This window comes from Nocardiopsis trehalosi NBRC 14201 (assembly GCF_001552555.1).
Lineage (GTDB): Bacteria > Actinomycetota > Actinomycetes > Streptosporangiales > Streptosporangiaceae > Nocardiopsis_B > Nocardiopsis_B trehalosi.
On sequence record NZ_BCRK01000034.1, the window covers coordinates 1 to 40,422 of the forward strand.

The 40,422-nt window shown below is 75.8% G+C and carries 35 protein-coding genes and 2 riboswitches; of the genes, 26 read left to right on the plus strand and 9 right to left on the minus strand.

The annotated features are described in order from the left end of the window. From carA to NT8_RS08935, 11 genes are all read left to right on the plus strand, one after another. Nucleotides 1-1,093 (plus strand): glutamine-hydrolyzing carbamoyl-phosphate synthase small subunit (carA, locus tag NT8_RS08885; RefSeq protein ID WP_067966186.1); only part of this gene is annotated, 1,093 nt, incomplete at its 5' end. Nucleotides 1,094-1,102: 9 nt separating this feature from the next. After that, a complete protein-coding gene (gene carB, locus NT8_RS08890) occupies nucleotides 1,103-4,405 on the plus strand; it encodes a carbamoyl-phosphate synthase large subunit (RefSeq protein WP_067966187.1) in 3,303 nt (1,100 codons plus the stop codon). A gap of 85 nt (nucleotides 4,406-4,490) precedes the next feature. Next, nucleotides 4,491-5,387 carry a dihydroorotate dehydrogenase electron transfer subunit gene (locus NT8_RS08895; RefSeq protein ID WP_067966189.1) on the plus strand — a complete coding sequence of 299 codons (897 nt, stop codon included), beginning with the start codon at nucleotides 4,491-4,493 and terminating at the stop codon, nucleotides 5,385-5,387. Between the two features lie 29 nt (nucleotides 5,388-5,416). Continuing rightward, nucleotides 5,417-6,361, plus strand: coding sequence for a dihydroorotate dehydrogenase (locus NT8_RS08900; RefSeq protein WP_067966191.1), 945 nt, complete (start codon nucleotides 5,417-5,419; stop codon nucleotides 6,359-6,361). 270 nt (nucleotides 6,362-6,631) lie between these two features. Next, nucleotides 6,632-7,333 (plus strand): orotidine-5'-phosphate decarboxylase, encoded by a 702-nt coding sequence (gene pyrF, locus NT8_RS08905; protein ID WP_067966193.1) that lies wholly within the window; start codon nucleotides 6,632-6,634, stop codon nucleotides 7,331-7,333. A gap of 316 nt (nucleotides 7,334-7,649) precedes the next feature. After that, complete coding sequence (mihF, locus tag NT8_RS08910) at nucleotides 7,650-7,970, plus strand: integration host factor, actinobacterial type (protein ID WP_067966195.1); 321 nt, start codon at nucleotides 7,650-7,652, stop codon at nucleotides 7,968-7,970. A gap of 369 nt (nucleotides 7,971-8,339) precedes the next feature. Beyond that, on the plus strand, nucleotides 8,340-8,936 hold the full coding sequence (gene gmk / locus NT8_RS08915) for a guanylate kinase (protein WP_067966197.1): 597 nt from the start codon (nucleotides 8,340-8,342) through the stop codon (nucleotides 8,934-8,936). Nucleotides 8,937-9,024: 88 nt separating this feature from the next. Next, nucleotides 9,025-9,291, plus strand: a complete 267-nt coding sequence (rpoZ, locus tag NT8_RS08920) for a DNA-directed RNA polymerase subunit omega (RefSeq protein ID WP_067966199.1) — start codon at nucleotides 9,025-9,027, stop codon at nucleotides 9,289-9,291. A 50-nt stretch (nucleotides 9,292-9,341) separates the two neighbouring features. After that, a complete protein-coding gene (gene coaBC / locus NT8_RS08925; protein WP_084468764.1) occupies nucleotides 9,342-10,565 on the plus strand; it encodes a bifunctional phosphopantothenoylcysteine decarboxylase/phosphopantothenate--cysteine ligase CoaBC in 1,224 nt (407 codons plus the stop codon). A 343-nt stretch (nucleotides 10,566-10,908) separates the two neighbouring features. Further along, the gene (gene metK, locus NT8_RS08930; RefSeq protein WP_067966201.1) at nucleotides 10,909-12,102 is read left to right on the plus strand and encodes a methionine adenosyltransferase; all 1,194 of its coding nucleotides are present in this window, start codon (nucleotides 10,909-10,911) and stop codon (nucleotides 12,100-12,102) included. Between the two features lie 265 nt (nucleotides 12,103-12,367). Continuing rightward, nucleotides 12,368-13,918 (plus strand): OFA family MFS transporter, encoded by a 1,551-nt coding sequence (locus tag NT8_RS08935; protein ID WP_217999127.1) that lies wholly within the window; start codon nucleotides 12,368-12,370, stop codon nucleotides 13,916-13,918. 9 nt (nucleotides 13,919-13,927) lie between these two features. Here the strand turns inward: NT8_RS08935 and NT8_RS08940 are convergent, their stop codons facing one another. The 6 genes from NT8_RS08940 to NT8_RS08965 all read right to left on the minus strand — a co-directional run bounded on the left by NT8_RS08940 (nucleotide 13,928) and on the right by NT8_RS08965 (nucleotide 19,291). Further along, entirely contained in the window at nucleotides 13,928-15,160 is a 1,233-nt protein-coding gene (locus NT8_RS08940) for a DUF418 domain-containing protein (RefSeq protein ID WP_067966204.1), read from the minus strand. 183 nt (nucleotides 15,161-15,343) lie between these two features. Then, complete coding sequence (locus tag NT8_RS08945) at nucleotides 15,344-15,730, minus strand: hypothetical protein (protein WP_067966207.1); 387 nt, start codon at nucleotides 15,728-15,730, stop codon at nucleotides 15,344-15,346. Nucleotides 15,731-15,818: 88 nt separating this feature from the next. Beyond that, complete coding sequence (locus NT8_RS08950; RefSeq protein ID WP_067966209.1) at nucleotides 15,819-16,286, minus strand: nitroreductase/quinone reductase family protein; 468 nt, start codon at nucleotides 16,284-16,286, stop codon at nucleotides 15,819-15,821. Between the two features lie 104 nt (nucleotides 16,287-16,390). Continuing rightward, nucleotides 16,391-17,581 carry an acyl-CoA dehydrogenase family protein gene (locus tag NT8_RS08955; protein WP_067966211.1) on the minus strand — a complete coding sequence of 397 codons (1,191 nt, stop codon included), beginning with the start codon at nucleotides 17,579-17,581 and terminating at the stop codon, nucleotides 16,391-16,393. A 41-nt stretch (nucleotides 17,582-17,622) separates the two neighbouring features. After that, a complete protein-coding gene (locus NT8_RS08960; protein ID WP_067966213.1) occupies nucleotides 17,623-18,882 on the minus strand; it encodes a CaiB/BaiF CoA transferase family protein in 1,260 nt (419 codons plus the stop codon). A 46-nt stretch (nucleotides 18,883-18,928) separates the two neighbouring features. Further along, nucleotides 18,929-19,291, minus strand: coding sequence for a DUF3870 domain-containing protein (locus tag NT8_RS08965; protein ID WP_067966248.1), 363 nt, complete (start codon nucleotides 19,289-19,291; stop codon nucleotides 18,929-18,931). A gap of 223 nt (nucleotides 19,292-19,514) precedes the next feature. Then, nucleotides 19,515-19,627: riboswitch (SAM riboswitch) on the plus strand. A 69-nt stretch (nucleotides 19,628-19,696) separates the two neighbouring features. Between NT8_RS08965 and NT8_RS08970 the strand changes: the two genes are divergently transcribed. The 3 genes from NT8_RS08970 (at nucleotide 19,697) to NT8_RS08980 (ending at nucleotide 22,589) form a co-directional block, all read left to right on the plus strand. Then, the gene (locus NT8_RS08970; protein WP_067966215.1) at nucleotides 19,697-21,049 is read left to right on the plus strand and encodes an aminotransferase class V-fold PLP-dependent enzyme; all 1,353 of its coding nucleotides are present in this window, start codon (nucleotides 19,697-19,699) and stop codon (nucleotides 21,047-21,049) included. 186 nt (nucleotides 21,050-21,235) lie between these two features. After that, the gene (locus tag NT8_RS08975; protein WP_067966217.1) at nucleotides 21,236-22,021 is read left to right on the plus strand and encodes an SAM-dependent methyltransferase; all 786 of its coding nucleotides are present in this window, start codon (nucleotides 21,236-21,238) and stop codon (nucleotides 22,019-22,021) included. 13 nt (nucleotides 22,022-22,034) lie between these two features. Beyond that, the gene (locus tag NT8_RS08980; protein ID WP_067966219.1) at nucleotides 22,035-22,589 is read left to right on the plus strand and encodes a DinB family protein; all 555 of its coding nucleotides are present in this window, start codon (nucleotides 22,035-22,037) and stop codon (nucleotides 22,587-22,589) included. Nucleotides 22,590-22,706: 117 nt separating this feature from the next. On the opposite strand, the gene NT8_RS08985 is transcribed toward NT8_RS08980, so the two are convergent. Both NT8_RS08985 and NT8_RS08990 read right to left on the minus strand, forming a co-directional pair. Further along, entirely contained in the window at nucleotides 22,707-23,555 is an 849-nt protein-coding gene (locus NT8_RS08985) for a DNA polymerase beta superfamily protein (protein WP_067966222.1), read from the minus strand. A gap of 141 nt (nucleotides 23,556-23,696) precedes the next feature. Then, the gene (locus tag NT8_RS08990) at nucleotides 23,697-26,414 is read right to left on the minus strand and encodes a primosomal protein N' (RefSeq protein WP_067966224.1); all 2,718 of its coding nucleotides are present in this window, start codon (nucleotides 26,412-26,414) and stop codon (nucleotides 23,697-23,699) included. A gap of 538 nt (nucleotides 26,415-26,952) precedes the next feature. On the opposite strand from NT8_RS08990, the gene fmt reads away from it, so the two are divergent. The 12 genes from fmt (at nucleotide 26,953) to NT8_RS09045 (ending at nucleotide 39,396) form a co-directional block, all read left to right on the plus strand. Next, complete coding sequence (fmt, locus tag NT8_RS08995; RefSeq protein WP_067966227.1) at nucleotides 26,953-27,879, plus strand: methionyl-tRNA formyltransferase; 927 nt, start codon at nucleotides 26,953-26,955, stop codon at nucleotides 27,877-27,879. 259 nt (nucleotides 27,880-28,138) lie between these two features. Next, entirely contained in the window at nucleotides 28,139-29,587 is a 1,449-nt protein-coding gene (locus NT8_RS09000; RefSeq protein ID WP_067966229.1) for an RsmB/NOP family class I SAM-dependent RNA methyltransferase, read from the plus strand. A gap of 955 nt (nucleotides 29,588-30,542) precedes the next feature. Then, nucleotides 30,543-31,208, plus strand: a complete 666-nt coding sequence (rpe, locus tag NT8_RS09005) for a ribulose-phosphate 3-epimerase (protein WP_067966231.1) — start codon at nucleotides 30,543-30,545, stop codon at nucleotides 31,206-31,208. A 257-nt stretch (nucleotides 31,209-31,465) separates the two neighbouring features. Then, nucleotides 31,466-32,479 (plus strand): phosphatase PAP2 family protein, encoded by a 1,014-nt coding sequence (locus NT8_RS09010; protein WP_067966232.1) that lies wholly within the window; start codon nucleotides 31,466-31,468, stop codon nucleotides 32,477-32,479. A 283-nt stretch (nucleotides 32,480-32,762) separates the two neighbouring features. Further along, nucleotides 32,763-32,893, plus strand: a riboswitch (FMN riboswitch). Nucleotides 32,894-33,002: 109 nt separating this feature from the next. After that, on the plus strand, nucleotides 33,003-33,617 hold the full coding sequence (locus NT8_RS09015) for a riboflavin synthase (RefSeq protein WP_067966234.1): 615 nt from the start codon (nucleotides 33,003-33,005) through the stop codon (nucleotides 33,615-33,617). Continuing rightward, nucleotides 33,617-34,294 carry a nicotinamide riboside transporter PnuC gene (gene pnuC, locus NT8_RS09020; protein ID WP_067966236.1) on the plus strand — a complete coding sequence of 226 codons (678 nt, stop codon included), beginning with the start codon at nucleotides 33,617-33,619 and terminating at the stop codon, nucleotides 34,292-34,294. Before NT8_RS09015 ends, pnuC begins: the two co-directional genes overlap by 1 nt. A 41-nt stretch (nucleotides 34,295-34,335) precedes the next feature. Continuing rightward, nucleotides 34,336-35,640 (plus strand): bifunctional 3,4-dihydroxy-2-butanone-4-phosphate synthase/GTP cyclohydrolase II, encoded by a 1,305-nt coding sequence (locus tag NT8_RS09025; protein WP_067966237.1) that lies wholly within the window; start codon nucleotides 34,336-34,338, stop codon nucleotides 35,638-35,640. 34 nt (nucleotides 35,641-35,674) lie between these two features. Continuing rightward, nucleotides 35,675-36,169 carry a 6,7-dimethyl-8-ribityllumazine synthase gene (gene ribH / locus NT8_RS09030; RefSeq protein WP_067966239.1) on the plus strand — a complete coding sequence of 165 codons (495 nt, stop codon included), beginning with the start codon at nucleotides 35,675-35,677 and terminating at the stop codon, nucleotides 36,167-36,169. Between the two features lie 102 nt (nucleotides 36,170-36,271). Further along, entirely contained in the window at nucleotides 36,272-36,676 is a 405-nt protein-coding gene (locus NT8_RS09035; protein WP_084468767.1) for a PH domain-containing protein, read from the plus strand. Nucleotides 36,677-36,820: 144 nt separating this feature from the next. Further along, nucleotides 36,821-36,943, plus strand: a complete 123-nt coding sequence (locus tag NT8_RS31220; protein WP_281203398.1) for a hypothetical protein — start codon at nucleotides 36,821-36,823, stop codon at nucleotides 36,941-36,943. 504 nt (nucleotides 36,944-37,447) lie between these two features. Further along, on the plus strand, nucleotides 37,448-38,599 hold the full coding sequence (locus NT8_RS09040) for an XdhC family protein (RefSeq protein WP_067966252.1): 1,152 nt from the start codon (nucleotides 37,448-37,450) through the stop codon (nucleotides 38,597-38,599). 176 nt (nucleotides 38,600-38,775) lie between these two features. Beyond that, complete coding sequence (locus NT8_RS09045) at nucleotides 38,776-39,396, plus strand: nucleotidyltransferase family protein (RefSeq protein ID WP_067966241.1); 621 nt, start codon at nucleotides 38,776-38,778, stop codon at nucleotides 39,394-39,396. Between the two features lie 30 nt (nucleotides 39,397-39,426). On the opposite strand, the gene NT8_RS09050 is transcribed toward NT8_RS09045, so the two are convergent. After that, complete coding sequence (locus NT8_RS09050) at nucleotides 39,427-40,335, minus strand: aldose 1-epimerase family protein (protein ID WP_067966243.1); 909 nt, start codon at nucleotides 40,333-40,335, stop codon at nucleotides 39,427-39,429. Nucleotides 40,336-40,422: the final 87 nt, after the last annotated feature.

Genomic DNA, 40,422 nt, shown 5'->3' on the forward strand with positions numbered 1-40,422 from the left:
CCGCGTGTTCGAAGGGACCTCCTTCGGCGCGCCCGGCGAGACCGTCGGCGAGATCGTCTTCAACACCGGCATGACCGGCTACCAGGAGACCCTCACCGACCCCTCCTACCACCGCCAGATCGTCGCCATGACCGCCCCGCACATCGGCAACACCGGGGTCAACGACGACGACCCGGAGTCCGGGCGCATCTGGGTCGCCGGCTACGTCGTCCGCGAGCCCGCCCGCATCCCCTCGAACTGGCGCGCCCAGCGCACCCTGGACGAGGAGCTGCGCCGCCAGGGCGTCGTCGGCATCGCCATGCCCGGCACCCGCGCCCTCACCCGCCACCTGCGCGACCGCGGGGCCATGCGCGCGGCCATCAGCACCGTCGACACCGACCCCCGGGCCGTCCTCGAACGCGTCCTGGCCAGCCCGCAGATGGCCGGCGCCGACCTCACCGGCGAGGTCACCGCCGCCGCCCCCTACACGGTGAGTCCGCCCGAGGGGACCCCCACCCGGTTCCGCGTCGCGGCGGTCGACCTCGGCATCAAGGCCATGACCCCCCAGCGGCTCGCCGAGCGCGGCTGCGAGGTCACCGTCCTGCCCGCCACCGCCACCGCCGAGGAGATCCTCGCCCGCGGGCCCGACGGCGTCTTCTTCAGCAACGGCCCCGGCGACCCCGCCACCGCCGACGGCCCGGTGGCCGCCGTGCGCGGCGTCCTGGACGCCGGTGTGCCCCTGTTCGGCATCTGCTTCGGCAACCAGATCCTCGGCCGCGCCCTGGGCCTGGGCACCTACAAGCTGCGGTTCGGCCACCGCGGCGTCAACCAGCCGGTGCGCGACGTCCACACCCGCCGCGTGCACATCACCAGCCACAACCACGGGTTCGCCGTCGACGCCCCCCTCGACGGCCCGTTCGACACGCCCTACGGGCGCGCCGAGGTCAGCCACGTCGACCTCAACGACGACGTGGTCGAGGGGCTGCGCCTGCTGGACCGCCCCGCGTTCAGCGTCCAGTACCACCCCGAGGCCGCCGCGGGTCCGCACGACGCCGCCGAGCTGTTCGACGCGTTCTGCGACCTGATGTCCGCCCAGCCCGTCCGCAAGTCGTAGGGGACCGCAATGCCGCGCAGAAGTGACCTCACCTCCGTGCTCGTGGTCGGCTCCGGGCCGATCGTCATCGGGCAGGCCGCGGAGTTCGACTACTCCGGCACCCAGGCGTGCCGGGTGCTCCGCGCCGAGGGGCTGCGGGTCATCCTCGTCAACTCCAACCCGGCCACGATCATGACCGACCCGGAGATCGCCGACGCCACCTACGTCGAGCCGATCACCCCGGCCATGGTCGAGAAGATCATCGCCAAGGAGCGGCCCGACGCCCTCCTGCCCACCCTGGGCGGGCAGACCGCGCTCAACACCGCGGTCGCCCTGCACGAGGCGGGCGTGCTGGAGCGCTACGGCGTCGAGCTGATCGGCGCCAACATCTCCGCGATCCAGTCCGGCGAGGACCGCGAGACGTTCAAGGGCATCGTCGAGCGCATCGGCGGCGAGTCCGCCCGCTCGCGCATCTGCCACACCATCGAGGAGTGCCTGGACGCCGCCCGCGAGCTCTCCTACCCGGTCGTCGTCCGCCCCTCGTTCACCATGGGCGGCTCCGGCTCGGGCTTCGCCCACGACGAGACCGAGCTGCGCCGCATCGCCGGGCAGGGCCTCGCGCTGTCGCCGACCACCGAGGTGCTCCTGGAGGAGTCCATCCTCGGCTGGAAGGAGTACGAGCTGGAGCTGATGCGCGACGCCCGCGACAACGTGGTCGTCGTCTGCTCCATCGAGAACCTCGACCCCATGGGCGTGCACACCGGCGACTCCATCACCGTCGCCCCCGCCATGACCCTCACCGACCGCGAGTACCAGCGGATGCGCGACCTCGGCATCGCCGTCATCCGCGAGGTCGGCGTCGACACCGGCGGCTGCAACATCCAGTTCGCCGTCCACCCGCGCACCGGCCGGATCATCGTCATCGAGATGAACCCGCGGGTGTCGCGCTCCTCGGCGCTGGCGTCCAAGGCCACCGGGTTCCCCATCGCCAAGATCGCCGCCAAGCTCGCCGTCGGCTACACCCTGGACGAGATCCCGAACGACATCACCGCCGAGACCCCGGCCAGCTTCGAGCCGAGCCTCGACTACGTCGTCGTCAAGGTCCCCCGGTTCGCGTTCGAGAAGTTCCCCGGCGCCGACCCCGGCCTGACCACCACCATGAAGTCGGTCGGCGAGGCCATGGCCATCGGCCGGTCCTTCGCCGAGGCCCTGCAGAAGGCCATGCGGTCGATCGAGAAGAAGGGCGTCGGGTTCACCTGGGCCGGCGACCCCGGCGACAAGGCCGCCCTGCTGGAGGCCGCCAAGGTGCCCACCGAGACCCGGCTGCGCACGGTCCAGCAGGCGTTCCGGGCCGGCGCCACCGTCCGCGAGCTGCACGAGGCCACCCACATCGACCCGTGGTTCCTCGACCAGCTCCTGCTGCTGGAGGAGACCGCCCGCGACCTGGCGGCCGCCCCCAAGCTCGACGCCGCCCTGCTGCGCCGCGCCAAGGGGCTCGGGTTCTCCGACGTCCAGATCGGCGAGGTCCTCGGCAAGAGCGAGGACGTCGTCCGCGAACTCCGGCACGCCCTGGAGGTCCACCCGGTCTACCTGACCGTCGACACCTGCGCCGCCGAGTTCGCCGCCCGCACGCCCTACCTGTACTCCAGCTACGACGAGGAGACCGAGGTCCCGCAGGGCACCCGGCCCAAGGTGATCATCCTCGGCTCCGGCCCCAACCGCATCGGGCAGGGCATCGAGTTCGACTACAGCTGCGTGCACGCCTCGTTCGCGCTGTCGGCCGCCGGCTACGAGACCGTCATGGTCAACTGCAACCCCGAGACCGTCTCCACCGACTACGACACCAGCGACCGGCTCTACTTCGAGCCGCTCACCCTGGAGGACGTGCTGGAGGTCGTCCGCGCCGAGCGGCTGGCCGGCCCGGTGGCGGGCGTCGTCGTGCAGCTCGGCGGGCAGACCCCCCTCGGGCTGGCCCGCCGGCTGAAGGACGCCGGGGTGCCCATCGTCGGCACCAGCCCCGAGAGCATCGACCTCGCCGAGGACCGCGGCGCCTTCGGCAAGGTCCTCGCCGACGCCGGGCTGCCCGCGCCCAAGCACGGCACCGCCACCTCCTTCGCCGAGGCCAAGCGGGTCGCCGACGAGATCGGCTACCCGGTCATGGTCCGACCCTCCTACGTGCTGGGCGGCCGCGGCATGGAGATCGTCTACAACGAGGACATGCTGGCCGGCTACATCCAGCGCAACGCCGAGGTCAGCGCCGACTACCCGGTGCTCATCGACCGGTTCCTGGACGACGCCATCGAGATCGACGTCGACGCCATCTACGACGGCACCGACCTCTACCTCGGCGGCATCATGGAGCACATCGAGGAGGCCGGCATCCACTCCGGCGACTCCGCGTGCGCCCTGCCCGCCGTCACGCTCGGCCACGAGGACTTCGAGCGCATCCGCCACTCCACCGAGGGCATCGCCCGCGGCACGGGCGTGCGGGGCCTGCTCAACGTCCAGTACGCGCTCGCCTCGGGCGTCCTGTACGTGCTGGAGGCCAACCCGCGCGCCTCGCGCACGGTGCCGTTCGTGTCCAAGGCCACCGACGTCCCCCTCGCCAAGGCCGCCGCGCGCGTCATGCTCGGCGCCACGATCCGCGAGCTGCGCGCCGAGGGCCTGCTGCCCACCGAGGGCGACGGCGGCACGCTGCCGATGGACGCCCCCGTCGCGGTCAAGGAGGCGGTGCTGCCGTTCAGCCGGTTCTTCGACCGCCAGGGCGAGGGCGTCGACACCATCCTCGGCCCGGAGATGCGCTCCACCGGCGAGGTCATGGGCATCGACGCCGACTTCGGCGCCGCCTACGCCAAGTCCCAGCTCGCCGCCTACGGGTCGCTGCCGACCTCCGGCACGGTGTTCGTCTCGGTCGCCAACCGCGACAAGCGCACCATGGTGTTCCCGGTCAAGCGGCTGGCCGACCTCGGGTTCGAGATCCTCGCGACCGAGGGCACCGCCTGGGTGCTCCGCCGCAACGGGGTCGCCGCCCGGGTGGTCCGCAAGCTGAGCGACGGTCCCGGGCCCGACGGCGAACCCACTATCGTGCAACTCATCCACGACGGCGAGGTGGACCTGATCGTCAACACGCCGTTCGGCAGCGCGGGCCAGGCCGGCCCCCGGCTGGACGGCTACGAGATCCGCACCGCCGCCGTGGCGCGCGGCGTGCCGAGTGTCACGACCGTGCAGGGACTGGCGGCGGCCGTGCAGGGCATCGAGTCGCTGGTGCGCGGCGACATCGGCGTGCGCTCCCTCCAGGAGCACGCCGCGGCGCTGCGCGGCGCCGCGGGCTGACCCGCGGCGGCACAACGACGGGGCGGGACCGCGCGCGGTCCCGCCCCCCGGCGAACGGGAACGGCGATCGGGGCGGGGCGCACGCGTGAGTGATTTCGGGCCGGTGCAGATGCGGGTCCCCGTGCTGACCGTGCGCCGGGTGGACGCCTACTACGCGATCACGGTCGTGGCCCCCGGGATCGCCGAGCGGTTCCGCTCCGGCCAGTTCGTGTCCGTGGCGGTCGGCGGCGAGCACTCCGGGCTGCTGCTGCGCCGCCCGTTCGCCATCCACGACGTCAAGCCCGATTACGGCGGCACCGTGGAATTCCTGTTCTCGGTGCGCGGGCCGGGCACCGCCTGGCTGGCCGAGCGCCGCTCCCGCGACCTGCTCGACCTCGTCGGCCCGCTGGGGCGGCCCTTCCCGCTGCCCCGCGACCCCGTGAACTGCGTCCTGGCCGGCGGCGGCTCCGGCAGCGCCCCGCTGTTCCCGCTCGCCCAGGCGCTGCGCCGCCGCGGCTGCCGGGTCGACTTCGTCCTCGGCGCGGCCTCCGCCGACCGGGTGTTCAGCGCGATCACCGCGCGCCGGGTCGCCGAGACCGCGACCTTCACCACCGACGACGGCTCCTTCGGGGTCCGCGGCGCGGTCACCGACGCCCTCGGCCGGGTCATCGAGGACGCCCGCTCCGACGTCGTCTACGCCTGCGGGCCCATGCCGATGCTGCGCGAGGTCACCGCCGTCGCCGTCCGGCACGGCATCCCCGTGCAGGTCGCCGTGGAGGAGGCCATGGCCTGCGGCACCGGCGTCTGCATGAGCTGCGTCATCCCGGTCGTCGGCGAGGACGGCATCACCCGCATGGTGCGCTCGTGCGTGGACGGCCCGGTGTTCCGGGGCGAGCGCGTCCGCTTCGACGACGTCGGCACCATCCCCTTCGACGCGCTCGGCGCGCCCGGTTGGAAGGCGCGCGACGACCGGGACGGCATCGCCGACCGGGAGGCGGGCTGAGTGCCGGAACCGACGGAGGCCACCCCCACATGACCGCGGACCTGCGGACCCGCCTGGGCACGCTGGAGCTGGACAACCCGATCCTGGCCGCCGCCGGGTGCGCCGGGACCGGCCGCGAACTCGCCCAGTTCTTCGACATCGCCCGCATCGGGGCGCTCGTCACCAAGTCGGTGATGCTGGAGCCGCACGCCGGCCGCCCCGCGCCGCGCATGGCCGAGACCCCCAGCGGCATGCTGAGCGCCATCGGCCTCCAGGGGCCGGGCGTGGAGGTCTTCCTCCAGCGCGACCTGCCGTGGCTGCTGTCGCGCGGCGGGCGCACCGTCGCCTCGGTCGCCGGCAGCGGGGTGGCGGAGTACGCCGAGCTGGCGAGGCGGCTGTCGGCCGTCCCCGGGGTCGCCATGATCGAGGTCAACCTCTCGTGCCCCGACCCGGCCGCGCAGGGCCGGCACTTCACCGACGACCCCGCCGCCGCGGCGCGCATCGTGCACGCGGTCCGCTCCCACGCCCGCTCCGACATCCCCGTCTTCGCCAAGCTCGCCGCCGACGTCCCCGACCTGGTGGCGCTGGCGCGGGCCTGCGCCGACGCGCGCGCCGACGGCCTGTCCATGATCAACAGCGTCCGCGGCATGGCCATCGACCCGGCCACCCTGCGCCCGGCCGTGGCCGGCGGCATGGGCGGCCTGTCGGGCCCGGCCGTGCGCCCCATCGCGGTCGGCTGCGTCTACGAGGTGCACGCCGCGCTGCCCGAGGTACCCATCATCGGCATGGGCGGGGTGCGCACCGGCGCCGACGCGCTGGAGTTCCTCGCGGCGGGCGCCTCGGCCGTCGCCGTCGGGACGGTGAACTTCGCCGACCCCTCGGCGTGCGTGCGCATCCTGCGCGAGCTGGAGGAGCTGCTGGAGGAGCGCGGGGCGTCCGCCGCCGACGTGGTCGGCGCCGCCCACCGGCCGATGGGGGCTGCGCTGGGCCGATGACCTCGCACGCGCTGAGACGGCCGCTGCCGCGGTACGGGCCGCGGGGCGGCCGCGGGTCACCCCGGCCCGCACCGGCCCCGCAGGAGGCGTCTCGGCGCCGCGCGGGCCCACCGTGCCGCCGCATGCATGAACCCCGCCGGTCGGGGGAATCGCTCGTGGCAGTGTGTCCTCGTTGATCACGCCGTTCACGCTGCTCACCGGCGAACCGCCCCCGCGCTCGGTGGCCCACCGAATTCCCGCACCGCACCCGAACGCAGAAGGAGAACGACCGTGGCCGCGCCCATCGCCGTCGCCATCGACGCACCCGACATCGAGACCGCGGCCCGCTGGGCCTCGGCGGTCGCCCCCCACGTCAGCCACGTGAAGGTGGGGCTGGAGCTGTACCTGCGCTACGGCCCCGAGGTGGTCGCCACCCTCCGGGGCGGCACCAAGGTGTCCGTGTTCCTCGACCTCAAGCTGCACGACATCCCCGCCACCGTCGCCGGGGCGGCGCGCAACGTGGCGCGGCTCAAGCCCTCCATCCTCACCGTGCACGCCGCCGGCGGGCGCGACATGATCGCCGCCGCCGTCGACGGCGCGCCGGGCACCACGATCGCCGCCGTGACGGTGCTCACCTCCCTCGACGACGCCGCCCTGGAGCGCATCGGGGTGCGGGGGCCGTCGCTGGACGCCGCCCGCCGGCTCGCGGTGCTCGCCGTCGAGGCGGGCGCAACGGCGCTGGTGTGCTCGCCCCAGGAGGCGGCCTCGCTGCGCGCCGAGGTGGGGCCCGACATCACGCTCATCACCCCCGGCGTGCGCCCGGCGGGGGCCGACCACGGCGACCAGGCGCGGGTGGCCACGCCCGAGGCCGCGCTCGCGGCGGGCGCCGACCTGCTGGTGATCGGGCGCCCGATCACCCGGGCGGCCGACCCGGGGGCGGCGGCCGCGTCGATGGCCGCGGCGCTGCGGCGCGCCGAGGCCGCGTCGGCCTGAACACGCGCCCCTCGGTGACCGATTTCGGCCAAATGGAGGCTCCGGATAGTGACGGACCGAAAACCACCCGAGAACCCGCGGCGTGACCTGCGCCGCCTCCGCGAGGTGCCGCTGCGGGTTCCGCGATCGGCGCCACCGAACCGGGCCAAAAGTCCCGAATTCATCAGCTCAGAGCAATCAGGTCATGACACAGTGTAATTAGTTGGATGAAATAGCGCTTGAAAGGCCACTTTGCGTTGCCGAACGGGGTCGGAACCTACTAACTTGCGCAGGCGTCCGCCCTCTACAAAACGAGAGAAAACCGAGGTGACCCGGCGTGGCCCTTCCTCCCCTCACACCCGAACAGCGCGCCGCGGCTCTGGAGAAAGCCGCTAAGGCCAGAAAAGAGCGCGCGGAAGTCAAGAACCGGCTGAAGCACGGCGGCATCTCCCTGTCCGAGGTGCTCGCCGACGGCCAGACCGACGACGTCATCGGCAAGATGAAGGTCTCGGCCCTGCTGGAGTCGCTCCCCGGCGTCGGCAAGGTGCGCGCCAAGCAGATCATGGAGCGGCTGAACATCGCCGAGTCCCGCCGCGTGCGGGGCCTGGGCGCCAACCAGCGCGCCGCCCTGGAGCGCGAGTTCGGCGGCGGCGAGTAGCAGCCGACGGCAGGCGCCCGCGCCGCCTCCCCCATCCGGACGGCATCCGCCGCCCGAGCGGCGGCGGCCGGGCCCGGTGGGGCGGCGCCCTCCACGGCGCCCCGCCGCCCCGGACCACGGGCGCCTGAGGCGGTGACGTCGCCGGCCGGCCGCCGACGGCGGCCCCGCGACGTACGCGGACACCGGCGCCGCGGCGCGGCCCGGAGTCCGCCCTTCGGGGCGGACCACCGGGCCCGCGCCGCGGCGCAGTGGTATAAAAGACCAATCGTCCGAGCCCGTCCGCCGCCGGCGCCCCGCGCCGCCGCGGTCCGCGGCCGACGCGTCCGATCCGCCCACGCGGCCCACTTCCTCCGAGAGGCTGATCCACCCGTGTCCACCGCCTCCGGTCCCGGGTCCGTCCCCGTCGGCCCGGCCCGACGGCTCACCGTCCTGTCCGGCCCCTCCGGGGTGGGCAAGAGCACCATCGTCCGCGAGATCCGCGCGCACCACCCCGAGGTCTGGCTCTCCGTCTCCGCCACCACGCGGGCGCCGCGCCCGGGCGAGACCGACGGGGTCGAGTACCACTTCACCGACGACGCCGGGTTCGACCGGATGATCGCCGACGGCGAGCTGCTGGAGTGGGCCGAGTTCGCCGGCAACCGCTACGGCACGCCGCGCCGCCCCGTCGAGGACCGGCTGCGCGCCGGCCGCCCCGTGCTGCTGGAGATCGACCTCCAGGGCGCCCGCCAGGTCCGCGCCACCATGCCCGGGGCGCTGCACGTCTTCCTCGCCCCGCCGTCCTGGGAGGAGCTGGTGCGCCGCCTCACCGGCCGCGGCACCGAGCCGCCCGAGGTCGTCCGGCGCCGCCTGGAGGCCGCCCGCGTCGAACTCGCCGCCGAGGCGGAGTTCGACACCACCCTCGTCAACACGTCCGTCGAGGACGTCCGCGACGAGCTGCTGGCGCTGATGCTCGCGCCCAAGTCGTGAGGTCCGGCCCCCCGGGTCGCGTATCCTCGACACGAGAACCGTTCGCACGGCCCCTCCCGGGGCCCGACCACCGACCAGGGGGACGCACGTGGCAGGCACCGAGCCCGTCGCCGAAGGCATCACCAACCCGCCCATCGACGACCTCCTGAAGACCGTCGACAGCAAGTACAGCCTGGTCACCATGGCGTCCAAGCGCGCCCGCCAGATCAACGCCTACTACGCCCAGCTCGGCGAGGGCCTGCTGGAGTACGTCGGCCCGCTGGTCGAGACCCAGGTCCAGGAGAAGGCGCTGTCCATCGCCCTGCGCGAGGTCAAGTCCGGCCTGCTCACCGCGGAGCCGTACGAGGGCGTCTGAGGCCCACCCGGGCCCCGGGGCCGCCGCCCCGCTTGGCTAGAGTCCCTTCCGTGAACACCGAACACCCCGAGGTCGTCCTGGGCGTCGGCGCGGGCATCGCCGCCTACAAGGTATGCGAGCTGCTGCGCCGCCTCACCGAGTCCGGCCACCGCGTCCAGGTCGTCCCGACCGCCGACGCGCTGCGCTTCGTGGGCGAGCCCACGTGGGCGGCGCTGTCCGGGCGGCCGGTGGCCACCGGCGTGTGGGACCGCGTCCACGAGGTCCCGCACGTGCGGATCGGGCAGGCCGCCGACCTCGTCGTCGTCGCCCCCGCCACCGCCGACCTGCTCGCCAAGGCGGCGCACGGCATGGCCGACGACCTGCTGACGAACACGCTGCTGACCGCCCGATGTCCGGTGCTCTTCGCCCCGGCGATGCACACCGAGATGTGGGAGCACCCGGCCACCCGGGCCAACGTCGCCCTGCTCCGCGAGCGCGGCGCCATCGTGCTCGACCCCGCGGTCGGCCGCCTCACCGGGGCCGACTCCGGCCGGGGCCGGCTGCCCGACCCCGACGCCCTGTTCGCCGCCGCCCGGCGCGTCCTGGCCCGCGGCGGCCGCGGCGCCGACCTCGCCGGCCGGCGGGTGGTCGTCTCGGCCGGCGGCACCCGCGAGGCGATCGACCCGGTCCGCTTCCTCGGCAACCGCTCCTCCGGCCGGCAGGGGTACGCCCTCGCCACCACCGCGGCCGCCCGCGGCGCCGAGGTCGTGCTGGTGTCGGCCAACGTCGGACTGCCCGACCCCGCCGGCGCGCGGGTGCGCCGGGTCGGCTCCGCCCGCGAACTCCGCGACGCCGTCCTCGACGAGCGCGCCGGGGCCGACGCCGTCGTCATGGCCGCCGCGGTCGCCGACTTCCGGCCGGCCGCGACCGCCGAGGCCAAGATCAAGAAGACCGGCGCGGGTCCGGCGCCCATCGAGCTGGTCGAGAACCCCGACATCCTGCTGGAGATCAGCCGCGAGCGCGGCCGCCCCGGCCAGGTCGTCGTCGGGTTCGCCGCCGAGACCGACCACGTCCTGGAGCACGGCCGCGCCAAGCTCGACCGCAAGGGCTGCGACCTGCTGGTCGTCAACCAGGTGGGCGAGGGCCGGGCGTTCGGCACCGCCGACAACCAGGCGGTCGTCCTCGCCGCCGACGGCTCGGCCACCGAGATCCCGCGCGGCCCCAAGGAGGACCTGGCCGACCGTGTCTGGGATCTCGTCGCGGGCCGCCTGGCGCCCCCCGTTACCGGCCGGTAGTGTTGCGCGTGCAGCGGCCCCGTTCCGCTGTGCGCGACAATCCTCCCAGTACAGGGCCGTGATCGGCGCCGTACGGGAAAACGGTGTGTGGTGTACGCCACACCGGGTCGGCGGCCGTCTGAAGAGGCGGTCCGCGCCGCCGTCGCGGACCGCCCCCTCCCCGGGTGGGCGCGGCGGACCGGCCACGACGCCCGGGCCTCCAGCGCAACGGGGGGCGGCCCACTACAGTGGGACCCGGAAACCAACCGCGCCGGTCGGTATTCGACCGGCGGCCCCCGGCCCGCCGGCGCCCGGTCCGCGCCGACAACTGTCAGCCAGCAGCCGCTGCAAGGAGTCCCTCAACGTGTCCCGTCGCCTTTTCACCTCCGAGTCGGTCACCGAAGGCCACCCCGACAAGATGGCCGACCAGATCAGTGACGCGATCCTCGACGCGATGCTCGCCGACGACCCCGGCAGCCGGGTCGCCGTCGAGACCCTGATCACCACCGGGCAGGTGCACGTCGCCGGTGAGGTCACCACCAAGACCTACGTCGACATCCCCGCCCTGATCCGCGAGAAGATCCTGCAGATCGGGTACGACTCCTCGGCCAAGGGCTTCGACGGCGCCTCCTGCGGCGTCTCGGTCTCCATCGGCGCGCAGTCGCCCGACATCGCCCAGGGCGTCGACACCGCCTACGAGGCGCGGGTCGAGAACGAGGAGGACTCCCTCGACCGCCAGGGGGCCGGCGACCAGGGGCTGATGTTCGGGTACGCCAACCGGGAGACCCCGGAGCTCATGCCGCTGCCGATCAAGCTGGCGCACGCGCTCTCCCAGCGGCTGTCCGCCGTCCGCCGCGACGGCACCGTGCCCTACCTGCGGCCCGACGGCAAGACCCAGGTGACCGTCGAGTACGACGGCCACACCCCGGTCCGCCTCGACACCGTCGTGGTCTCCAGCCAGCACGCCCCCGACATCGACCTCAACGAGCTGCTCACGCCCGACATCAAGGAGCACGTGATCGCTCCGGTCGTGGCCGACTACGGGCTCGAGGCCGACGGCTACCGGCTGCTGGTCAACCCCACCGGGCGGTTCGAGATCGGCGGCCCCATGGGCGACGCCGGCCTGACCGGCCGCAAGATCATCGTGGACACCTACGGCGGCTACGCCCGCCACGGCGGCGGCGCGTTCTCCGGCAAGGACCCGTCCAAGGTCGACCGCTCGGCCGCCTACGCCACCCGCTGGGTCGCCAAGAACATCGTCGCGGCCGGCCTGGCCGACCGCGCCGAGGTCCAGGTCGCCTACGCCATCGGCAAGGCGCACCCGGTGGGCGTGTTCATCGAGACCTTCGGCACCGAGCAGGTGGCCCCCGACGTCATCGAGAAGGCCGTCCTGGAGGTGTTCGACCTCCGCCCGGCGGCGATCGTGCGCGACCTCGACCTGCTGCGCCCGATCTACTCCGCCACCGCCGCCTACGGCCACTTCGGCCGCGAGCTGCCCGAGTTCACCTGGGAGCAGACCGACCGCGCCCAGGCGCTGAAGGCGGCCGTCGGCGCCTGACCGGCGCCCTCCCGCGCGACCTTCGGCCGCGCCCCGCACAGCGGGGCGCGGCCGCCGCCGTCTCCGGCCTCCGCCGCCCCCGTCCCGCCGGCGGGAGCCCCCGTGTCGCCGTCCCTCGTCGACCGTGACGCCATCCGGCTATGGGAGCGCTCCCGCGTATCCCGCCGCCGTCGGGACCACCGCGGAACCCGGGCCCTTCACAGCGGAGCCGTGTCGTGGCACACTGTCCGCTGGCCACTGCATACGGTATTACGCCGGGGAGAAGGTGACCCGCTTGTCCGTGTCCGCCCTGCTGGACCGGGAACGCTCCGTCGCACCGCCCGGCTACAGCCGGTGGCTCATCCCGCCCGCCGCCCTCGCGGTGCACCTCTCCATCGGCCAGGCGTACGCCACCAGCGTGTACAAGAACTCGCTGGTCGCGCACTTCGACGTCGGGCAGACCGAGATCGGCCTCGTCTTCTCCATCGCCATCGTCATGCTCGGCCTGTCGGCCGCCGTCGGCGGCACGTGGGTCGAGCGCAACGGGCCGCGCAAGGCCATGCTGGTGTCCGCCGTGTGCTGGAGCACCGGCTTCCTCGTCGGCGCGCTCGGGATCGGCACCGGGCAGCTCTGGCTCCTCTACCTCGGCTACGGCGTCATCGGCGGCATCGGGCTGGGCATCGGCTACATCTCCCCGGTGTCCACCCTTATCAAGTGGTTCCCCGACCGCCCCGGCCTGGCCACCGGGCTCGCCATCATGGGGTTCGGCGGCGGCGCCCTCATCGCCACCCCGGTCTCCGACCAGCTCATGGGGCTCTACGACCCCGCCTACGACTCCGGTGCGGCCGGGTCGGTGGCCTCCGGCGGCGCGCTCGTCGCCCTGTTCGCCACCCTCGGCGTCGGCTACCTGCTGCTGATGTCGATGGGCGTGCTGCTCATCCGCGTCCCGCCCGACGGGTGGTCCCCCGCCGGGTTCGACCCGGCCGCGGTGCGCCGCGCCCCGCTCATCACCACCGCCAGCGTCTCCGCGCGCAACGCGGTGCGCACCCCCCAGTTCTGGCTGCTGTGGACGGTGCTGTTCTGCAACGTCACCGCCGGGATCGGCCTGCTGGAGCACGCCAGCCCGCTCATCCAGGACTTCTTCCGCGACGACGGGGCGTCGGCCGTGACCGCCGTCGCCGCCGGCGGGTTCGTCGGGATGCTGTCGCTGTTCAACATGGCGGGCCGGTTCGCCTGGTCCACCGCCTCGGACCGCATCGGGCGCAAGCCCGTCTACCTCGTCTACCTCGGCGCGGGCGCCGTGTGCTACGCGCTGCTGGCCACCGCCGGGGGCACCTCGACGGTGCTGTTCGTCGCCCTGGCCTGCGTCATCCTGTCGTTCTACGGCGGCGGGTTCGCGACCGTCCCCGCCTACCTGCGCGACCTGTTCGGCACCTACCAGGTCGGTGCCGTCCACGGCCGGCTGCTCACCGCCTGGTCGGCGGCCGGCATCGCCGGACCGCTCATCGTCAACGGCTACCTCGACGCCGAGGGCGAGCCCGGCACGCTCACCCAGGCGGCCTACCAGGCGCCGCTGTTCACCATGGTCGGTGTCCTCGCCGTCGGGTTCACCGCCAACCTGCTGATCCGCCCGGTCGCGGCCCGCTTCCACGAACCCGCGGCGCCCCCCGAACCCGCCGCCGGAACCGCCGGCGCGGCGGCCCCGGCCCCGGGCCGTCCTCCCGGGTCCGGCGGCCGCCGGACCGCGCTCCTGGTGTCCTGGGCGGTGGTGGCCGCCCTGCTCGGCTACGCGGTGGTGCGGGTGGCGATGACCGCCGCCCGCCTGTTCACCGGGTAGCGGGGCCGGTCACCGGCCGCCGGGCAGCCGGGCCAGCGTCCACTTCTGCACCGCCTCCAGCGGCCCGTGCGGGAACCGGCGCAGCCACAGCGACGCCCCGACCAGCAGGGACAGGCTCACCCCCGTCCACAGGGCGAACACCCACCACGGGCCCGTGCCCATCATCCGGGCGGCCAGCCCCAGGCCGAACCCGTAGCAGACCAGCATGCACACCACGTTCTGCAGGACGTAGCCGCTCAGCGCGGCGCGCCCCAGCGCGGACAGGGCGCCCACCACGGGGCCCGGTCGGCGCGTCCGGTCCAGCAGCCACCCGACGAGGCCCATCAGCCCCACGGCCACCAGCGGCGCCGCGACGTACCGGTCGGCGAGGGCGAGCGCCGGGCCCGCGAGCGTCGTCGCTGCGTTCAGCGGCAGCCCCAGGCCCAGCCCCCAGGCGAGCATCCGGGCGCGGATGCGGCGCCCGGCCGCGTCGTCGCCGAACGCGCCGGCGCGGAACAGCCGCACCCCGAGCAGGAACAGGAACAGCAGCAGGGCGAAGGAGATCACCGGCTCCAGCCGGAACACCGCGAACTCCGACAGCCGCAGCGCCACCTGGTCGAGGTAGGAGCCCTCGGCGTAGAGGCGGACGAACTCCTCGGGCACGCCGTTCGCGCCGTCCGGGTCCGGCGGGGGAGCGGGCTCCGACTGCGCGACGAGCACGGCGGTCGCCGCGCCCATCAGCAGCACGTGCACCGCCGCCGACGTCCACAGCACCACCGAGCGCACCCGCTCCGACCGGGCCAGCAGCCACGCCGTGAGCAGCGCCACCACCGCGTAGCCCATGAGCACGTCGAAGGCGAAGACCAGCACGAAGTGGACGGTGCCCTCGACGAACAGGAACAGCGCCCGCCACACGTAGGTTCCGGGCCAGCGGCGGCCGTGCCGTTCGGCCGACCGGAACTGGATGGCCAGGCCGACCCCGAACAGCACCGTGAGCAGCGCCAGGAACTTGCCGTTGGCCGCGGACCGGGCGACCGCCTCCAGGACGGTGCCGACCCCGGGGTCGGCCAGGGCGGGGACGATCGGCGAGAACGCCGTGGCCGAGGTGAGGACGGCCGCCTCGCCGCCCGGACTCGCGAAGATCCACACGTTGGTGCCGAGCGTGCCGAGGATCGCCACCCCGCGCAGCACGTCCAGCAGCGGCAGCCGCCCACCGCCGCCCTTCGCCGGCGGCCCCGCCGCCCGGATCGCGGTCGCGTCCATCCCCCGAACCCCCTGTCGACCGGTGCGGCGGCCGTGCGCCCCCGCCTCGACGCCCCAGCATCCCCGCCCGGCCCCGCCCGCACCTCCGCCCAGCAGCCGAGACCCGCGTGCTGCTTTCGATGTAGGCCACCCGCCCCCGAGCACACGAACGCCCCGGCACACAGCACCGGGGCGTGGTTCGACCTAGTAGCGGCGTCCTTCCTCGATCGCGGCGCGGATGTCGTCGCCGGTCACTCTGGACCGCACCGTGGCACGGAAGGCGGCGACGGACGCCATGTCGGCGTCGGTGACGCACCGCGCCCTTCCGTCCACCGGCGAGAGGTCCCGGGCCGCCGGCGGACGGTACGCCGCCGGAGACCCGGCACCGCCGCGCGGATGAGCGTCGTCCCGCGCGCCGACCTCCGCATCCGCATCCGCCGGAGCGGTGGGAGCACGGAAACGCAACTGCTCCCGCAGGCCGATCGAGACGAGCTCGGTGAGCATCTCGGAGCGGGAGATCCCCTTCCTGGCGGCGACGCGGTCGATCAGGTCAACGGTCTCGGACGGTAGTTCGACGTACACGACGGTCATGGGCGCGACGTTAGTGCGCGGCTCCGGCGGCCGCCCGCCGTTCCGCGGAATCGCCGCCTGGGCGGCGGCACGCGGGCGCGGTGGGTCGTCAGAGCCGGATCGTGGTGGAGCGGACGATGCGGAAGACCGGGTGGCGGGCGGCCTCCTCGGCGAACGCCTCGACCGGGGAGTCGGGGGACGCGTCGAAGTAGGGGCCGGCGAACAGGGCGGTCGACGGGTGCCGCAGGTAGGAGCGCAGCACCGGCGCCGCCTCGGCGGTGTCGGTCTCGACCACGCTCACCAGCTCGATCCACCCGCCGTGGCGCAGGGTCGCGAACCCGTCCCGGCGGATGTTGCGCACCCAGCCCACCTCGCCGTAGGGGGCGACGAGGAACCGGCCGGTCTCGTCCTCGACCAGGGTGACCGGGGTGGTGCGCAGGAACCCGGTGGTGCGCCCGCGCGTGGTCAGCAGCTGGGTCCCGGCCGGGCCGATCCCGTACTTGATCGCCCCCGCAAGGACGGCGTTGATGGTCCGCCGCAGCTTGGTCCTCCGGTACGGCATGGCGTCGTTGCCCATCGGCATCTCCTCGTCTCGGCTCCCCCCCCATTGTGCTGGGTGCGCGGACCCGGTGCGCCGCCGCCCGGGCCCCGGCGCGCCGCCGCGGACCCGGCGGCCGCGCGTCAGCGGAACGCCGCGATACCGGTCACCGCCTGGCCGATGCTCAGCGCGTGGATCTCCTCGGTGCCCTCGTAGGTGGCGACCGTCTCCAGGTTGAGCATGTGCCGCAGCACCGGGTACTCCAGGGTGATCCCGTTGGCGCCGTGCACCGAACGGGCCGTGCGCGCCACCCGCTGGGCCGCCGCCACGTTAGCGAACTTGCCGAAGCTGACGTGGTCGCGGTGGCAGGCGCCGCCGTCCTTGAGCCGACCGATCTGCAGCGCGGTGAGCGCCGCCTGGTTGACGTCGACCACCATGTCCGCGAGCTTGCGCTGGGTCAGCTGGAACCCGGCGATGGGCGACCCGAACTGCTCGCGGGTCCCCGCGTACTCCAGCGCGGCGGCGTAGCAGGCGCGCGCCGCCCCGGCCGCCCCCCACACGATGCCGTAGCGGGCCTCGTTCAGGCACGACAGCGGCGACCCCAGGCCGCGCGACCCCGGCAGCACGGCGTCGCCGGGCAGCCGGACGCCGTCGAGCACCAGCTCGGCGGTGATGGAGGCGCGCAGCGACAGCTTGCGGCGCACGGTGGTGGCGGTGAACCCGGGGGTGCCCGCGGGCACCAGGAAGCCGCGGATGCCGTCGTCGGTGGCCGCCCACACCACGGCGACGTCGGCCACCGACCCGTTGGTGATCCACATCTTCGTGCCGTCCAGCACCCAGTCGGCGCCGTCGCGCCGGGCGCGGGTGCGCATCGACCCGGGGTCGCTGCCCGAGTCGGGCTCGGTCAGCCCGAAGCACCCGATCGCCTCGCCCGCCGCCATGCGCGGCAGCCACTCCTCCTTCTGCTCCGCCGAACCGAACGCGTGGATCGCGTACATCGCCAGCGACCCCTGCACGGACACGAAGCTGCGCAGCCCCGAGTCGACCGCCTCCAGCTCCCGGCACGCCAGCCCGTAGGCGACGGCGCTCGCGCCGGCGCACCCGTAGCCCTCCAGGTGCATGCCGAACACGCCCAGGTCGCCGAACGCCTTCGCCAGCCCGCGCGGGTCCGGCAGGGTCCCGGCGTCGAACCAGTCGGCGACGTGCGGCAGCAGCTCGCGGTCGGCGAACGCGCGCACGGTGTCGCGGATGTCGCGCTCGTCGGGCGACAGGGTCCCGTCCACACCCAGGAAGTCGTGCGGGTCGGGGGCGGCGGCCTTGTGCGGCTGGCTCATGGGGTCGGGGTTCCTTCCTCTGGCGGTGGTGGGGCGGCCCGTCACGCGACGGGGTTCTGGTAGGCGGCGCCGCGCGCGACCATCGCGGCGACGCGGTCGGCGCCGACACCGAGTTCGGCGAGGACGCGCTCGGTGTGCTGGCCGAGCAGCGGGGGAGGGGCGGGCGGCGGCGCGTCCGCGCCGGCACCCGACGCCAGGCGGAACCCCGCGCCGACCGTCTCCAGCGGCCCGGCGGCGGGGTGGTCGACGCGCACCAGCGTCGCGCCGCCCGCCGCGTCGGCGGTGCGCAGGGCGTCGAGCACGCCGCGCACCCGCCCCACCGGCACGCCCGCGTCGAGCAGCGCCGCCACCCACTCCGCGGCGGGCCGGGTGCGCAGCACCGCGCCGATCTCGGCGACCAGCGCGCCGCGGTGCGCCACCCGCTCCGGGTTCGTCGCGTAGCGCGGGTCGGCGGCGAGGTCGGGGCGGCCCAGCACATCGCACAGCCGCCGGTAGAGGGCGTCGTTGCCGGCGGCGACCACGATCTCGTCGTCCGCGGTGGGGAACGCCTGGTAGGGCACGATCGTGGGGTGGGCGTTGCCGAAGCGCTCCGGCTCGGCCCCCGTCACGAGCGCGCTCTGCGCCACGTTGACCAGGCCGGACAGCGCCGAGTCGAGCAGCGACACGGTGACGTGCTCGCCCCGGCCGGTGGCGCGCGCCCGCACCAGCGCCGCCAGCACCGCCACGGCCGCGTTCAGCCCGGTGAGGACGTCGGTCATGGCGACGCCCACCTTGGTGGGCGGGCCGTCCGGGGCGCCGGTGGCGTGCATCAGCCCGCTCTCGGCCTGCACGACGAGGTCGAACCCGGGCCGGTCGGGCGGGGTGTGCCCGGCGCCGAACCCGGTGATCGAGCAGTACACCGCGCCGGGGTTGCGGGCGTGCACGTCGGCCGGGCCCAGGCCGAGCCGGTCGGCCGTCCCGGGGCGGAAGTTCTGCACCACCACGTCGGCACCCCAGCACAGGTCGCGGACCGCCGCCCGCCCGTCGGGGTCGGCGACGTCCACGGCCAGGCTGCGCTTGCCCCGGTTCACCGCGAGGAAGTACGCCGCCTCGCCCCCGGCCGAGGGCGGCCCCCACGCCCGGGTGTCGTCGCCCCGCTGCGGGTGCTCGACCTTGACCACCTCAGCGCCCAGGTCGGCCAGCAGCATCGTCGCGTAGGGGCCCGCGAGCACCCGCGACAGGTCCGCCACCCGCACCCCGGCCAGCGGCCGGTCCGCCGCCTCCGGCGCCGCCCCGCCGCCCCGTCCCGCCTCCGCCGTCACGTGCCCTCCCTCGTGGTTCGCCTCACCGGTCGGTCCCGCGACCCCGTCAGGGCGGGTCGGCGGCGCCGCGCACCTGGTGGAACGTCTCCAGGCAGCGGCGGAGCGCGGTGGTGAGGGCGGCGCCGGACTGGCCGGCGTAGCGGGTCTGCACCCGGTCGACGATCTCGGCGAGGTCGCCGACGACCGACAGGCCCTCCACCAGCGCGCGGAAGAAGTCCTTGGCGAGGTCGGTGAGCAGCGTGGTGTCGGCGGCGACGATGCGCCCGTCCGACAGGTTCACGGCCAGGACCACGCCGAGCCGCTCGTACTGGGAGTGGCTCGCGACCGCGTCGGGCAGCCGGGCGTAGCCCGAGACGAGCACGACGTCGGGGTCGGCGAACAGCTCCCTGATCCGGTCGGGATCGCGCACGCGGTACACCCCTCCAATGGGCAGCCGAAAACTCCGGTGGACTGGAGTCTCGCGCCTGGCAGGACGGCCGGGAAGGGCCGGGCGTCCTCAGCGGGAGGGCAGACGGCCCCAGTATCGCCGATCCACGCCGCCCGTTGTCAATCACCCGGCGGCCCGGCCCGCCCGCCCCCGCGCCGGCGGGCGGGTTGCGTCCCTCGGCGGCGCGTGCGTATGATCCGTCGCAGGTCATGAGTGCCAGCGTCAAGCCCCGGCTTGCTGGCCGGCAACCCTCCTTCCGCGGTGGGGTGCCCCGGGTGAGGACCAGGTCGACACGACCGTGTCAGGCAAGCGCGGACCCTCGTGGTTCCGGTGCGCGGCTGCGCCGCGCCCTCCCGGGGTCCCTTTACGGCCCCTGGAGGTGCCACTGTGACCGCTGTCGCCGAAACCCCGATCGCCGCCCCTGCGCCCGCCGCGCCGCCCCTGCCCGCCGTCGTCGGCGCCGGGCTGCGCGTGCCGCTGGTCACCGGCGGCGGCGCCGAGTACGCCGACTTCGACCACGCGGCGAGCGCCCCGTGTCTGGCGGCCGTCCGCGACACCCTCGACGCCGCCCTGCCCTACTACGCCAGCGTGCACCGCGGGGCCGGCTTCACCTCGCAGGTGTCGACCGCGGCCTACGAGCGGGCGCGGCGCACCGTCGCCCGGTTCGTCGGCGCCCGCGACAACGACGCGGTCGTGTTCGTCCGCGGCACCACCGACGCGTTCAACCTGCTCGCGCGCTCGGTGCCCGACGGCTGCACCGTCGTGGTGTTCGCCGCCGAGCACCACGCCGCCCTGCTGCCCTGGCAGCACCGGGGCAGCCGCGCCGGGCGCGTGGTGCGGCTGCCGCTGCCCGACTCCCCGGCCGACGCCGTCGCCGCCGCCCGCGCGGCGCTGCGCGCCGCCCCCGAGGGGCCCCGCCTGCTGTGCGTCACCGCCGCCTCCAACGTCACGGGCGAGGTGTGGCCGGTGGCGGAGCTGGCCGCGGCGGCCCACGACGCCGGGGCGCGCATCGCCGTCGACGCCGCCCAGCTCGTGCCGCACCGGGCGTTCAGCCTCGCCGCCACCGGCGCCGACTACGTCGCCTTCTCCGGGCACAAGGTCTACGCCCCGTTCGGCTCGGGGGCGCTCGCCGGGCGCACCGACTGGCTGCGCGCCGCCGCCCCCTACCTGGCGGGCGGCGGGGCGACCGGCAACGTGACCGACGACGACGTGCGCTGGAACGACCTGCCCGCGCGGCACGAGGCCGGCAGCCCCAACGTGCTGGGCGCGGTCGCGCTGGCGGCGGCGTGCGCCGAGCTGACCCGCGCCGGGTGGGACCGCCTGCACACCCGCGAGCAGGCCCTGCTCGACCGGCTCCGCGCGGGCCTGGCCGCCGTCCCCGGCGTGCACGAGCTGCGGCTGTGGGACGCCCGCCACCCCCGGGTGGGCATCGTGTCGTTCGTGGTCGACGGGGTGCCCGCGGGGCTGCTCGCCGCCGCGTTGTCGGCGGAGTACGGCATCGGGGTGCGCGACGGCCTCTTCTGCGCACACCCGTTCACGCGGCGGCTGCTGCCCGCCGGGCACGACCAGGCGGTGCGGGCCAGCCTCGGCCTCGGCACGACAACGGAGCACGTCGACCGGCTGGTCGGCGCCGTCGCGGAGCTGGCGGCGCGCGGGCCCCAGTGGCGCTACGCCGAGGACGACGGGCGCACGGTGCCCGTTCCCGACCCGCGCGCGTTCCCCGTCGTCGGCGCCGAATAGCCCAAACGGCGTTTTTTTTCATAAACGCGACAAAGGTGACCGTGAACTTTGCCGATGGTGAACCAGGTCACTCACAAGGGGTAACATCGGGCGCTAACGAAGGGGCGGCGGCGCCCCGCGCCGGGACACGGACCCGCCGCGGACACCGCCGCCCCGGCACCGGCCGACGGCTCGGGGGGCGCGATCGTGACGGACGAGTGGCGGGCACTGCACATCGGCGAGGAACCGCTCGTCGACATCCCCAACCCGCGCGTCATCCACATCGGCGACCGGCGCGCCCGCCCCCGCTCCGAACCCCGCACCGCCGAGGGCCGCCGCGCCGAGGCCCGCCGCGGCTTCCTGCGGCGCGTCGTCGCCTACCTCGCCGCCGACACCCGCATCCGCCAGTTCGTCGACCTCGGCTCCCGGCTGCCCGCCGGCGACGGCATCGCCGACACCGCCCGCGCCCACGCCCCCGACGCCCGCGTCGTGTACGTCGACACCGACGCCACCCGCGCCCTGCACGCCCCCGCCCAGGCCGGCGGCGGCGCCGTGCCCGTCGTCACGGCCCCCAGCCTGCGCCCCGCCGCCCTCCTCGACCGGCTCGCCGACCGCGGCGTCATCGACTTCACCGCACCCGTCGCCGTCCTCCTCACCGACACCGCCCCGCTGCGCCGCGACGGCGTCCTCCCGCACGACCTGGTGCGCGCCCTGCACACCGCCCTGCCCGGCGGCAGCCACATCGCCGTCGCCCAGCGCGTCGCCCCCGACGGCGACACCACCGCCGACGCCCACTCCCGCGAACTCGCCGCCGCCGTCCTCGAACCCTTCACCCTCATCGAGCCCGGCCTCGCCGACATCGCCTGGTGGCCCTACCCCGACGAAGAGGTCACCGCCGAAGGCACCGGCATCCTGGCGGGCGTGGGACGCAAGGACACCGACCACCCGGCCGGGCCCGGCGGTCGGCCCGGACCGGCGCGGGGGAGCACATGACGCGGGGGAGCAGATGACACTGAACTGGACCGGCGAGATCCTCGCCCAGGTGGAGTTCTACTGGGACACCTCGCTGTGGCCGCGCCTCCAAGGGCTCGGCGACGACGAGTTCTTCTGGGAGCCCGTCGAGGGCTGCTGGACGGTGCGCCCGCGGACCGACGGCACCTACATCGCCGACTGGGAATGGCCCGAACCGGTCCCGCCGCCGGTGACCACCATCGCGTGGCGGCTCGGGCACATCGTGGTCGGCGTGCTGGAGCAGCGCGTCGAGGGGCACTTCGGCGCGGGCACCCCCGACATCACCCAAGCCGCGTTCCCCGGGAGCGCCGACGAGGCCCTGTCGCGGCTGGAGACCGGCTACCGGCGCTGGTGCGCGGGCGTCCGCGAGGTCGACGCCGACGGGCTGGCCGCCCCGGTCGGAGCGGCCGAACCCGCCCAGTGGGCGGACTTCCCGTTCGCGATGCTCGCGCTGCACGTCAACCGCGAACTCATCCACCACGGCGCCGAGATCGCCCTCCTGCGCGACCTCTACCGCGCCCGCCCCACCCCGGAGGCCACCCTCCTCTGACCGGCCCCGGCCCGGCGGGCGCGCCCAAGCCACGCACCCCCGGCCGGCCCCGCACCAGGCCGGGCCTGCCCCCTCAAGGTGCGGGCCCGGTCCGTGCGCCGGGCGTGTTCGGCCAGGTCAGGCCGTCGCGGTCGCGGCTACACCGTCCCCGGTGGCCGCACCGCCCGCCGGCTCCCCGCCGCGCGCCGCCTCTTGCCACTCCGCCCGCGCCCGCTCATGGGCGTCGACCAGCCAGCGGTCCGCCCACGCCGTGTCGGGCCACTCCGGCAGCGGGGACGTGGCGACCAGGTCGACCAGCCGCTCCTCCAACCCGCTCGCCACCTCCAGCGCCTCCGCCATCGTGTGCTCGCCCCGGCGCAGGGCGCGCAGCCAGGAGGCGCGCGGCTCGGCCATCGGCAGCGTCACCCGGCCGGTCTCCAGCAGCTCCACGCCCTGAACGCCCAGGCGCACCATGTGGTAGGCGAACTTCACGTCGAAGCCGTAGGCCTCGATCAGCTCCGGCCGGTTGGTGTGCCGGCCGCCGCGCCGCCCCAGCATGCTGTCGCGCTGGGCGCGCAGGCAGCCGAGGAACCGGTGGCCCACCTGCCGGGACAGGATGCGGTCGGCCGCCGCGCGCAGCTCCCGGCCCAGCGGGGTGACGGCGACGATCTCGTGCTCGGGCACGAACAGCGGCAGCAGCACCGTCGGGTTGCCCGACAGCGCGAGGCGCATCCACTTCCGCAGCGAGTAGACGACGAGGTCCAGGTCGCCCGGGCCCGACCGCGCGCCCTCGGGCTGTGTGCGGTGGATGTACTGCTCGAAACGGCGCAGGCCGATCACGTACTCGGGCGGCTCCACGCAGATGCCCATCTCATCGCGGTCGTCCTGGTCCGCGACGGTGATCCCGTGGACCCCCGACCCCACCTGGCAGCGGAGGATCGTCCCCTGCTCGGCGATGGCGGCGTCCTCCCGTCCGGTGTGCTTCATCCGGCACACTCCCTCCGCATGGCACGTGGGCCGCGCCAGGGCACTTCCCGGTATTTGGGAAGTCGACGAACATACCGACCCCGCCACCGCCGCACCAACCCGTTTTCCGGGTCGGCGCCGGCCGGAGGCGGCCCGTTCCGGTCAGACCACGTCCAGCGGGTCCACGCGGATACGGGCGATGGGCTCGTCCTTGCGCGCGTTGCGGACGCTGCGGGCCGCGGCGGCGGCCTTGAGCGCCGACGTCAGCTCGTGCACGTCCGCGCGCGGCGTCCGCAGCAGGGCGCGTTCGGTCGCCGGGCCGTCCCCGGCCTGTCCGGCCCCGACCGGTACCGGACCCAGCAGGTCGGCCGACGCGGGCAGCTCCACACCGTCGATCAGCTCGCGCACGAGCGCCGGCTCGCCGGTGACCGACGCCATGGCCACGGCCGGGGGGAACCCCAACTGGCGGCGCTCCTCCAGCTCCCGCTCGGCGAACCCGGCCGGGTCCCAGCGGATCAGCGCCTGGGTGGCGGGCAGCTGCGCCTCGGCCACGACCACCACCTGGCCGCCGTCCTCGGCCGACCGCACCAGCGCCGCAGCGTTGCACCACCGGCGCAGCGTCTCCTCGCCCGCCCGCAGATCGGCCCGGCCCAGCAGCGCCCACCCGTCGAGCAGCACCGCCGCCGCGTACCCGCCGTCCGCCACCGGCTCCGCCCCCGGCGTCGCCACCACCAGCGCCGGGCGGTCCGGCACCCGGTCCAGGACGTCCTCGTCGCGGCCGGACGTGCGCACGGTCAGCGACGGGAACGCGCGGCCCATCTCCTCGGCCGTGCGCCGCGCCCCCACGACGTTCGCGCGCAGCCGGCCGCCCCCGCACGCGCCGCAGGTCCACGCCCCCGCCAGATGCCCGCACCACCGGCAGAACGGCATGGCGTGCGCGCTGCGCAGCGCCAACGGCCCCTGGCAGGCGTCGCAGCGCGCCGGCGCCCGGCACGCCACGCACCCCAGCGCCGCGACGTAGCCCCGCCTCGGCACCTGGATGAGCACCGGCCCCTCGCGGGCCGCCTCCCGGGCGACCCGCAGCGCCAGGCGCGGGATGCGCGCGGTGCGGGCGGCCTCGTCGCGCTCCAACTGGCTGTCGTCGTCGGTCGAGCGGACGCGGGGCGCGCGCCGCCGCAGCATCGCCCGGTCGGCGGCGAGCGGGTGCGCCCACCCGGACGCCACGAGCTGCGTCGCCTCGGTGGTGCGGGTGAAACCGCCGAACAGCGCCGCCGCACCCATGCGGTGCGCCCGCATCGACAGCACCGTGCGGGCGTGCGGGTAGGGCGCGTGCGGGTCGACGTGGACGTCGTCGCCGTCGTCCCACAGCACCACCAGCCCCAGGTCGCGCACCGGGGCGAACATCGCCGCCCGGGTGCCGACCACCGCACCGACCTCGCCGCGCAGCGCGGCCAGCCACCGGCGGTACCGCTCCGCCGGGCCCAGCTCGGCGGTGAGGGCGACGTGCCGCCCCTCGCCGAGCCGCTCGGCCAGTGCCGCGTCGACCCGGCCCACGTCGCGGCCGTCGGGCACCACCACCACGGCGCCCCGCCCACCCGCGAGGGCGGTGGCGACCGCCACCGCGATGGCCTCGGCCCAATCCGGCCCGGGCAGCGCGCCCCACACGGCGCGTGGCGCCTGGCCCCGGTGCAGCGCCTCCAGGAACGACGGGCCGGCGGTGTAGTCGGCCCACGGCCCGGGAGCGGGCGGCGCGGAGACGCCGCCTGCGGGGGAGGTGCGCTCGGTCGCCGCCGAGGCGGGGGTGGCGTCGGCGGCACCGGCCTCGGGCGGGACGGCGGCGTCCGCCCCCTCGGCCACCGCCGCGCGCCCCTCGCCGCCCGTTCCCGCCGTGCCGGCGGGGGAGGTACGGCCGGGGGCGCCAACGGACGCGGCGGACGAGAACGCGGCCGGGCCCCGGCCCGAGGCGCTGCCCGCCGTACCGGCGCCCGCCCGGTCGGCGTCGGCCCCGGCCCCGGGCGCGGCTCCGTCGGCATCGGAATTGACCCAGACGGGGCCGGTGTCCGTGTCGGCGTCCGCCCCGTCGGTGTCGGCCTCGGGCGCGGGGATGGGGACAGCTCCGTCGCCATCGGCGTCGGCCTTGCCGACGCCGGCGCCCTCCCGGTCGATGTCGACCCCGGGTGTGGGGGCGGCCCCGGGGGTGGAATCCACCTGCGGCGCGTCGCCGGACCCGGCGGGCGGAGGCGGGGCGCCATCGGACGCCGACACCTCTCCGGCCGGACCCGCGCATGCGGCGGCGTCGTCCTCGGCCGGGTCGGGAACCCGCTCCGCGACGGCTTCGGCGCCGAGCGCCGTCGGCGTCCCGGCGCCGTCGGCGGCCGCGTCCCGGGCCGCGGCCTCGGCCGACTCCGCCGCCTTCCGGCGCTTCGTCTCGGCCTCCTTCTCCACGCGGGCGTGGCGGGGCGGGACCGCGAGCCGGAGGACGTCGCTGAGCGTGCCGGCGTACCGGTCGGCGACGGCGCGGGCGAGCCCGCGGATCTCCGCCGTGACCACCGGCTCGGGCGACACCACCTGGTGGAGGTAGGCCAACCGGCCCGTGAAGTCGCTGGTGGCGGCCCGCTCCAGCAGGTAGCCCGACAGCAGTTGCCCGTGGAAGGGGACGCGCACCCGGCAGCCGGGGACGGCGTCGTCGGCCATGTCCGCCGGAACGTGGTAGTCGAACGGCCGGTCGAGATGGGGGAGGGGGGTGTCGACCACCACCCGGGCGACGGGCAGCTCGTCGGCCGGACGCCGCTTCTCCGGCGCGGGCGCGGCCGCAGCGGATGCGGCCGCCCGGGGCACGTCGAAGAGAAGCCCCTCGTCGGGGTCGGGCTGCGGTGTCATCGATCCAGGTTTACCAGAGCCCCGCGACACCCCCGGGCCCCGCCGCACCTGCCGCCCCGCTCGCCGCCGCCCGCACCGCCGCCCCTAGCCCATGCCACCCCCGGTCGGGCCGCCCCGCCCGTGCCCGTCGCTCCCGCCCCGCCCCCTCGACGCGCTTCGGCGCGCCGACTCCTGGGGCCGGCCCGTCGCCTCCGCCTCGCCTCGGTCTACCCCGCTGCGCCCACGTCCCGCCCCGAGCCTGCGCGACCGTACGTGCGTCCTGGTCCCCGCCCCGGCCTGCCCCGCCGCCCCCGCCGTCCGGTGGCGGCCTGGTCCACCGCGGTGCCCGTCCCGGTCGGCGCCGCACGGCCCGGTGCCGGTACGGGGTGGGCGCCCACCCCGTACCGGCACCCGCCCCCGGCCCACCACCGGCGCGGCACCTCCACCCGGGCAGTACCTCCCTCGCGCTCACGCCTCCCGGCCGTCGCGTCGGTCCGCGTGGGTGTGGGCGGGGCTGGTAGACAGGACGCGCACACCACGATGAGGGGAACGGTGGTCGATGAAGCTGGTCTTCGCTGGAACGCCCGAGGTGGCGGTGCCCTCCCTGCGGGCGCTGCTGGACTCCGCGCACGAGGTGGCCGCCGTGGTCACCCGGCCCGACGCCGTGGCCGGGCGCGGCCGACGGGTCTCGGTGAGCCCGGTCGCGGAGGTCGCGGCCGAGGCGGGCATCGAGGTGCTGAAGCCCGAGAAGGCGAGCGACCCGGAGTTCCTGGACCGGCTCCGCGAGATCGGCCCCGACTGCTGCCCGGTCGTCGCCTACGGGGCGCTGCTGCGCCAGGAGGCCCTCGACATCCCCCGGCACGGCTGGGTCAACCTGCACTTCTCGCTCCTGCCCGCCTGGCGCGGCGCCGCCCCGGTGCAGCACGCGGTGCTGCACGGCGACGACCTGACCGGCGCCGCCACGTTCGAGATCGAGCGGGGGCTCGACTCCGGGCCGGTCTACGGCACGCTCACCGAGCCGATCGGGCCGCGCGACACCAGCGGCGACCTGCTCGACCGGCTGTCCCGGTCGGGTGCGGGGCTGCTGCTGCGCACGCTCGACGGCATCGCCTCGGGCGAACTCGTGGCCCGCCCGCAGCCCGCCGAAGGAGTGTCGCAGGCGCCCAAGCTCACCCCGGCGGACGCCGAGGTGGACTTCACGGCCCCGGCGATGCGCGTCGACCGGCTCGTCCGCGCCTGCACGCCCGCCCCGGGCGCGTGGACCACGTTCCGCGGCACGCGGCTCAAGCTCGGACCGGTCCTGCCCGCCCCGGACGGCCCCGACCTGGCGCCGGGCGCGCTGGAGGTCACCAAGACGGCCGTGTTCGCCGGAACGGGCACGCACCCGGTCGAGTTGGGCGAGGTCCAGCCGCAGGGCAAGCGCCGCATGTCGGCGGTCGACTGGGCCCGCGGCGTCCGCCCCGGCCCCGACGACCGCCTCACCTGAGTCCGCCTGCCTCCGCCTGTCCTCGCCTCGTTGATCTTGGCGTCGACGGGCCGTCGGAGCGCTCCCATAGCCCGACAGCGTCAAGATCAACGAGGCGGGGGAGTGGAGGGCGGGCACGACCGCCGGGGCGGGGGCGCCGACGGGCCGCTCGCAGGGGGCGGGGGCGGGTATTCTCGGGCAGTGGCCCGCCCGTGCCGTCGGGGGACGGCGCACAGCGCGGGCCAACCTGCATTTCTCCCGGCGTAAGGCTGATTCCGACGTGACCGACCGTTCCCGTTCCCCATACCGCCCCGCACGGCGCCGCAGCAGCGGAAAGGGGAGCGGCGGCGCCCAGTCCCGGCAAGGGCCGCCCGCGCCCAAGGACCCGGCCCGCCGGGTCGCCTACGACGTGCTGCGCGCCGTCCACGACCGCGACGCCTACGCGAACCTGCTCCTGCCCTCGCTGTTGCGCGACCGGGGCCTGGCCGGCCGCGACGCCGCCCTCGCCACCGAACTCACCTACGGCACCCTGCGCCGCCAGGGCACCTACGACGCCGTCCTGGACGCGTGCGTCGACCGCTCCCTGTCGTCGGTCGACAGCGAGGTCCTGCCCGTCCTGCGGTTGGGCGCCCACCAGCTCCTCGCGACGAACATCCCGCCGCACGCCGCCGTCAGCGCGACGGTCGACCTCGCCCGGCGGGTCGTCGGCCACCACCGCTCCCGGTTCGCCAACGCGGTGCTGCGCAAGGTCAGCGCCCGCGACCTCGACGCGTGGCTGGAGGTGGTCGCCCCCGAGCGCGACGCCGACCCGGTCGGCCGCCTCGCCGTCGTCCACAGCCACCCCCGATGGATCGTCGAGGCCCTCGCCGCCGCTCTCGGCGACGGCCCCGACCTGGCCGAGACCGAGGAACTGCTGGCCGCCCACAACGTGCGCCCCCGCGTCACCCTGGTGGCCAAGCCCGGCCGGGCCTCCCGCGCCGACCTCGTCGCCCAGGGCGCCGAGGCCGGCCGCTACTCGCCCTACGCCGCCCACCTGGCCGAGGGCGACCCCGCCGCGCTGCGCGAGGTGCGCCAGCGCCGCGCCGCCGTCCAGGACGAGGCGAGCCAGCTCGTCGCCCTGGCGCTGACCCGCGTGCCGGTCGACGGCTCCGACCACCTGTGGCTCGACACCTGCGCCGGCCCCGGTGGCAAGGCCGGACTGCTGGCCGGCCTCGCCGGGCAGCGGGGCGGGCACCTGCTGGCGGCCGAGGTGCAGCCGGCCCGCGCCGGGCTGGTCGCCACCGCCGTCGAGCGGTCGGTCCGCGACGCCGGCCGCGTGGTCGCCGCCGACTCGACCCGGCCCGCCTGGCGCGACGGCGCGTTCGACCGCGTCCTCGTCGACGCCCCGTGCACCGGCCTCGGCGCGCTGCGCCGCCGGCCCGAGTCGCGGTGGCGGCGCACCGAGGCGTCCGCCGGCGAACTCGCCCCGCTGCAGCGCGACCTCCTCTGCCGCGCCCTCGACGCGGCGCGCCCCGGCGGGGTCGTCGCCTATGTCACCTGCTCGCCGCACCTGCCCGAGACCCGCGGGGTGGTCGAGGACGTCCTCGCCGCCCGACCCGACGCCGAACTGCTGCGGGCCGCCGACCACCTGCCCGAGGTGCCCGACGCCGCAGCGGGCGACTTCGTCCAGTTCTGGCCGCACCGCCACGGCACCGACGCGATGTTCCTCGCCCTCCTGCGCCGCCACTGACCGCCGGCCTCCTGCGCCGCCGCTGACCGCCGGTCCCGTCGCGGCCTCGTCGGCGGCGCGCCGACCCGGTCCTGCTGACGGTCTGACGGCGGCACGACCGGGTCGGTCCGACGTCTGGGCAACCGCGCCCCGGCCCGTCGGAGGCCGGGTCCGCCGGGGCGGGCGAAGGGGCGATCGATCGTCCGGCCGCGTCTGGTGTGTTCACCGGTCGACGCGCACGCTCCGGTGGCCGCCGGGGCGCGGCGGGCGGCGGGACGAGTGGTCGTCCTTCTGGGCCGAGGACTCCGCGCCGATCGCGTGCTCGCTGCCTTCCGAGTGTGTTCGGAGGAGGTGCGAGGCCGTCCGCATTCGCCCGCTCTTATCGGTGTCCGGCGGAGGCGAGGGACCAGCGGCGCGATGAGCGGCCGTCCGCCTGGGGCCGGACGGTTCGCCGGCCACACCGCTCCGTCTGCTCCGTTCTTGTGTGCCCCGGAAGCCGGAGCGGTGTCGAAGCGGCTGGTCGTCCGTATGGCCTAGCGCCTTGCGCCGGCCGGCGGTCCGTTCTGACCGGGTGCGTCTGCCGACCACTGAGCCGGAGCGCTGGCGGAGCCGCGAGCGCGGCTGTCTGCCCATGCTCCGGGGCTGTCCGTTGGTCGGTCCGTTCCGCTCTTGTGTGTCCGGCGGGAGTGTCGGGTCCGCCGGGCCGGTGGTGGGGCGAGCGGTCGTTCGGCCGGGCCTCGGCCCCTGTGCCGGTCGGCGGTCCGTTCTGGTCGAGTGCGCCCGGTGGTCGCCGGGCCGGGGCGGGCGGTTGCTCGGCCGGCTGGGGCTGTCCGCCGGTCGACCGACCCGCTCTGGTGCCCGGTCTGCGGGGCGCCGGTCCGTGGGGGGCCGACGAGAAGGCGTCCGGCCGGGCCGGCAGTGGGTGTACGGGCCTGTCAGCGCGGGGGCGGCGGGGTGCGCCACTACACTCGGGGCCGTGGCAATCCAGATCTCTCCCAGCATCCTCTCCGCCGACTTCGCGCGCCTGGCCGACGAGGCCGCCGCTGTCGCCGGAAGCGCCGACTGGCTGCACGTCGACGTCATGGACAACCATTTCGTGCCCAACCTCACCTTGGGCCTGCCCATCGTGGAGTCGCTGCGCAAGGCCGCCGACCTCCCCCTGGACTGCCACCTGATGATCGAGGACCCCGACCGGTGGGCCCCCGCCTACGCCGAGGCCGGTGCCGGCAGCGTCACCGTGCACGCCGAGGCCGCCCGAGCCCCCGTCCGCACCCTGCGGGAGATCCGCTCCCAGGGCGCCCGTGCCGGGCTCGCGCTCAACCCCGCCACCCGGGTCGACGCCTACGCCGACCTGCTGCCCGAGGTCGACATGCTGCTGCTGATGACCGTCGAGCCCGGGTTCGGCGGGCAGAAGTTCCTCGACCTGGTGCTGCCGAAGATCCGCCGCGCCCGTGAGCTGATCGACGGCTCCGGCGGGTCGGTCTGGCTCCAGGTCGACGGCGGTATCAGCAACGACACCATCGAGCGCGCGGCCGAGGCCGGCGCCGACGTGTTCGTCGCCGGGTCCGCCGTCTACGGGGCCGACGACCCCGCCGCCGCAGTCGACGCACTGCGCGAACAGGCCCGTACCGCCGCCTCCTGACGGACAGCCGCTGCCGTGCGGCCTGCGTTGCCGTCGTGCCGTGTCCGCCGCCTTTTGACTTGGGGGCCACCGCTTCCGCGCGGCCCGTGCCGATCACCCTCCCCGTCCCCGGTCGGTTCCGGGTGGTCGCCGCGCGGGGGCGGTGGGCGCGTTCACCAGGCGGTTTCGGCCATCCGGTCTGGAACCGGTCACCGTGGGTACCGTGATGGCGCGCCAGGCGTGCCGGCGACGGAGCCGACAACAGACGAGGTGGGTGCATGGACGCGGTGTGGGATGCCGAGATCGCCGTCAACCGGTCAGTGCAGGGATGGGGCGGCTGGCTGGAACCCCCGATGGAGGTGGTGACCACCCTCGGGTCGCAGACGCTGATGATCGGCCTGCTCTCCCTGGTGTTCTGGTCGGTCGACGCCGGGCTCGGCGCGCGGGCCTACCTGGTGCTCATGGGGTCGGCCATGGTCAACGGCGTGCTGAAGGTCGGTACCCACGGGGCGCGGCCCGCCTGGTACGACTTCACGGTGCGCCCGATGTCGCAGGAGTCGACGTTCGGACTGCCCTCGGGCCACTCGCAGAACTCGATGGCGGTGTGGGGCTACCTGGCGGCCCGGTTGCGGCCGCGGTGGCGGTGGGCGTGGCCCGTGGCGGGCGTGCTGATCGCGCTGATCGTGTTCAGCCGCCTCTACCTGGGGGTGCACTTCACGACCGACGTCGTGGCCGGCCTGGCCGTGGGCGCGCTGCTGCTGTGGGTCGTCCTGCGCTACGAGGACGCCGCGCTGCGCTGGTGGCGGGCCCGCCCGCTCGGCGCCCAGATCGGGCTGGCGTTCGCGGTGTCGGTGGTCCCCGCCATCGCGGCCTGGGCCTACACGGCGTTCGTCCGCGACGGGTGGACGGTGCCCGACTCCTGGACCGGTTCGGTGCCGCCGGACGTCGCGGCCGAGTCCGTGGCGCACGTGTTCGCGGTCGGCGGCGGCCTGTTCGGCGGCCTCGCCGGGTTGTCGGTGCTCGCGGCGCGCGGCTGGTACGACGCGGGCGGGACCGTGGTCGCCCGCGTGTCCCGGTTCGTCATCGGCATCGCGGGGGTCGTGCTCCTCCTGGTGCTGACCGAGGTCGCCCCGCTGCCGGCAGCGGGCGTGGCGGGCATGGCCGCCGAGTACGCCGCCAACCTCGTCCTCGCCCTGTGGGGCGTCCTCGCCGCCCCCGAGCTGTTCGTCCGCACCGGGCTGGCCCTGCGGGCCGCGCCCGCTGACGCGTCCGGCGCCCGGGTCGGTACCTGAGGCCGTGCCGACGCGACCGGCGCCGGGCATCCGAGGCCGTCCGGGCGCCCCGTGCCCGTGGACGGACCGAGTCTCGCCTTGCGGCGCGCCCCCTTCGGTGTGCGCCTCGGGCGGTTCCGGGCCCGACACTCCGCTCGGTCCCGGCCCGATGCGGCGCGTCCCCCTCGGCGCCCGTCCCGGGGCGGGGCCGCCCCTGCGCCGGGGGGCGGCGTGTGGCTTGCGGCACGCCGCCGACGACCGGGAATGGTCCGCATGGCACACTTGTTGATCGAGACGTTGTCCAACGCGTGCTCCGGGGTCGGTGCAATTCCGAACCGGCGGTGACAGTCCGCGACCCGGCCGAAGCCATCGGCCGGTTGAACCGGTGGAATTCCGGTACCGACGGTGAAAGTCCGGATGGGAGGCGGTACGCGTGGGCCCGGTCACGCTTGTCCGTCCTGTCGGAGGAGCCGCCCGGACCTGACAGCGGGCGTGCGCCCGCGCCATCCCCGGAGCCGTACCAGGCGAGGGGAGAGGTTCGGACATGTTCACCGGGATCGTCGAGGAACTGGGCGAGGTCGTCGCCGTCACACCGGTCGGCGGACCCGCCGGCGGCGCCGCCAGGATCACCCTGCACGGCCCCCTCGTCACCTCCGACGCCGCCCACGGCGACTCCATCGCGGTCAACGGCGTCTGCCTGACCGTCACCGAGGCCGCCGACGGCCGGTTCACCGCCGACGTCATGCGCGAGACCCTCGACCGCTCCAGTCTGGGCGACCTCACGCCGGGCGCGCCGGTCAACCTCGAACGCGCCGCCCGGGTCGACGGCCGCCTCGGCGGGCACATCGTCCAGGGCCACGTCGACGGCACCGGCACCGTGCTCGACCGCACCCCCGGCGAGCACTGGGAGACCGTCCGCGTCGCCCTGCCGCCCACCCTCGCCCGCTACGTCGTGGAGAAGGGCTCCATCACGGTCGACGGCGTGAGCCTCACCGTGGCCGCCGTCGACGACGACGCGTTCACCGTCGCCCTCATCCCCACCACGCTCGCCGCGACCACGCTGGGCCGCGCCGCCCCCGGCACCCGGGTCAACCTGGAGGTCGACGTCGTCGCCAAGTACGTGGAGCGGCTGCTCGCCTCGCGCGGGGCGGTGGCCTGATGGGCGCCGCGCACGAAGGCGTGTGGTGGCTCGCCTGGGCCTACGCCGGGTTCACCGTCCTCGGCGAGCACGTCCGCTGGGCCGACCTGATCGGCAACCTCGCGTCCCTGGGCACCGTGGCGCTCGCCATCCGCCGCTCCATCTGGACCTGGCCGGTGCAGCTCACCGGCGCCGTCCTGCTGTTCGCGGTCTCCATCGACGCCCATCTCACCGGCAACGCCCTCAAGCAGGTCATGTTCATCCTGCTGGTGGCCTACGGCTGGACCCGGTGGGCCCGCCGCACCCGCAACGGGGACGACCTGCCGGTGCGGCCCGCGACCGCGCATGAGCGCGGCCTGCTCGCCGCCGTGCTGGTCGTCGGCACCGTCGGCCTGGCGCTGGTGTTCCAGGCCACCGGCACCTCCTGGGCGCCGTGGCCGGACGCGTTCATCTTCGTCGGCAGCGCCATCGCGACCTTCGCGCAGAGCCGGGCCCTGGTCGACTTCTGGGTGGTGTGGATCATCGTCGACCTGGTCGGCGTGCCCCTGGCGCTGATGTCGGGCCTGTGGGCCACCGGCCTCGTCTACGGGGTGTTCTTCGTCCTGGCCGTGGTGGGCATCCGCGACTGGAACCGCCGCTACCGGGCGATGCGCGACGCCCCGCCCGCACCCGCCGGCGGAGGCGCCGTGACCGCCTGACCCGCCCCGCCGCCGCCACCGCACCGACCAGGGAGGACCCCATGACCGCCGGCACCACCGAACCCGCGCCCGCCGACCCCGCCGCCTCCGACGGCGCCGCCGTCCTCGACCGCATCGCCGACGCCGTCGCCGACATCGCCGCCGGCCGGCCCGTCGTCGTCGTGGACGACGCCGACCGCGAGAACGAGGGCGACCTGATCTTCGCCGCCGAGGCCGCCACCCCCGAACTCCTCGCGTTCATGATCCGGCACACCTCCGGCCTCGTCTGCGCGCCCATGCGCGGCGAGGACCTCGACCGGCTGGACCTGCCGCCCATGACCCCCGTCAACCAGGACAGCCTGCGTACCGCCTACACCGTCACCGTGGACGCCGCCTCCGGGGTGGGCACCGGCATCTCCGCCGCCGACCGCGCCCGCACGGTCCGGGTGCTCGCCGACCCGGCCGCCGTCCCCGGCGACCTGGTCCGCCCCGGGCACGTCCTGCCGCTGCGCGCCCGCCCCGGCGGCGTCCTCGCCCGCCGGGGCCACACCGAGGCCGCCGTCGACCTCGCCCGGCTGGCCGGGCTGCGCCCCGCCGGGGTCATCGCCGAGATCGTCAACGACGACGGCACCATGGCCCGCCTGCCCGAGCTGCGCGCCTTCGCCGACACCCACGGCCTGCGCCTGGTCTCGGTCGAGCAGCTCGCCCGCCACCTCGCCGCCGACACCGGGGCCCGCGCCGCCGCCGACCGCCCCCGCCCCCTCGCCGAGCGGGTCGTCGAGACCCGCATCCCCAACCGCTTCGGCGACTGGCGCGCCGTGGGCTACCGGGGCACCACCGACGGCGCCGAGCACGTCGCCCTGGTCCACGGCGACCTCGGCGACGGCGCGGACGTCCTCGCCCGGCTGCACTCCGAGTGCCTCACCGGCGACGCCTTCGGCTCCCAGCGCTGCGACTGCGGCACCCAGCTCGACGCCGCCATGGAGCGCATCGCCCAGGCCGGCCGCGGCGTCGTCGTCTACCAGCGCGGCCACGAGGGGCGCGGCATCGGCCTGCTGCACAAGCTGCGCGCCTACCGGCTGCAGGACGCCGGCGCCGACACCGTCGACGCCAACCTCGAACTCGGCCTGCCCGCCGACGCCCGCGAGTTCGGCGCCGGCGCCGACATCCTCACCGACCTCGGGGTCCGCTCGGTCCGGCTGCTCAGCAACAACCCCGACAAGGCCGACGGGCTGCGCCGGCACGGCGTCGCCGTGACCGAGCGCATCGCCATGCCGACCGTCGTCACCACCGCCAACCTGCGCTACCTCCAGACCAAGCGCGACCGCATGGGCCACGACCTGCCCGGCGTCGCCGCCGCCAACTGACCGCCCGCCGGCACGTGTGAGAGGACCTTTCCCGATGAGCGGAACCGGACGCCCCGAGGACCCGCGGCTGCACGCCGAGGGGGTGCGGGTCGGCATCGTCGCCACCCGCTGGAACGCCGACGTGGTCGACCCCATGCTGGACCGCGCCCGCGCCGCGGTGGACGCCGCCGGTGCCCCCGCCCCCACCGTCGTGCGGGTCGCCGGGGCCATCGAGATCCCCGTCGTCGCCCAGCAGCTCGCCCGCACCCACGACGCGGTGGTGGCGCTGGGCGCCGTCGTCCGCGGCGGCACGCCCCACTTCGACTACGTGTGCGCGTCGGTGACCCAGGGGCTCACCGAGGTGGCCCTGCGCGAGTCCACCCCCGTTGCCAACGGCGTCCTGACCTGTGATACCCAGGAGCAGGCGCGCGACCGCGCCGGCCTCCCGGGCAGCCGGGAGGACAAGGGGTGGGAGGCCGCCGCGGCGGCCCTCGACACCGCCCTCGTCCTGCGCGGCCTGCGCGACGGGGAGCGCCACCCCGTCGGATAGGGAGAGGGACGACCGTTGCGGCCGCAGAACGTGGGGGAGCAGGACACCGTGGACGACGCAGGACCGGCACCGCAGCTCCCCGCCACCTGGCGGCCGCGCACCATGCGCGTCGTCGCCTACGCCTTGGCCGTCATCATCATGGCCACCATGGGGGCGCTGGCGGTGCTGCTGCCCGGGTGGGGGCCGCCCGACCGCGTCGGGCTGATCGCCCTGGGCCTGGTCGGGGTGTTCGTGCTGCACCTGCTGGCCCGTCCGCGGCTCACCGCCGCCCCCGACCGGGTGACCGTGGTCAACTCCATCCGCACCCACGTGCTGGAGTGGGCCGAGATCGTCGACGTGCGCATGCCCCTCGGTGAGCCGTGGCCCACCATCGACCTGTCCGACGGCACCACGCTGGCGGTCATGGGCATCCAGAGCAACGACGGCGCGCGCGCCACCGCCGCCCTCGCCGAGTTCCAGGCGCTGCTGCGCGGCCGCGGGGAGGCCCCCGAACCCCGCCGCGGCTGACCGCCGCCCGGGAGCGGGCGGGGCCGGCGCGTCCGGGGTGAGCGGCGTGAGCGGCGTCGCGCGCGTGGCGGAACGGACTCAGGTTGATTGCGACGGACCGAAAAGGGGTTGAACTCCGCCCCGTTCCGCTGCGTCATAGAGGGTATGGACCTCGACACCCGGAGTACCGAGAGGACGACGTGCCGCTCCACCCGCGTCTGCGTGGTGGGGATGACCTTCTGGTCCATCATCGTGGTGCTGTCGGTCTTCTCCCTGTTCCTCCTCTGATCCCCCCGCCGGGGGATGGCGGCGCGCCCGCCCTGCGACCCGGACCCCTTCGGAACCGACCACGAGCGCCGCGCGGCGCCGCGCCCGGCCCGGCCGGGGGCGGCCACGCGCGCGGCCCCGTCCCGCCGGCCCGTCCCCACCCCCGCCACCTGCGCCGACGCGCGCCGTTCGGCGTCGCCGACGAACCGCGCGGGCGCTCTTCGGATGATCGGTGCCCCGCCCGCGCCCGCCGCAGCGCATAGCCTGGCGGAAGGCGGAGGCGGGAGGACGGCGATGAGCGGCGCGACCACGGCGGCTTCGGGCGTGCCCCCGCCGGTGCGCGCGCCGCGCGCCCCGCTCCGCACCCGCCCCGACCGCGCGACCCCGCACCCGCCGCCCGCGCGGCCGCGCCGTGCCGCGCCCCCGGCGCCGCCCCGCCCACCGACGCCCCCGCGCCCGGCCGGGGCGCGCGGGCGCGACCGCCCGCCGCCGTGCCCGGCGGCCGGCCCCCACGAGGAGGACCACGTGCGTGACATCCGGACCGCGGTCGCCGACATGTACGCCTCGGGCGCCACGTTCGCCCTGGCCACCGTCGTCGACACCTACCGCAGCGCGCCGCGCGAGGCGGGGGCCGCCATGGCCGTCTCCGCCGCCGGGGAGGTCGCGGGCAGCGTCTCCGGCGGGTGCGTCGAGGGCGCCGTCTACGAGCTGGCCCAGGAGGTCATCGCCACCGGACGGCCCGCCCGGCGCAGCTACGGCGTCAGCGACGACGACGCGTTCGCGGTCGGCCTGACCTGCGGCGGGACCCTGCACGTGCTGGTCGAACCGGTCGACCCCGCCCGCCACCCCGCGCTCGGCGACGTCCTCGACGCCATCAGCGGCCACCGGCCGGTCGCCGTGGCCACCATCGCGGGCGGCCCGGGCCGCCTCGGCGCGCGCCGCGTCATCTGGCCCGACCGCGCCGACGGCGACCTCGGCGGCGCCCGCCTGGAGGCGGCCGTGGACGACGACGCCCGCGGCATGCTCGCCCAGGGCAGCACCGGCATCCTGCGCTACGGCGCCGACGGCCAGCGCCGCGGCGACGACCTGGAGGTCTTCGTCCAGTCGTTCGCCCCCGCGCCGCGCATGCTGGTGTTCGGCGCGATCGACTTCGCGGCCGCGGTCGCCGACATCGGCGCCTACCTCGGCTACCGGGTCACGGTGTGCGACGCCCGCCCCGTCTTCGCCACCGCCAAGCGGTTCCCGCGCGCCGACGAGGTCGTGGTCGACTGGCCGCACCGGTTCCTCGGCGCGATCGAGGGGCAGATCGACGAGCGGACCGCCATCTGCGTGCTCACCCACGACCCCAAGTTCGACGTGCCGGTGCTGGAGGTCGCCCTGCGCACCCCCGCCGGCTACATCGGGGCGATGGGCAGCCGCCGCACCCACGCCGACCGCCTGGAGCGGCTGCGCGCCGCCGGCGTCCCCGACGCCGCCCTGGAGCGCCTGCGCTCGCCCATCGGCCTCGACCTCGGCGCGCGCACCCCCGAGGAGACCGCCGTCTCCATCGCCGCCGAACTCATCCAGACCCGGTGGGGCGGCAGCGGCCGCCCGCTGCGCGCCACGCGCGGCCGCATCCACACCGAGCCGCTCGCCCGCACCACCACCCGGCCGGTGGCCGCCGCACACCCGGAGTGACCGCCCCACCACCGGCGAAACGCCGCACGGCAGGCCGGAACCGGTCAGCCGAACGCGTCAACCCGGCCCCCCAGGTGCCCGGAACGCCCTATCCGTGGGCGATTCCGGGCCCGGGATCGCACGAGAGGCCCTGCGGGCGGCACCGCGCCGACGGGTGCGCGTGGCATCATCGCGTCATGACGACACGCACGAGCCGGCCGGCCGCGGCACCGGTGGCGGGCCTGCTGCTGGCGGCCGGCGAGGGGAGCCGCCTCGGCCGCCCCAAGGCGCTCGTGGAGCTGGCGGGCGAACGCCTCGCCGACCGCGGGGCGCGCCTGCTGCGCGAGGGCGGCTGCGACCCCGTCCACGTCGTGACCGGCGCCGCCGAGGTCGACGTCGCCGGGGCCGACGCCGTGGTGCACAACCCGTCGTGGGCGTCCGGCATGGGCTCCTCGCTGCGCGTCGGCCTCGACGCGCTGCCCGACGCCGTCGACGCCGTGGTGGTCGCCCTCGCCGACCAGCCGCTGGTGACCTCGGCCGCCGTCGGCCGGCTGGTCGCCACCTACCGCGACGGCGCCCGCGCCGCCGTGGCCACCTACGCGGGCAACCTGCGCAACCCCGTCCTGCTCGGCCGGGAGCACTGGCCCAGCGTGCACGCGCTCGCCGAGGGCGACGTCGGCGCCCGCCCGTTCCTGCGCGCCTACTCCCACCTCGTCACCACGGTGGCCTGCGACGACATCGCCAGCCCCGACGACATCGACACCCCCGAGGACCTCGCCCGGCTGCGCACCCGGCTCGGCGCCGACCCCGACCGCTGAGGGCCGCCGGGGCCACCGGGGCCGCCCCGGTCACGGTGCGGCGTCGACCACCCGGATGCCGAACGCCGACCGCGCCTCGGCGCCCGGCTCCAGCACGGTGAGGTCGTGCCCCGACGCGAACGCGTTCGGCGGGCACGTCATCGGCTCCACGGCCAACCCGCTGCGGTGCAGCCCCTCGGGCAGGCCGTCGGCGCTGAACACCTGGAGCCACCCGTAGGAGCGGTCGGCCCACAGGCCCACGGAGGTGCCGCCGCCCGACAGCACGCTCCACGCCAGCCCGTCCGGGCCGCGGTCCAGCCCGGTGAACGCCGTGTCGAAGACGGTCGCGCCCACGCGGCGCGGGACGCGGAAGTCGTGCTCGGTGCCCGCCACGGGCTCCGGCGGGCCGGCCGGCAGCAGCCGGCCGTCGACCGGCAGCCGCAGCGACCCCGGCAGCCGCAGCACCGCGTCCGCCAAGGCGCCGCCCACCCGCAGGTAGGGGTGGAACCCGTTGCCGTAGGGGGCGGGGGAGGCCCCCGCGTTGCGCGCCCGCACCCGGACCGCCAGCCCGTCGGCGGCGTCCAGGGTGTAGTCGACGGCCAGTTCCAGCCGGAACGGGTAGCCGGGCACCCCCGCCAGGTCCAGCGCCAGCGCGGCCCGGTCCGGGGCGGCCCCGGTGGTCCGCCACGGCTCGCCGTGCGCGAAGCCGTGCAGCGCGGTGCCCCGGGCGGGCTCGGTGACGGGCAGCCGGTACTCGGTGCCCGCGAAGACGTAGCGGCCGTCGGCGATCCGGTTCGGCCACGGCGCCAGGAACTGGCCCTGGAACGCGGTGGGCCCCTCGGTGCCGCTGTAGGGCCAGACGAGGTCGCGGTCGCGCCAGGTCAGGCGGCGCAGCGCGGCGCCCCGAGGATCGACCACCGCCCGGTAGCCGCCCGCGTTCAGCTCGATCGCATCGCCCACCGGACACCGTCCCCCTCGCTCGCGGATGAACCCCGGGCGATCCTACTCCGGCCCCCGTGCGGCGGCCGCCCGACCGGGGCGGCCGCC

Bases quoted from the DNA above. Each gene is read 5' to 3' on its own strand.
- NT8_RS09045 (WP_067966241.1), top strand. From the start codon at position 38,776: ATGACGACACGCACGAGCCGGCCGGCCGCGGCACCGGTGGCGGGCCTG.
- NT8_RS08950 (WP_067966209.1), bottom strand. From the start codon at position 16,286: ATGGGCAACGACGCCATGCCGTACCGGAGGACCAAGCTGCGGCGGACC.
- NT8_RS08985 (WP_067966222.1), bottom strand. From the start codon at position 23,555: ATGAAGCACACCGGACGGGAGGACGCCGCCATCGCCGAGCAGGGGACG.
- NT8_RS08945 (WP_067966207.1), bottom strand. From the start codon at position 15,730: ATGACCGTCGTGTACGTCGAACTACCGTCCGAGACCGTTGACCTGATC.
- NT8_RS09015 (WP_067966234.1), top strand. From the start codon at position 33,003: ATGTTCACCGGGATCGTCGAGGAACTGGGCGAGGTCGTCGCCGTCACA.
- NT8_RS08940 (WP_067966204.1), bottom strand. From the start codon at position 15,160: ATGGACGCGACCGCGATCCGGGCGGCGGGGCCGCCGGCGAAGGGCGGC.
- NT8_RS09010 (WP_067966232.1), top strand. From the start codon at position 31,466: ATGGACGCGGTGTGGGATGCCGAGATCGCCGTCAACCGGTCAGTGCAG.
- NT8_RS08900 (WP_067966191.1), top strand. From the start codon at position 5,417: ATGACCGCGGACCTGCGGACCCGCCTGGGCACGCTGGAGCTGGACAAC.
- ribH (WP_067966239.1), top strand. From the start codon at position 35,675: ATGAGCGGAACCGGACGCCCCGAGGACCCGCGGCTGCACGCCGAGGGG.
- NT8_RS08955 (WP_067966211.1), bottom strand. From the start codon at position 17,581: ATGAGCCAGCCGCACAAGGCCGCCGCCCCCGACCCGCACGACTTCCTG.
- fmt (WP_067966227.1), top strand. From the start codon at position 26,953: ATGAAGCTGGTCTTCGCTGGAACGCCCGAGGTGGCGGTGCCCTCCCTG.
- pnuC (WP_067966236.1), top strand. From the start codon at position 33,617: ATGGGCGCCGCGCACGAAGGCGTGTGGTGGCTCGCCTGGGCCTACGCC.
- NT8_RS31220 (WP_281203398.1), top strand. From the start codon at position 36,821: ATGGACCTCGACACCCGGAGTACCGAGAGGACGACGTGCCGCTCCACC.
- NT8_RS08990 (WP_067966224.1), bottom strand. From the start codon at position 26,414: ATGACACCGCAGCCCGACCCCGACGAGGGGCTTCTCTTCGACGTGCCC.
- carB (WP_067966187.1), top strand. From the start codon at position 1,103: ATGCCGCGCAGAAGTGACCTCACCTCCGTGCTCGTGGTCGGCTCCGGG.
- NT8_RS09025 (WP_067966237.1), top strand. From the start codon at position 34,336: ATGACCGCCGGCACCACCGAACCCGCGCCCGCCGACCCCGCCGCCTCC.
- NT8_RS09035 (WP_084468767.1), top strand. From the start codon at position 36,272: ATGCGCGTCGTCGCCTACGCCTTGGCCGTCATCATCATGGCCACCATG.
- NT8_RS08980 (WP_067966219.1), top strand. From the start codon at position 22,035: ATGACACTGAACTGGACCGGCGAGATCCTCGCCCAGGTGGAGTTCTAC.